The organism is Pseudomonas sp. C9D1 (assembly GCF_056491235.1).
In genome coordinates this window covers 4182501-4238721 of record NZ_JBSZIE010000002.1, presented here as the reverse complement: position 1 = coordinate 4238721, position 56221 = coordinate 4182501, and the positions used below count along the sequence as shown (strand labels likewise).

General features: G+C 61.5%; 58 protein-coding genes, 4 tRNA genes, 2 rRNA genes and 1 riboswitch (2 of these 65 only partly in view). Of the genes, 9 read left to right on the top strand and 55 right to left on the bottom strand.

Annotation, left to right across the window (positions count from 1 at the left end):
• A protein-coding gene (gene cbiE / locus ACXI0U_RS27435; RefSeq protein ID WP_431483295.1) for a precorrin-6y C5,15-methyltransferase (decarboxylating) subunit CbiE crosses the window boundary here: on the bottom strand, positions 1-1033 show its 5' portion. 173 nt of this gene lie to the left of the window's left edge; 1033 of the gene's 1206 nt are visible here — the first part of the coding sequence; it begins with the start codon at positions 1031-1033; its stop codon lies beyond the left edge, outside the window.
• An 81-nt stretch (positions 1034-1114) separates the two neighbouring features.
• Positions 1115-1304: riboswitch (cobalamin riboswitch) on the top strand.
• Between the two features lie 85 nt (positions 1305-1389).
• Here cbiE and cobG point away from each other — a divergent pair.
• The 8 genes from cobG (at position 1390) to ACXI0U_RS27395 (ending at position 11181) form a co-directional block, all read left to right on the top strand.
• Positions 1390-2730, top strand: a complete 1341-nt coding sequence (gene cobG / locus ACXI0U_RS27430; RefSeq protein WP_431483294.1) for a precorrin-3B synthase — start codon at positions 1390-1392, stop codon at positions 2728-2730.
• Complete coding sequence (locus ACXI0U_RS27425; RefSeq protein WP_431483293.1) at positions 2727-3353, top strand: precorrin-8X methylmutase; 627 nt, start codon at positions 2727-2729, stop codon at positions 3351-3353. The genes cobG and ACXI0U_RS27425 overlap by 4 nt, the downstream gene beginning before the upstream one ends.
• Positions 3353-4114 carry a precorrin-2 C(20)-methyltransferase gene (locus ACXI0U_RS27420; RefSeq protein ID WP_021219621.1) on the top strand — a complete coding sequence of 254 codons (762 nt, stop codon included), beginning with the start codon at positions 3353-3355 and terminating at the stop codon, positions 4112-4114. The genes ACXI0U_RS27425 and ACXI0U_RS27420 overlap by 1 nt, the downstream gene beginning before the upstream one ends.
• The gene (gene cobJ / locus ACXI0U_RS27415) at positions 4114-5769 is read left to right on the top strand and encodes a precorrin-3B C(17)-methyltransferase (protein ID WP_435634993.1); all 1656 of its coding nucleotides are present in this window, start codon (positions 4114-4116) and stop codon (positions 5767-5769) included. Before ACXI0U_RS27420 ends, cobJ begins: the two co-directional genes overlap by 1 nt.
• Positions 5770-5919: 150 nt before the next feature.
• Positions 5920-6420, top strand: coding sequence for a sigma-70 family RNA polymerase sigma factor (locus tag ACXI0U_RS27410; RefSeq protein WP_031287750.1), 501 nt, complete (start codon positions 5920-5922; stop codon positions 6418-6420).
• A complete protein-coding gene (locus ACXI0U_RS27405; RefSeq protein ID WP_479551069.1) occupies positions 6417-7400 on the top strand; it encodes a FecR domain-containing protein in 984 nt (327 codons plus the stop codon). Before ACXI0U_RS27410 ends, ACXI0U_RS27405 begins: the two co-directional genes overlap by 4 nt.
• 80 nt (positions 7401-7480) lie before the next feature.
• Positions 7481-9889: a TonB-dependent siderophore receptor gene (locus tag ACXI0U_RS27400; RefSeq protein ID WP_479551068.1), complete on the top strand. Its 2409-nt coding sequence runs from the start codon at positions 7481-7483 to the stop codon at positions 9887-9889.
• An 80-nt stretch (positions 9890-9969) separates the two neighbouring features.
• Positions 9970-11181, top strand: coding sequence for a PepSY-associated TM helix domain-containing protein (locus ACXI0U_RS27395; RefSeq protein WP_479551067.1), 1212 nt, complete (start codon positions 9970-9972; stop codon positions 11179-11181).
• On the opposite strand, the gene ACXI0U_RS27390 is transcribed toward ACXI0U_RS27395, so the two are convergent.
• The 3 genes from ACXI0U_RS27390 to ACXI0U_RS27380 form a co-directional block, all read right to left on the bottom strand.
• Positions 11169-12497, bottom strand: coding sequence for a hypothetical protein (locus ACXI0U_RS27390; RefSeq protein WP_479551066.1), 1329 nt, complete (start codon positions 12495-12497; stop codon positions 11169-11171). The two genes, ACXI0U_RS27395 and ACXI0U_RS27390, sit on opposite strands and share 13 nt — an antisense overlap.
• A 246-nt stretch (positions 12498-12743) precedes the next feature.
• The gene (locus tag ACXI0U_RS27385; RefSeq protein WP_021219615.1) at positions 12744-13241 is read right to left on the bottom strand and encodes a single-stranded DNA-binding protein; all 498 of its coding nucleotides are present in this window, start codon (positions 13239-13241) and stop codon (positions 12744-12746) included.
• A gap of 9 nt (positions 13242-13250) precedes the next feature.
• Positions 13251-14645: an MFS transporter gene (locus ACXI0U_RS27380; RefSeq protein ID WP_265170392.1), complete on the bottom strand. Its 1395-nt coding sequence runs from the start codon at positions 14643-14645 to the stop codon at positions 13251-13253.
• Between the two features lie 209 nt (positions 14646-14854).
• Between ACXI0U_RS27380 and uvrA the strand changes: the two genes are divergently transcribed.
• Complete coding sequence (gene uvrA, locus ACXI0U_RS27375) at positions 14855-17689, top strand: excinuclease ABC subunit UvrA (RefSeq protein WP_263401591.1); 2835 nt, start codon at positions 14855-14857, stop codon at positions 17687-17689.
• A gap of 68 nt (positions 17690-17757) precedes the next feature.
• Here the strand turns inward: uvrA and ACXI0U_RS27370 are convergent, their stop codons facing one another.
• From ACXI0U_RS27370 to ACXI0U_RS27120, 51 genes are all read right to left on the bottom strand, one after another.
• Entirely contained in the window at positions 17758-19206 is a 1449-nt protein-coding gene (locus ACXI0U_RS27370; RefSeq protein ID WP_479551065.1) for a catalase, read from the bottom strand.
• 242 nt (positions 19207-19448) lie between these two features.
• A complete protein-coding gene (gene rplQ, locus ACXI0U_RS27365) occupies positions 19449-19838 on the bottom strand; it encodes a 50S ribosomal protein L17 (protein WP_021219611.1) in 390 nt (129 codons plus the stop codon).
• A gap of 42 nt (positions 19839-19880) precedes the next feature.
• Positions 19881-20882, bottom strand: a complete 1002-nt coding sequence (locus ACXI0U_RS27360) for a DNA-directed RNA polymerase subunit alpha (protein WP_021219610.1) — start codon at positions 20880-20882, stop codon at positions 19881-19883.
• 22 nt (positions 20883-20904) lie between these two features.
• Positions 20905-21525, bottom strand: a complete 621-nt coding sequence (gene rpsD, locus ACXI0U_RS27355) for a 30S ribosomal protein S4 (RefSeq protein WP_184492124.1) — start codon at positions 21523-21525, stop codon at positions 20905-20907.
• Between the two features lie 16 nt (positions 21526-21541).
• Positions 21542-21931, bottom strand: coding sequence for a 30S ribosomal protein S11 (rpsK, locus tag ACXI0U_RS27350; RefSeq protein ID WP_003093689.1), 390 nt, complete (start codon positions 21929-21931; stop codon positions 21542-21544).
• Positions 21932-21961: 30 nt separating this feature from the next.
• A complete protein-coding gene (rpsM, locus tag ACXI0U_RS27345) occupies positions 21962-22318 on the bottom strand; it encodes a 30S ribosomal protein S13 (RefSeq protein ID WP_021219608.1) in 357 nt (118 codons plus the stop codon).
• 133 nt (positions 22319-22451) lie between these two features.
• A complete protein-coding gene (gene rpmJ / locus ACXI0U_RS27340) occupies positions 22452-22568 on the bottom strand; it encodes a 50S ribosomal protein L36 (protein WP_014854209.1) in 117 nt (38 codons plus the stop codon).
• Between the two features lie 30 nt (positions 22569-22598).
• A complete protein-coding gene (gene secY, locus ACXI0U_RS27335) occupies positions 22599-23927 on the bottom strand; it encodes a preprotein translocase subunit SecY (RefSeq protein ID WP_021219607.1) in 1329 nt (442 codons plus the stop codon).
• On the bottom strand, positions 23928-24362 hold the full coding sequence (rplO, locus tag ACXI0U_RS27330) for a 50S ribosomal protein L15 (RefSeq protein ID WP_021219606.1): 435 nt from the start codon (positions 24360-24362) through the stop codon (positions 23928-23930).
• A gap of 3 nt (positions 24363-24365) precedes the next feature.
• Positions 24366-24542 (bottom strand): 50S ribosomal protein L30, encoded by a 177-nt coding sequence (rpmD, locus tag ACXI0U_RS27325; protein ID WP_021219605.1) that lies wholly within the window; start codon positions 24540-24542, stop codon positions 24366-24368.
• Positions 24543-24544: 2 nt separating this feature from the next.
• Positions 24545-25045 carry a 30S ribosomal protein S5 gene (gene rpsE, locus ACXI0U_RS27320; RefSeq protein WP_021219604.1) on the bottom strand — a complete coding sequence of 167 codons (501 nt, stop codon included), beginning with the start codon at positions 25043-25045 and terminating at the stop codon, positions 24545-24547.
• Between the two features lie 3 nt (positions 25046-25048).
• Positions 25049-25399 carry a 50S ribosomal protein L18 gene (gene rplR, locus ACXI0U_RS27315; protein ID WP_021219603.1) on the bottom strand — a complete coding sequence of 117 codons (351 nt, stop codon included), beginning with the start codon at positions 25397-25399 and terminating at the stop codon, positions 25049-25051.
• A gap of 10 nt (positions 25400-25409) precedes the next feature.
• On the bottom strand, positions 25410-25943 hold the full coding sequence (rplF, locus tag ACXI0U_RS27310) for a 50S ribosomal protein L6 (protein WP_021219602.1): 534 nt from the start codon (positions 25941-25943) through the stop codon (positions 25410-25412).
• Between the two features lie 12 nt (positions 25944-25955).
• Positions 25956-26348, bottom strand: coding sequence for a 30S ribosomal protein S8 (rpsH, locus tag ACXI0U_RS27305; RefSeq protein WP_021219601.1), 393 nt, complete (start codon positions 26346-26348; stop codon positions 25956-25958).
• Between the two features lie 192 nt (positions 26349-26540).
• On the bottom strand, positions 26541-26846 hold the full coding sequence (rpsN, locus tag ACXI0U_RS27300) for a 30S ribosomal protein S14 (protein ID WP_021219600.1): 306 nt from the start codon (positions 26844-26846) through the stop codon (positions 26541-26543).
• A 13-nt stretch (positions 26847-26859) separates the two neighbouring features.
• Positions 26860-27399: a 50S ribosomal protein L5 gene (gene rplE / locus ACXI0U_RS27295; protein WP_021219599.1), complete on the bottom strand. Its 540-nt coding sequence runs from the start codon at positions 27397-27399 to the stop codon at positions 26860-26862.
• 20 nt (positions 27400-27419) lie between these two features.
• Positions 27420-27734, bottom strand: coding sequence for a 50S ribosomal protein L24 (gene rplX / locus ACXI0U_RS27290; protein WP_021219598.1), 315 nt, complete (start codon positions 27732-27734; stop codon positions 27420-27422).
• A 12-nt stretch (positions 27735-27746) separates the two neighbouring features.
• Positions 27747-28115 carry a 50S ribosomal protein L14 gene (gene rplN / locus ACXI0U_RS27285; RefSeq protein WP_003448734.1) on the bottom strand — a complete coding sequence of 123 codons (369 nt, stop codon included), beginning with the start codon at positions 28113-28115 and terminating at the stop codon, positions 27747-27749.
• Positions 28116-28137: 22 nt separating this feature from the next.
• On the bottom strand, positions 28138-28404 hold the full coding sequence (rpsQ, locus tag ACXI0U_RS27280; protein ID WP_021219597.1) for a 30S ribosomal protein S17: 267 nt from the start codon (positions 28402-28404) through the stop codon (positions 28138-28140).
• A gap of 2 nt (positions 28405-28406) precedes the next feature.
• Positions 28407-28598 carry a 50S ribosomal protein L29 gene (gene rpmC, locus ACXI0U_RS27275; protein ID WP_016490538.1) on the bottom strand — a complete coding sequence of 64 codons (192 nt, stop codon included), beginning with the start codon at positions 28596-28598 and terminating at the stop codon, positions 28407-28409.
• Positions 28598-29011, bottom strand: coding sequence for a 50S ribosomal protein L16 (rplP, locus tag ACXI0U_RS27270; RefSeq protein ID WP_021219596.1), 414 nt, complete (start codon positions 29009-29011; stop codon positions 28598-28600). The genes rpmC and rplP overlap by 1 nt, the downstream gene beginning before the upstream one ends.
• A 12-nt stretch (positions 29012-29023) precedes the next feature.
• Entirely contained in the window at positions 29024-29710 is a 687-nt protein-coding gene (gene rpsC / locus ACXI0U_RS27265; RefSeq protein WP_016490536.1) for a 30S ribosomal protein S3, read from the bottom strand.
• Positions 29711-29723: 13 nt separating this feature from the next.
• On the bottom strand, positions 29724-30056 hold the full coding sequence (rplV, locus tag ACXI0U_RS27260; protein WP_007161246.1) for a 50S ribosomal protein L22: 333 nt from the start codon (positions 30054-30056) through the stop codon (positions 29724-29726).
• A 13-nt stretch (positions 30057-30069) separates the two neighbouring features.
• Positions 30070-30345: a 30S ribosomal protein S19 gene (gene rpsS, locus ACXI0U_RS27255; protein ID WP_016490535.1), complete on the bottom strand. Its 276-nt coding sequence runs from the start codon at positions 30343-30345 to the stop codon at positions 30070-30072.
• A gap of 14 nt (positions 30346-30359) precedes the next feature.
• The gene (gene rplB / locus ACXI0U_RS27250; RefSeq protein WP_031287737.1) at positions 30360-31181 is read right to left on the bottom strand and encodes a 50S ribosomal protein L2; all 822 of its coding nucleotides are present in this window, start codon (positions 31179-31181) and stop codon (positions 30360-30362) included.
• A gap of 11 nt (positions 31182-31192) precedes the next feature.
• Positions 31193-31492, bottom strand: coding sequence for a 50S ribosomal protein L23 (gene rplW, locus ACXI0U_RS27245; RefSeq protein WP_021219593.1), 300 nt, complete (start codon positions 31490-31492; stop codon positions 31193-31195).
• Positions 31489-32091 (bottom strand): 50S ribosomal protein L4, encoded by a 603-nt coding sequence (gene rplD, locus ACXI0U_RS27240; protein ID WP_021219592.1) that lies wholly within the window; start codon positions 32089-32091, stop codon positions 31489-31491. The genes rplW and rplD overlap by 4 nt, the downstream gene beginning before the upstream one ends.
• Positions 32092-32105: 14 nt before the next feature.
• Complete coding sequence (gene rplC, locus ACXI0U_RS27235) at positions 32106-32741, bottom strand: 50S ribosomal protein L3 (RefSeq protein WP_021219591.1); 636 nt, start codon at positions 32739-32741, stop codon at positions 32106-32108.
• A gap of 85 nt (positions 32742-32826) precedes the next feature.
• Positions 32827-33138 (bottom strand): 30S ribosomal protein S10, encoded by a 312-nt coding sequence (rpsJ, locus tag ACXI0U_RS27230; RefSeq protein WP_003243886.1) that lies wholly within the window; start codon positions 33136-33138, stop codon positions 32827-32829.
• 154 nt (positions 33139-33292) lie between these two features.
• Entirely contained in the window at positions 33293-34486 is a 1194-nt protein-coding gene (gene tuf, locus ACXI0U_RS27225; protein WP_184492125.1) for an elongation factor Tu, read from the bottom strand.
• A gap of 30 nt (positions 34487-34516) precedes the next feature.
• Positions 34517-36664: an elongation factor G gene (gene fusA / locus ACXI0U_RS27220; protein WP_271659838.1), complete on the bottom strand. Its 2148-nt coding sequence runs from the start codon at positions 36662-36664 to the stop codon at positions 34517-34519.
• Positions 36665-36694: 30 nt separating this feature from the next.
• Positions 36695-37165: a 30S ribosomal protein S7 gene (gene rpsG / locus ACXI0U_RS27215; RefSeq protein ID WP_021217015.1), complete on the bottom strand. Its 471-nt coding sequence runs from the start codon at positions 37163-37165 to the stop codon at positions 36695-36697.
• Positions 37166-37275: 110 nt separating this feature from the next.
• Positions 37276-37647: a 30S ribosomal protein S12 gene (gene rpsL / locus ACXI0U_RS27210; RefSeq protein WP_021217014.1), complete on the bottom strand. Its 372-nt coding sequence runs from the start codon at positions 37645-37647 to the stop codon at positions 37276-37278.
• A gap of 155 nt (positions 37648-37802) precedes the next feature.
• Positions 37803-42002 (bottom strand): DNA-directed RNA polymerase subunit beta', encoded by a 4200-nt coding sequence (rpoC, locus tag ACXI0U_RS27205; RefSeq protein ID WP_021217013.1) that lies wholly within the window; start codon positions 42000-42002, stop codon positions 37803-37805.
• Positions 42003-42068: 66 nt separating this feature from the next.
• A complete protein-coding gene (gene rpoB, locus ACXI0U_RS27200; protein WP_271659837.1) occupies positions 42069-46142 on the bottom strand; it encodes a DNA-directed RNA polymerase subunit beta in 4074 nt (1357 codons plus the stop codon).
• A 217-nt stretch (positions 46143-46359) separates the two neighbouring features.
• On the bottom strand, positions 46360-46728 hold the full coding sequence (rplL, locus tag ACXI0U_RS27195; protein WP_021217011.1) for a 50S ribosomal protein L7/L12: 369 nt from the start codon (positions 46726-46728) through the stop codon (positions 46360-46362).
• A gap of 82 nt (positions 46729-46810) precedes the next feature.
• The gene (gene rplJ / locus ACXI0U_RS27190; protein ID WP_021217010.1) at positions 46811-47311 is read right to left on the bottom strand and encodes a 50S ribosomal protein L10; all 501 of its coding nucleotides are present in this window, start codon (positions 47309-47311) and stop codon (positions 46811-46813) included.
• Between the two features lie 211 nt (positions 47312-47522).
• The gene (gene rplA / locus ACXI0U_RS27185; RefSeq protein ID WP_374979713.1) at positions 47523-48218 is read right to left on the bottom strand and encodes a 50S ribosomal protein L1; all 696 of its coding nucleotides are present in this window, start codon (positions 48216-48218) and stop codon (positions 47523-47525) included.
• Positions 48219-48650 (bottom strand): 50S ribosomal protein L11, encoded by a 432-nt coding sequence (rplK, locus tag ACXI0U_RS27180; protein WP_021217008.1) that lies wholly within the window; start codon positions 48648-48650, stop codon positions 48219-48221.
• Positions 48651-48767: 117 nt separating this feature from the next.
• A complete protein-coding gene (gene nusG / locus ACXI0U_RS27175; RefSeq protein ID WP_031286913.1) occupies positions 48768-49301 on the bottom strand; it encodes a transcription termination/antitermination protein NusG in 534 nt (177 codons plus the stop codon).
• A 9-nt stretch (positions 49302-49310) separates the two neighbouring features.
• On the bottom strand, positions 49311-49679 hold the full coding sequence (secE, locus tag ACXI0U_RS27170; RefSeq protein WP_021217006.1) for a preprotein translocase subunit SecE: 369 nt from the start codon (positions 49677-49679) through the stop codon (positions 49311-49313).
• Positions 49680-49725: 46 nt separating this feature from the next.
• Positions 49726-49801, bottom strand: a tRNA-Trp gene (locus ACXI0U_RS27165).
• Between the two features lie 53 nt (positions 49802-49854).
• Complete coding sequence (tuf, locus tag ACXI0U_RS27160) at positions 49855-51048, bottom strand: elongation factor Tu (protein WP_184492125.1); 1194 nt, start codon at positions 51046-51048, stop codon at positions 49855-49857.
• Between the two features lie 85 nt (positions 51049-51133).
• A tRNA-Thr gene (locus ACXI0U_RS27155) sits at positions 51134-51209 on the bottom strand.
• A gap of 26 nt (positions 51210-51235) precedes the next feature.
• A tRNA-Gly gene (locus ACXI0U_RS27150) sits at positions 51236-51309 on the bottom strand.
• Positions 51310-51334: 25 nt separating this feature from the next.
• Positions 51335-51419 (bottom strand) — tRNA-Tyr (locus tag ACXI0U_RS27145).
• Between the two features lie 143 nt (positions 51420-51562).
• Entirely contained in the window at positions 51563-52246 is a 684-nt protein-coding gene (locus ACXI0U_RS27140; protein WP_021217515.1) for an SPOR domain-containing protein, read from the bottom strand.
• A gap of 8 nt (positions 52247-52254) precedes the next feature.
• Positions 52255-53004 carry a pantothenate kinase gene (locus ACXI0U_RS27135; RefSeq protein ID WP_431483286.1) on the bottom strand — a complete coding sequence of 250 codons (750 nt, stop codon included), beginning with the start codon at positions 53002-53004 and terminating at the stop codon, positions 52255-52257.
• Entirely contained in the window at positions 52994-53950 is a 957-nt protein-coding gene (birA, locus tag ACXI0U_RS27130; RefSeq protein ID WP_431483285.1) for a bifunctional biotin--[acetyl-CoA-carboxylase] ligase/biotin operon repressor BirA, read from the bottom strand. The genes ACXI0U_RS27135 and birA overlap by 11 nt, the downstream gene beginning before the upstream one ends.
• Before the next feature lie 187 nt (positions 53951-54137).
• A 5S ribosomal RNA gene (gene rrf, locus ACXI0U_RS27125) occupies positions 54138-54253 on the bottom strand.
• A gap of 131 nt (positions 54254-54384) precedes the next feature.
• Positions 54385-56221: ribosomal RNA gene (locus tag ACXI0U_RS27120) — 23S ribosomal RNA — on the bottom strand; it runs 1054 nt beyond the window's last position.

Below are 56221 nucleotides of genomic sequence, written 5' to 3'. Positions count from 1 at the left end.
GACGGCCGCCGGGCTTGAGCTGGCGCCAGCACCGCTCCAGCACGCCGGGTTCGGTGACGCCGCCGCCGATGAACACGGCATCGGGCGCGGGCAGGCCGTCGAGGGCGGTGGGGGCCTGGCCGGCCACCAGGTGCAGGCCGGGCACGCCGAGGGCGTCGCGGTTGTGGCGGATATGTGCCTGACGGCCCTCGTCAGCTTCGACGGCGATGGCGCGGCAGGTGGGATGGGCGCGCATCCATTCGATGCCGATGGAGCCGCTGCCGGCACCCACGTCCCAGAGCAGTTGCCCGGGTTGCGGCGCCAGGCGCGCGAGGGTGATGGCGCGAACGTCGCGCTTGGTCAGTTGGCCGTCGTGGCGATAGGCGTCGTCGGGCAGGCCGCAGGTGAGCGGCAGACGCCGGGCCTGCTCGCCGGCGCGGCAGTCGATGGCCACCAGGTTGAGGGCGGCGACCTCCATGGCCGGCCACTCGCCGGCAATGCCGTCGATGCGCCGCTCGGCCGGGCCGCCCAGGTGCTCCAGCACGGTCATGGCGCTGGGGCCGAAGCCGCGTTCGTTCAGCAGGCCAGCGATAGCAGCGGGGCTTGCGCCGTCGTTGCTCAGCACCAGCAGGCGGGCGCCGTCATGCAGGTGCAGGTTGAGTGCAGCGAGGGGCCGCGCCACCAGGGAGACCAGGCTGGTGTCCTGCAGCGCCCAGCCCAGGCGCGCGGCGGCCAGGGAGGTGGACGAGGGCGCGGGTAGCACACGCAGCTCGTCGGCGGGCAGCTGCCGCGCCAGGCTGGCGCCGACGCCGAACAGCATCGGGTCACCGCTGGCCAGCACGCAGACCGGCGCGCCACGGCGTTGCAGCAGCGGCTCCAGGGAGAAGGGGCTGGGCCAGGCACTGCGCCGGGCGCGGATGCAAGGGGGCAGCAATTCCAGCTGGCGCGGGGCGCCCACCACCTCCTCGGCGGCCAGCAGCGCATGGCGCGCGGCCTTGCCCAGGCCGGCGTAGCCGTCCTCGCCTATCCCCACCAGCGTCAGCCAGGGCTGCATGCGTTTTTCCTCGTATCCGACCGTGCCGCGTCCGTTGGGCATCCGACAACCAGCCGCATCCCACAGCCGCGCAAAGCGGGCATAATAGCGCCCTTCACCGGTTGCCGGAGCGCCCACTGCGCCCGGCCTAAGAGGGAACACGGTCCAAGCCGTGGCTGCCCCCGCAACTGTATGCAGCGAGTTCTCGCGATCCGTGCCACTGGGAAACCGGGAAGGCCGCGACGGACACTGACCTGCCAGCCAGGAGACCTGCCGGTGACACCAGTCGCGTGTGCACGCATCGAGCGGGGTGTCTCGGTGCCAGGGTTCCCCGTGCGGGGAACACGGTCGCCGCGGCAACTGACCCGGTGACCACGGTGAAACAGGCTCCCTCCAGCGCTCCATCCGTCCGCCCCTCGGCCTGCCCGGGGTTGCTGCGCATCGTCCCGGCGAAGGATGGCGGCATCTGCCGCATCAAGCTGCCCTGCGGTCGCCTGCAGGCCGGCACGGCCGAAGCCCTGTCGATCGCCGCCCATGGCCATTCCGGCGGCGTGCTGGAAGCCACCAACCGCGCCAACCTGCAGATCCGTGGCGTGACCCCGGGCCGCGAACAGGCGCTGATCGCCGAGCTGCTGGCCATCGGCCTGGGCGCCGCCACGCCGGGCGCGGACGATGTGCGCAACCTGATGGTCAGCCCCGCCGCCGGGCTCGACCCGCAGGCGCTGCAGGACATCCGCCCCCTGGCCGCGCGCCTGCTGGCCCTGCTGGAAGACAACCCGCGCTTCCACGTGCTTTCGCCCAAGTTCGCCCTGCTGCTGGACGGCGGCGAAGCCCTGGCGATGCTCGACCACCCCAACGACATCTGGCTGGCCGCCATGGAGCCCGGCAAGGACGGCCTGTTCGCCTTCGGCCTGGCCGGCTGCCCGCCCCGCGAAACCGGCGACGCCCCCGCCCTGGCGGCGGTACCCGGCGCCCGGGTGCCGGCCCTGGTGGAGGCGCTGCTGGACCTCTTCCTCGAATTGGCCACGCCGCAGCAGGCCCGCATGCGCGACCTGCTCGGCAGCCTCGGCGCCGAGCGCTTGCTGGCCGAACTGCGCCAGCGCCTGCCCTTCCCGCTGCACGACGCGGGCAACTGGCGCCGCGCTGCCAGCGACCTGCGCCCCGTCGGCGTGCTGCCGCAACTGCAGGCCGGCCTGTACCTGGTGGGCGCCATCCCGCCCCTGGGGCGCCTGCAGGCCAGCCAATTGCTGACCCTCGCCGAACTGGCCCAGCGCCACGGCGACGGCAGCCTGCACATGACCCCCTGGCAATCGGTGCTGCTGCCCAACGTGCCGGGGCAGGAAACCGCCCCGCTGCTGGCCGAGCTCGCGGCCCTGGGCCTGTGCACCGATATCGACGCGCCCCTGGTGCGCATCCAGGCCTGCACCGGTTCCGCCGGTTGCGCCAAGGGCCTGGCCGACACCAAGGCCGACGCCCTGACCCTGGCCGCCGTGCTGCCCGACGGCGCCCAGGTGCACCTGTGCGGCTGCCCGCGCTCCTGCGCCGCCGCCAACGTGGCGCCGCTGACCCTGCTGGCCACGGGCGACGGCCATTACGACCTCTATCGACGCGACGACGGCGCCGGTGGCTTCGGCCGCCCGCTGGCGCGCGACCTGGACATACACGCGGCGGCCGCCTGGCTGGCCGCCACGCCTGACAGCTGGAGCTCCACCGAATGATCGATTACATCCGCGATGGTCAGGAGATCTATCGCCACTCCTTCTCCATCATCCGCGCCGAGGCGGACCTCTCCGCCATCCCGCCGGACCTGGAGAAGCTCGCCGTGCGCGTGATCCACGCCTGCGGCATGGTCGACGTGGTGCAGGACCTGCGCTTCTCCCCCGGTGCCGGAGCCGCCGGCCGCGCCGCCATCGCCGCTGGCGCGCCGATTCTCTGCGATGCACGCATGGTGGCCGAGGGCGTGACCCGCGCGCGCCTGCCGGCGGACAACAAGGTCATCTGCACCCTCAGTGACGCCGGTGTGCCGGAGCTGGCCCGCGAACTGGGCAACACCCGTTCGGCCGTGGCACTGGAGCATTGGCGCGAACACCTGGAAGGCAGCGTGGTGGTGATCGGCAACGCGCCCACCGCGCTCTTCTACCTGCTGGAGATGCTCGATGCCGGCGCACCGAAACCGGCGCTGATCCTCGGCTTCCCGGTGGGCTTCGTCGGTGCGGCGGAATCCAAGGACATGCTCGCCGCCGACAGCCGTGGCGTGCCCTACGTGATCGTGCGTGGGCGCCGTGGCGGCAGCGCCATGGCGGCGGCGGCGATCAACGCCCTGGCCACGGAGGTGGAGTGATGGGTGCGCAGGAACATTCCGGCAAGGGCCGGCTGATCGGCCTGGGCGTTGGCCCCGGCGACCCCGAACTCATCACCCTCAAGGCCCTGCGCCTGCTGCAGTCGGCCCCAGTAGTCGGCTACTTCGTGGCCAAGGCGAAGGCCAACCTGGGCCAGGGCGGCAATGCCTTCGGCATCATCGAGCAGCACCTGGTGGAGTCGCAGCTGCGCATGCCCCTGGTCTACCCGGTGACCACCGAGAAGCTGGAGCCGCCGCTCTCCTACGAGGATGTGATCAGCGACTTCTACGACACCGCCGCCCAGCAGGTCGCCCAGCACCTGGACGCCGGCCGCGACGTGGCGGTGATCTGCGAGGGCGACCCGTTCTTCTACGGCTCCTACATGTACCTGCACGACCGCCTGGCCGAGCGCTACGAGGCCGAAGTGGTGCCGGGCGTGTGCTCCATGCTGGGCAGCGCCGCGGTGCTCGGCGTGCCGCTGGTGTACCGCAACCAGAGCCTTTCGGTGCTCTCCGGCGTGCTGCCGGAAGCGGAGCTGAAGGCGCGCCTGGCGGACGCCGAGGCGGCAGTGGTGATGAAGCTCGGCCGCAACTTCGACAAGGTGCGCCGGGTGCTCGGCGAGCTGGGCCTGGATGGCCGCGCCCATTACGTGGAGCGCGCCACCATGGGCAACCAGCGCATCCTGCCGCTGCACGAGGTGGACCCGATGGCCTCGCCCTACTTCTCCATGATCCTGGTCCCCGGCCAGAAGTGGAGAGGGTGATGGACGCACGCAAGGCCCCGGCCATCCTGCTGCTCGGCCAGGGCGGCCTGCCCGTCGCCCGGCGCATCCAGGCGCTTTATCCACAGGCCCGCGTGCTCGGCCTGGCCGGGCGCGTGGCAGGCGCCGACGAAACCTACGCCGAATTCGGCGAGACCCTGCGCGGGCTCTACCGCGACGACAGGCCGATCATCGCCCTGTGCGCCGCCGGCATCCTTATCCGCAGCCTCGCTTCGCAACTGGCCAGCAAGGGCGCCGAGCCGCCGGTGCTAGCCGTGGCCGAGGACGGCAGCGCGGTGGTGCCGCTGCTGGGCGGGCTCGGCGGGGTCAACCGCATGGCCCGCGAGATCGCCGCGCAACTGGAGGTGGCCCCGGCCATCACCACCAGCGGCGAACTGCGTTTCGGCACCTGCCTGCTGGAGCCGTCGCCGGGCTATGCCCTGGCCGATATCGAGCAGGGCAAGCGCTTCGTCTCCGACCTGCTGGGTGGCGAGCCCGTCCGCGTCGAGGGCGAGGCGCCCTGGCTGGAGAGCGCCAACCTGCCCCTGGCGGAGCAGGCGCAGCGGGTTATCCACATCACTGCCGAGCAACGTCCCGATGCCGCTGACGAGCTGCTGATCCACCCCCGCGTGGTGGCTGCGCGCCTCGACGAGGCAGCGGACGCCGGTGCCGTGCGCCAGGCCCTGGCAACCGCCGGGCTGGCCAGCGGCGCCCTCGCCTGCCTGCTGGCCGCCCCCGAACGCATGACCGACGCCACGCTGGCCGCCTGCGCCGACGAACTCGGCGTGCCATTGCGCTTCGTGGTCAACGAACAGGCACTGCCGCCCCTGCACCAGCACCTCTCCGGCGTCCGCCTGTACCGCGCGGAGCGGCCGCTGGATGTGGAGCGCATCGGCCAGCGCCGTGGCCGCCTGACGGTGGTAGGCCTGGGCCCGGGCGCCGCCGAGTTCATGGTCCCGGCCACGCGCCGCGCCCTGGACGAGGCCGAGGACCTGCTGGGCTACGAGACCTACATCCGCATGGCCGGCCCCTTCCGCCCGGAGCAGGTGCTGCACTGCACCGACAACCGCGAAGAGCTGCAACGCGCCCGCCACGCCTTCGAGCTGGCCGCCAGCGGGCGTCGGGTGGTGGTGGTGTCCTCGGGTGATCCGGGCGTGTTCGCCATGGCCGCCGCCGTGCTCGAAGCCCTGGACGACAACCGCGACCCGCACTGGCAACGGGTGGAGCTGCAGGTGTTCCCCGGCGTCTCCGCCGCCCTGGCCACTGCCGCCAAGGCTGGTGCGCCCCTGGGCCACGACTTCTGCCTGATCTCGCTCTCGGACAACCTCAAGCCCTGGGAGGTGATCGAGCAACGCCTCGACCACGCCGGCGCCGCCGACCTGGCCATGGCCTTCTACAACCCCATTTCCAAGGCCCGCCCCTGGCAGCTGGCCCGCGCGCTGGAAATCGTCGCCCGCCACCGCCGCCCGGAAACCGTGGTCGTCCTGGGCCGCGACATCGGCCGCCCGGCCGAGGCGCTGACGCTTACCAGCCTCGGCGAGCTGCGCCCGGAACAGGTGGACATGCGCACCCTGGTGATCATCGGTTCGTCACTGACCCGGCGCATTCCCCGCCCCGACGGCCAGGACTGGGTGTACACCCCGCGCTGGTATCGCTGAGGCGGCACCAGCACCTGGCAAGACGCGAAGCAAGGGCGGACGGTTCGACATGACCGGCCGCCCTTTTCCTGCACGCCAACGTTGCAAATCCCTTCGCGCATCAAGAAAATGCGATTAATTTTCATTTGCTACCGATTCTTCGGTGACCCCATGTCGTCTCCCCATCTCAGTGTGCAACGCCTCTACAGCGACCATCACGGCTGGCTGAAGAACTGGCTGCGCGGCCGCCTTGGCAACGCCGCCGATGCCGCCGACCTGGCCCAGGACACCTTCCTGCGCCTGCTCGCCCGCCGTGAGCAGCTGGAGATCGCCACGCCACGCGCCTTCCTGCGCACCGTCGCACGGGGACTGGTGATCGACCACTGGCGCCGCGAGGAACTGGAGCGGGCCTACCTGGAATCCCTCGCCCACCTGCCGGAGGCGCAGACGCCGAGCCTGGAGGAGCGCGAGCAGATCCTCGAGTTGCTGGAGCGCATCGCGCGCATGCTCGATGGCCTGAAGCCGAAGGTGCGCACCGCTTTCCTGCTGGCCCAGTGCGAGGGGCTGACCCATGTGCAGGTGGCCGAGCGCATGGGCATCTCCCTGCGCTCGGTGGAGCGCCATGTCGCCGACGCCCTGTTCCATTGCTACCAGCTGCGCTTCGCCGAATGAGCGCCTCGCCCCAGACCGATGCGCAAGTGGTGCGCCAGGCGATCCACTGGCTGGTGCGACTGCGCTCCGCCAGCGGCGATGCCGAGTTGCAGCGCGCCTGCGAGCACTGGCGCGCCGCTCACCAGGACCACGAACAGGCCTGGCAGCGCGTGCAGGTGCTGGACGACGAACTGTCCAGCTCGCTGAAAGCCGTGCCCGGCGCCGGCACGGTGATGGAGACCCTGGAAACCTCGGCCCAGCGCCTGCGCCGCCGCCAGGCCCTGAAGCTGCTGTCGGCAGCCATGGTCAGCGGCTCTGCGCTGTGGCTGGCCCGCGACCTGACGCCCTGGCCGCGCCTGACCGCCGATTACGGCACCGCCGTTGGTGAACGCCGCCACGTGGCGCTGGCCGATGGCACGCAACTGCACCTGAACACCGACAGCGCAGTGGATGTGCGCTTCGATGAGCACCAGCGCCTGCTGCTGCTGGACCGTGGCGAGATCCTGGTCGACAGCGGCCCTGATGCCACGACGGGCATCCCCCGCCCCCTGCACGTGCGCACCCGCCATGGCCTGCTGGAGAGCCTGGGTGGCCGCTTCGTGGTGCGCCAGGAGCAGGCCGCCACCCGCCTGAGCGTCGCCGAAGGGGCCGTGAGCATCGCCCCATTGGCCGGCACCGGCGCCCTGGTCGCTCGCACCGGGCAACGCTTCGATATCAACGAGTACGCCGCGCGCCCGCTGGAGGCCGCGGACATGGACGCTGCCGCCTGGGCCGATGGGCTGATCGTCACTCGCGGCATGCGTTTGGCCGACTTCCTCGCCGAGGTCTCGCGCTACCGCAACGGCCGCCTGGCCTGCAGCGAGGCCATCGCCGACCTGCGCCTCTCTGGCGTGTACCGCCTGGATGACACCGACAAGCTGCTGGAGCTGCTGAGCCGCACGCTGCCGGTGGAGGTGCACTACCGCACCCGCTGGTGGGTGACGGTACAGGCCAGGGCCTGAAATCTTTTTTGGCGGGTTTTTCCGCAACGCCCGGCAAAGGGAATGAATCCCATTAACCTTTGCCTTTCACGGAAGCCTTCATGACCGCACCTCGCGCCTCCCGCCTCGCCCTTGCCGTACGCGGCGCCCTGCTTTCCGCCGCACTGGCCGCCCCGCTACTGGGCGCACCGGCCTTCGCCGAGGAAGCCGCGGCCAGCGCCAGCCGCAGCTACGCCATCCCCGCCGGGCCGCTGGACGAGGTGCTCAACCGCTTCGCCCGTGAGGCCGGGATCAACCTCTCCGCCACCCCGGAGCAGACCCGTGGCCTGCAGTCCCCCGGGCTGAGCGGCACCTGGTCGGTGGACGGCGCGCTGGGCCAGCTGCTGGGCGACACGCCGCTGCAGGCCGAGAGCCTGGGCGATGGCAGCTATGTGCTGCGCGAGGTGAAGACCCAGGGCGCGCTGGAGGTGCCCTCCACCCAGGTGTTCGCCCTGGGCAACGCGCTGGGCAGCGAAGCGGGCTACCTGGCCACCCACAGCCAGATCGCCACCAAGACCAGCAAGGCGCTGCTGGAAACCTCGCAGACCGTCTCGGTGGTGACCCACGAGCAGATCGAGGACCAGGGCTCGAAGACGGTGCAGCAGGCGATCCGCTACACCCCCGGCATCTTCACCGGCCAGGTGGGCGCCTCGAACCGCTACGACTACATCGTCATGCGCGGCTTCGCCGACAACAGCGTGGATAACGTCTACCTCGACGGCCTGAAGACCATGGGCGACAGCGGCACCTACAGCTCGCTGCAGGTGGACCCGTACTTCCTCGAGCGCATCGACGTGCTCAAGGGCCCCTCCTCGGTGCTCTATGGCCGCAGCCTGCCGGGCGGCCTGGTGGCGCTGACCAGCAAGAAGCCGCTCTACGAGGACTACCACCAGGTGCAGGCCACCGTGGGCAACATGGGCCAGAAGGGCGCGGGCTTCGACTTCAGCGGTCCGCTGGACGAGGACAAGCGCATCGCCTATCGCGTGGTGGGCCTGGGCGAGGGGTCGGACACCCAGTTCGACCACATCAAGGAAGAGCGCTACGCCATCGCGCCGACCCTCTCCATCGACTTCAGCGAAGACACCAGCCTGACCCTGCAGAGCTACCTGCAGCACGACCCGAACGGCGGCTACCACGGCGGCGTACCGGCCGAGGGCACCCTGTACCAACGCAGCGGCCAGCGCATCGGCCGTGACTTCTTCGACGGCGAGCCGAGCCTGGAAGCCTTCGACCGCACCCAGCGCATGTTCGGCTATCAGCTGGAGCATCGCTTCGACGACGTCTGGACCGCGCGCCAGAGCTTCCGCTACCTCAGCTCCGACGTGAGCATGCAGCAGGCGTACGCCTATGGCTGGGCCTCGCCCACCGAGCTGAACCGCTACTACACCGATGCCACCGAGGACCTGAAGGCCTACATCGTCGACAACATGGTCCAGGCCGAATTCGACACCGGCGCCCTGCGTCACACCCTGCTGATGGGCCTGGACTACCAGAACCGCAAGACCAACGTGGAATGGGGCTCCGCCGCCCTCGCCCCGATCGACGCCTTCAACCCGGTGTATGGCAACGATGCGCTGGTGGGCTACGGCCAGGTGGAGCACGACCGCCGCCTGGAGCAGACCGGCCTCTACCTGCAGGACCTGATCGACCTGAACCAGTGGCGCTTCTCCATCGGCCTGCGCGAGGACTGGGTGGAGGTCTCGGACAAGAACCTGACCGCCGGCAGCAAGTCGGACGAGCGCCGCAGCAAGTTCACCGGCCGCCTCGGCGCGCTGTACCTGTTCGACAACGGCGTGGCGCCGTACATCAGCTATTCCGAATCCTTTAACCCCAACGCCTATTCGGACCAGGCCGGCAAGCCGCTGGAACCCACCGAGGGCACGCAGTGGGAGGCCGGGGTGAAGTTCCAGCCGGTGGGCAGCGACAGCCTGTACACCGCCTCGCTTTTCCACATCGTCCAGCAGAACGTCGCCTCCAAGCTGCCGCAGCAGGATTGGTACACCCCGGTGGGCGAGGTGCGCTCCCAGGGCCTGGAACTGGAAGCCAACACCCAGGTGACCAGGAACCTCAAGGTGCTGGCCAGCTACACCTTCACCGACATCACCTACTCCAAGTCGCTGGACGGCACCCAGGGCAACACGCCGAACCAGGCGCCGCGCCACATGGCCTCCATCTGGGGCGAGTACAGCTTCGACGCCGGCGCCCTGGACGGCCTGCGCACCGGCCTCGGTGCGCGCTACGTCGGCCAGAGCTGGGCGGACAGGGCTAACACCCTGCACGTGCCCTCCTACACCCTGATCGATGCGCTGGTGGGCTATGACCTGGGCAAGGTGGGGCTCAAGGGCATGGACCTCAGCCTGAACGCCAACAACCTGCTGGACGAGGATTACATCGCCTCCTGCTACAGCCTGGACTTCTGCTACTTCGGCGAGCAGCGCAACGTCACCGCCACCCTCAGCTACCAGTTCTGACCGGTGCTTGAACGAGCCCGCCCCGGCACCGGGGTGGGCTCGTGCGTTTGCGTGATCGACTTATCCACAGGAGAGCATCCATGCGCCCTCTTCTCGTCCTGCTGCACCGCTACCTCGGCCTGGCCACCGCGCTGTTCCTCGCCCTCGCCGGGCTCACCGGCAGCCTGCTGGCCTTCCAGCACGAGATCGACGAATGGCTGAACCCGGCCTTCTACCACGCCCCCGCGCAGGGGCCGCTGCTGTCGCCGGGGGAGCTGGTGCAGCGTATCGAGGGCGCCGAACCGCGCCTGCAGGTCTGGTACATGGAGGTCCCGGACGAGGCCGGCCATGCCGCGCTGATGGCCGCGGTGCCGCGCACCGACCCGGCTACGGGCGCGCCCTACGACCTGCACCACCGGGTGATCTACCTGGACCCGGTGAGCGGCGCCGAGCTGGGCATGCGCCAGTGGGGCGCCTGCTGCCTGCAGGCGCAGAACGTCATCCCCTTCCTGCTGGAGTTCCACTACAACCTGGCGCTGCCGGGCAACTGGGGGCTGATCCTGATGGGGTTGGTGGCGATCCTCTGGGTCATCGACTGCTTCGCTGGCGCCTGGCTGACGCTGCCCCGTGGCCGGCCCTTCCTGAAGAAATGGTGGACGGCCTGGACGCTCAAGCGCGGCGCCGGCCGCTACCGGCGCAACCTCGACCTGCACCGGGCCGGTGGGCTCTGGCTGTGGCTGCTGCTCCTGCCGGTGGCGGTGAGCAGCGTGGCGATGAACCTGCCGGAGCAGGTGTTCAAGCCGGTGGTGTCGCTGTTCTCGGACGCGCCGCCGAGCACCTACCAGCGGCGCAGCCAGATGCCCCGCGAACAGCTGGGCGAGACACAGATGGATTACCAGCGCATCTACCGGCTGGCGCAGGCGGAAGGTGAGCGGCTGGGCATCGAGGGCGAAATCGGCGAGCTGTACTACAGCTTCGAGTACAACTTCTTCGGCGCCGGTTTCGGGGGCCACGAGGCCAACCCGCTGGACAAGTCCTGGCTGTTCTTCCATGGCACCGACGGTCGACTGATCGGGGAGGAAATCGCCGGGCGCGGCACGCCGGGTGAACGCTTCTACCGGCTGCAGGCACCGATCCACGGCGGGCGCATCGCGGGGTTGCCGGGGCGCATCGTGATCGCGCTGCTGGGGCTGGCCATCGCCGGGCTGAGCGTTACCGGCGTGGTCATCTGGTGGCGCAAGCGGGAGGCCCGGCGCGCCAGTGCGGCTCGCGCCCGCGAGGGGCGGCGAGCCGCTTTCGGTCAGAACTTGTAGCTCAGGCCGAGGGCCGTGCTTTCGTTGTTCTTGTCACGACCGGGCAGGTTGGAGTCCTTGTCCTTGTGCTCGTAGCTGACGGTCATCACCAGGTCCTTGGTGAGCTTGTGACCGAGGGTGACGACGTGCTTGGTCTCGTCCTCTTCCTTGCCGGAGGGGTCGTGCTTGAAGTCGGTGTGACGGCGGCTGTAGGCGACGCTGGCGAAGCTGTCCCAGGGCAGCTTGCGGGCGTAGCTGATCTTCCAGCCTTCCTGCTCCTTGTCCTTGTTGCGCTTGTCGTTGTCTTCCACCTTGGGCGAGTAGCTGAGGTCGAAGCTGTCCTTGCCGGTGGGCTTGAAGCGGGTGCCGACCTTGAAGGTGTCGACGTCGATGTCCAGCGGGCTGTCGTTCTCCAGGCCACGGTTCTCGTAGTTGTAACGGGTGTACAGCTCCAGCACGCGGTTCAGCTTGTGGCTGGCGCCCAGTGACCAGATGGTGCTGGAGAGGTCGTACTGGTGGTCCTTGTACAGCTGCAGGTAGGTGACGGCGGCGTTGATCTTCAGGCGCCAGGCCGGGATGACGAAGGTGGGGCCGGTGGAGACCGCCCAGGTCTGCCGGTTGAGCTCGTCGCGGTCGTCCTGGCGGGCCTGGGCGATGTTGGCGCCGAGGTTCCAGCGGCTGCCACGGTCGTCGAAGCCGTAGCCGTAGCGCAGGCTGCCGGCGGCCTGCCAGCGGTTGTCGTGGACGGTGGACTTGGGCTTGGCGACCGGGGTGGGCGCGGTGTCGTCGTCCTCCTCGCCGTCGTCGGCCAGGTCGTCCTCGTCCAGGTCGATGTCGTCGAGCAGGTCGTCGAGGCTGTCGTCGTCCTCGAAGGCCATGTCGTCCATGTCTTCGTCTTCGTCGTCATCGAACGAGGGGGCCTGGGTCATGCCGGCGCTGGCGTTGGCGGTGTCGGTGTCATGCACCCGGGCCACGGCGACGCGGCCGCCGAAGGTGTGGGTCTTGAGTTTCCTGGCGATGCGCTTGGCCAGCTTGGCGCCTTCCTTGGCCTCCGCGGAGTCGGGGGCGTCCTGCTTGAGCCGCGCCAGCTCGGCCTTGGCGGCCGGGTAGTCGAGGGCGTCGGCATGGACCTTGGCCAGGGCCAGGCGCGCGCGGGGGTGGCTGGCACTCAGACTCGGGTCGGCGAGGATGGCGCGGTACTGCTCGGCAGCACTGCCGAGCAGGCCCCAGCGGGCACTGCTTTCCGCGTCACGGGCGAGGGTCTGGTAGGGGCTGGCGATGCTGCACAGGGGCAGGCCGGCCAGAAGCAGAACGGCGGTCAGTCCGTTGAGTTTCATGGTGGGTTCCGGGAAGGCGGTCGATGGAATGGTGGGCAAGCCTATAGAGGCGGTTTGCCAGCGTCCAGAGCCCGGCCCGAATGTGATGTTGCATTCACAAAGTCCCGTACCACGCGGGCTGCAGGCTGATCCGACAGCCGAAAGCCGGCTGTGGATAACCGAGGCGTCGGGTGCCGTTTTCCTCCTCCCGAAACGAAAAAGGCGCAGCCGGGGGGCTGCGCCTTTGTCTGTGCCGAACGGCTCGAATCAGAACGGAATGTCGTCGTCGAAACTGTCGTAGTCCGGCGCCGGTTGGGCGGCGGGCTGCGGAGCCGGGCGCTGCTGTTGCTCACGCGGGGCGGACTGTTGCGGCTCACGCTGCGGGCGCGGGGCGCGCGGGGCGGAATCGCCATCGTTGCCGGGACGGCCGCCAAGCAGCTGCATCTGGCCGTTGATGTCGACCACGATCTCGGTGGTGTAGCGCTTGACGCCGTCCTTTTCCCACTCGCGGGTGCGCAGGGTGCCTTCGACGTAGACCTGCGAGCCCTTGCGCAGGTACTCGCCGGCGATTTCGGCGAGACGGCCGAAGAACACCACGCGGTGCCACTCGGTACGTTCCTGCTGCTGGCCGGTCTGCTTGTCCTTCCAGCTTTCGCTGGTGGCCAGGGTGACGTTGGTCACGGCATTGCCGTTGGGCATGTAGCGAACTTCGGGATCACCACCGACGTTGCCAACCAGAATGACTTTGTTAACCCCACGGGCCATAACGTTCTCCTAGGCTTCAGCACGTTCGGGCGCCGCGTTGATCAGGCGCTCCAGGGACGTGCGGTCCAATTGTTCGGTATCCAACTTGATATAGATGGCGCCTTCTTCGGCCACCACTACGGCATCGGCCACTCCGGGCGTTGCCAGCAATCGCGCCACCAGCCCGGCATCGCCGAGGGCCGCTGCTGAGAGGGGCAGGCGCAGGCTGGTGACATACGGAGGCTCGCGCATAGTAACAGCAATGGCGAGCCAAATCGCACAGACAACGGCGCAGCCGATGAATACCACCGACAGCCCGCCATGCTGGAACAACCAGCCCCCCAGGATGCCGCCAAGGGCGGCGCCGAGGAACTGGCTGGTGGAGTAGACGCCCATCGCGGTGCCCTTGCCGCCGGCCGGGGCGACCTTGCTGATCAGCGACGGCAACGAGGCTTCCAGCAGGTTGAAGGCGGTGAAGAAGACGATGGTGCCGATCACCAGCGCCTGCAGGGTGTCGCCGAAGGCCCAGAAGTACAGCTCGCAGGCCAGCAGCACGCTGACCGCCCCAAGCAGCACGCGCTTCATCCGGCGCTTTTTCTCGGCGTAGATGATGAAGGGCACCATGCCGAAGAAGCCCACCAGCAACGCAGTGAGGTAGACCCACCAGTGCTGCTCCTTGGGCAGGCCGGCCTTCTCCACCAGCGCCAGCGGCAGCGCGACGAAGCTGGCCATGAGCACGGCGTGCAGGGCGAGGATGCCGAAGTCCAGGCGCAGCAGGTCGGGGTGCTTGAGGGTGGGCAGCAGCGCCTGGCGGGCGACCCCGGACTCGCGGTGCTGCAGCGGGTGGTCGGCGCGCGGCACCACCAGGGCGATGATGGCGATGCCCACCAGCGCCATCACGGCAGTCACCCAGAACAGGCCGGAGAGGCCGAAGGCACGCGTGACCAGCGGGCCGACCACCATGGCGACGGCGAAGGAGACGCCGATGCTCATGCCGATCATGGCCATGGCCTTGGTGCGGTGCTGCTCGCGGGTGAGGTCGGAGAGCAGCGCCATGACGGCGGCGGAGATCGCCCCGGCCCCCTGCAGCACGCGGCCGGCGATCACGCCCCAGATGGAGTCGGCGTTGGCGGCGAGCACCGCGCCGGCAGCGAAGATCAGCAGGCCGATGTAGATGACGGGCAGGCGACCGATGCGATCGGAAACGATGCCGAAGGGGATCTGCAGCACCGCCTGGGTCAGGCCGTAGGCGCCGATGGCCAGGCCGATCAGCGCGGGGGTCGCGCCGGCCAGGTCCTGCCCGTAGGTGGCCAGGACCGGCAGCACCATGAACATGCCGAGCATGCGGAAGGCGAACACCAGGGCGAGGCCGCTGGCCGCTCGGGTCTCGCGGCCGCTCATGCGTTCGGAATGGGAGTCGTGCATAGATTCCTCATGGGAAACGGATACGGGGAAATGCGTCGTGCCCCTCGGCGGCGCACGCACCCGACCCTGGGTGCACGGCCTGTGCCGGCGCCAAAAAATGTCGCGCATTCTAACAGTCCCGATGGTCTACAGCACAGTCGCGCGCCTTTGCCGCAGGCTAGGCGCGCCCCGTATAATCGCGGGTTTCCCGCACGCCAAACGAGGCAGCAGTGGACAAGATCCTGATCCGTGGGGCCCGTACCCATAACCTGAAGAACGTCGATCTCACCCTGCCGCGCGACAAGCTGATCGTGATCACCGGCCTGTCCGGTTCCGGCAAATCCTCCCTGGCCTTCGACACCCTCTACGCCGAGGGCCAGCGCCGCTACGTGGAGTCGCTGTCGGCCTATGCCCGGCAGTTCCTGTCGATGATGGAAAAGCCCGATGTCGACACCATCGAAGGGCTGTCGCCGGCCATCTCCATCGAGCAGAAGTCCACGTCGCACAACCCGCGCTCCACCGTGGGCACCATCACCGAGATCTACGATTACCTGCGCCTGCTCTATGCCCGTGCGGGGACGCCGCGCTGCCCGGACCATGACGTGCCGCTGGAAGCGCAGACCGTGAGCCAGATGGTCGACCAGGTGCTGGCGATGCCCGAGGGCCGCAAGCTGATGCTGCTGGCACCGGTGATCCGCGAGCGCAAGGGCGAGCACCTGGCGGTATTCGACGAGCTGCGCGCCCAGGGCTTCGTGCGGGCCCGGGTCAACGGCCGCATCTACGAGATGGACGAGCTGCCCAAGCTGGACAAACAGAAGAAGCACTCCATCGATGTGGTGGTGGACCGCTTCAAGGTCCGCGCCGACCTGCAGCAGCGCCTGGCGGAATCCTTCGAGACGGCGATCAACCTGGCCGACGGCATCGCCCTGGTGGCGCCGATGGACGACGAGCCGGGCGATGAGATCATCTTCTCCGCACGCTTCGCCTGCCCCCATTGCGGCCACTCCATCAGCGAGCTCGAGCCCAAGCTGTTCTCCTTCAACAACCCGGCCGGCGCCTGCCCCACCTGCGACGGCTTGGGGGTGAAGCAGTTCTTCGACGCCAAGCGCCTGGTCAACGGCGAGCTGACCCTGGCCGAGGGCGCGATTCGCGGCTGGGACCGGCGCAACGTCTATTACTTCCAGATGCTCGGCTCCCTGGCCGCGCACTACGGCTTCAGCCTGGAGAAGCCCTTCGACGAACTGCCGGCCGAGGACCAGAAGGCGATCCTCTTCGGCAGCGGCCGCGAGGACGTGGACTTCCGCTACCTCAATGACCGTGGCGACATCGTCAAGCGCTCGCACCCGTTCGAGGGGATCATCCCCAACCTGGAACGTCGCTACCGCGAGACCGAATCGAACACCGTGCGCGAGGAGCTGGCCAAGTTCCTCAGCACCCAGCCCTGCCCGGACTGCCGGGGTACCCGTCTGCGCCGCGAAGCGCGCCATGTGTGGGTGGGCGAGAAAACCCTGCCGGCGGTCACCGGCCTGCCGGTGGGCGATGCCGCCGACTACTTCGGCGAGCTGAGCCTGCCCGGCCGCAAAGGCGAGATCGCCGACAAGATTCTCAAGGAGATCCGCGAGCGCTTGCAGTTCCTGGTCAACGTCGGCCTCGACTACCTGACCCTGGACCGCAGCGCCGACACCCTTTCCGGTGGCGAGGCGCAGCGTATCCGCCTGGCCAGCCAGATCGGTGCGGGCCTGGTGGGCGTGATGTACATCCTCGACGAGCCCTCCATCGGCCTGCACCAGCGGGACAACGAGCGCCTGCTGGCCACCCTCACCCACCTGCGCAACATCGGCAATACGGTGATCGTGGTCGAGCACGACGAGGATGCCATCCGCCTCGCCGACTACGTGGTGGACATCGGCCCGGGCGCCGGCGTGCACGGTGGCCGCGTGGTCGCCGAGGGCACCCCGGACGAGGTGATGTCGCACCCCGACTCGCTGACCGGCAAGTACCTCTCCGGCCGGGTGAAGATCGCCGTGCCGGCCAAGCGCACCCCGCGCGACAAAAAGAAGTCGCTGCTGCTCAAAGGTGCCCGCGGCAACAACCTGCAGAACGTCAACCTGGAGATACCGGTCGGGCTGCTGACCTGCATCACCGGCGTGTCGGGCTCGGGCAAGTCGACGCTGATCAACAACACCCTGTTCCCCATCACCGCCACCGCACTGAATGGCGCGACCACGCTGGAGGCGGCACCCCACGACAGCTTCGACGGGCTGCAGCACCTGGACAAGGTGGTGGACATCGACCAGAGCCCGATCGGCCGCACCCCGCGCTCCAACCCGGCGACCTATACCGGGCTGTTCACGCCGATCCGCGAGCTGTTCTCCGGTGTGGCGGAGTCGCGCTCCCGTGGCTATGGGCCGGGGCGCTTCTCCTTCAACGTGAAGGGCGGCCGCTGCGAGGCCTGCCAGGGCGACGGTGTGATCAAGGTGGAGATGCACTTCCTGCCGGACATCTACGTGCCCTGCGACGTGTGCAAGGGCAAGCGCTACAACCGCGAGACCCTGGAGGTGCGCTACAAGGGTAAGAGCATCACCGAGGTGCTGGACATGACCATCGAAGAAGCGCGGGAGTTCTTCGATGCCGTGCCGGCCATCGCGCGCAAGCTGCAGACGCTGATGGACGTGGGCCTGTCCTACATCCGCCTCGGGCAGTCGGCGACCACCCTGTCCGGCGGCGAGGCACAGCGGGTGAAGCTGTCCCGCGAGCTGTCCAAGCGCGACACCGGCAAGACGCTGTACATCCTCGACGAGCCGACCACGGGCCTGCACTTTGCGGATATCCAGCAGTTGCTCGATGTGCTGCACCGCCTGCGTGACCACGGCAACACCGTGGTGGTCATCGAGCACAACCTGGATGTGATCAAGACCGCCGACTGGCTGGTGGACCTGGGTCCCGAGGGCGGCTCCAAAGGTGGCCAGATCATCGCCACCGGTACGCCGGAAGACGTGGCGAAGATGAAGCAGTCCCACACCGGGCACTTCCTCAAGCCGCTGCTGGAGCGTGATCGCGCCTGAGTCCAGCGCACAATGAAAAGCCCCTGCCACCGCGAGGTGACAGGGGCTTTTTCATGCCCGGTGAAGGGTTAGCCGAGCTGGACGCCCAGCGCCTTGGCGATGCCTTCGCCGTAGGCCGGGTCGGCCTTGAAGAAGTACTGCAGCTGGCGCTGCACCACATCCTCGGTGACACCGGCCATGGCGCCGGCGATGTTGCTGATCAGCAACGCCTTTTGCTCGGCGCTCATCAGGCGGAACAGCGCGCCGGCATGGCTGTAGTAGTCGCTGTCCTCACGATGATCGTGACGGGCCGCGGCACCACTCAACTGCAGCGGCGGCTCGGCGTACTGCGGTGCCTGCTTGGGGGCATTCGCGTAGCTGTTGGGCTCGTAGTTGGGCGCAGCGCCACCATTGCTGCCGAACGCCATGGCGCCATCGCGCTGGTAGCTGTTGACCGGCGAGCGCGGCGCGTTCACCGGCAGTTGCTGGTGGTTGGTGCCCACGCGGTAGCGGTGCGCATCGGCGTAGGCGAATACGCGGCCCTGCAGCATACGGTCCGGCGACAGGCCGACGCCCGGAATCATGTTGCTCGGCCCGAAGGTGGCCTGCTCGACCTCGGCGAAGTAGTTCAGCGGATTGCGGTTGAGCTCGAGCTCACCCACCTCGATCAGCGGGAACTCCTTCTGCGACCAGGTCTTGGTCACATCGAAGGGGTTCTCGTGGTGCGCTTCGGCCTGGGCCTCGCTCATGATCTGGATGCACACGCTCCACTTGGGAAACTCACCGCGCTCGATGGCGTTGAACAGGTCGCGCTGGGCGTAATCCGGATCGGTCCCGGCCAGGCGGGCCGCTTCGGCCGGCGCCAGGTTCTTGATGCCCTGCTGGGTCTTGTAGTGCCATTTGACCCAGTGGCGCTCTCCCTGGGCGTTGACCAGGCTGTAGGTGTGGCTGCCGAAGCCGTGCATGTGACGGTAGCCATCCGGGATGCCGCGATCGGAGAACAGGATGGTGATCTGGTGCAGCGCCTCGGGCGAATGCGACCAGAAGTCCCACATCATCTGCGCGCTCTTCAGGTTGCTTTGCGGCAGGCGCTTCTGGGTGTGGATAAAGTCGGGGAATTTCAGCGGGTCGCGGATGAAGAACACCGGGGTGTTGTTTCCGACGATGTCCCAGTTGCCCTCTTCGGTATAGAACTTCAGGGCGAAGCCGCGCGGGTCGCGTTCGGTGTCTGCCGAGCCGCGTTCGCCACCCACGGTGGAGAAACGCAAGAAGGTTGGCGTCTGCTTGCCGACGGCGTCGAATAGCTTGGCGCTGGTGTAGCGGGTGATGTCACGAGTGACGGTGAAGGTGCCGTAGGCACCCGATCCCTTGGCGTGAACGCGACGCTCGGGGATGTTCTCGCGGTTGAAGTGGGCGAGCTTCTCGATCAGGTGGAAATCGTCGAGCAGCAGCGGGCCTCGGGGGCCGGCAGAACGGGAATTCTGGTTGTCGGCGACAGGGGCGCCAGAGGCGGTGGTCAGGTAGGTCTTCTTGTCCATCATCTTGCTTCCTCACGGATAGTTACTAGCCAACGAGGAACAGGATGAAGCAGCCGGCGATGCAGAGCCAATGCATTAAGGGAAAGCGATCGATAGATATTATCTTTCGACGTGTAGGCCCGAATTGATTATTTCCAACGAGGCTCCGAAGCACTTCCAGGCAGGATGCGAAGAGAAGAAAACCATAGGACTGAAACGAAAAAACCGGGCACTAGGCCCGGTTTTCTCTTGTAGCGTACGACTTACTCGGCAGCTTCTACTGCTGCGCCGCCGACCGGACGGTCGATCAGCTCAACGTAGGCCATCGGAGCGTTGTCGCCAGCGCGGAAACCGCACTTCAGGATGCGCAGGTAGCCGCCCTGACGGTTGGCGTAGCGCTTGCCCAGATCGTTGAACAGTTTGCCAACGATGGCTTTCGAACGAGTGCGGTCGAAGGCCAGACGACGGTTGGCAACGCTGTCTTCCTTGGCCAGGGTGATCAGCGGCTCGGCAACGCGGCGCAGTTCCTTGGCTTTCGGCAGGGTGGTTTTGATCAGTTCGTGCTCGAACAGCGAAACCGCCATGTTCTGGAACATGGCCTTGCGGTGTGCGCTGGTGCGGCTGAGGTGACGGCCACTTTTACGATGACGCATGGTTCAATTCCTTACCAAACTCACGTTCGGTGATTACGACGATCAGGCAGTCGCCTTGTCGTCCTTCTTAAGACTTGCCGGCGGCCAGTTGTCGAGGCGCATACCGAGGGACAGACCACGGGAGGCCAGGACGTCCTTGATCTCGGTCAGGGACTTCTTGCCCAGGTTCGGAGTCTTCAACAGTTCTACTTCGGTGCGCTGAATCAGATCACCGATGTAGTAAATGTTCTCCGCCTTGAGGCAGTTGGCCGAACGTACGGTCAGCTCAAGATCATCAACCGGGCGCAGCAGGATCGGATCGATCTCGTCTTCCTGCTCGACTACTACGGGCTCGCTATCACCTTTGAGGTCGACGAACGCTGCCAGCTGCTGTTGCAGGATGGTAGCGGCACGACGGATGGCCTCTTCAGGATCCAGGGTACCGTTGGTTTCCAGATCAATGACCAGCTTGTCCAGGTTGGTACGCTGCTCGACACGGGCGTTTTCCACCACGTAAGCAACACGACGGACCGGGCTGAACGAAGAGTCGAGCTGCAAGCGACCAATGCTGCGGCTCTCGTCTTCATCGCTCTGGCGCGCGTCAGCCGGCTCATAGCCGCGACCACGAGCCACTTTGAGCTTCATGTTCAGTGCGCCGTTTTCCGCCAGGTTAGCGATCACGTGGTCGCCATTGACGATCTCGACATCATGATCCAGCTGAATATCGGCAGCAGTGACCACGCCCGAACCCTTCTTGACCAGGTTCAGCGTTACTTCGTCACGACCGTGCAGCTTGACAGCCAGACCTTTCAGGTTGAGCAGGATTTCGATGACATCTTCCTGAACACCTTCGATGGCACTGTACTCATGGAGTACGCCGTCGATTTCGGCCTCGACTACTGCACAGCCAGGCATGGAGGACAACAGGATGCGACGCAGCGCGTTGCCCAGGGTATGGCCGAAACCGCGCTCGAGAGGCTCGAGCGTGATCTTGGCGCGGGTCGGACTGACCACCTGCACATCAATGTGGCGGGGGGTCAGGAACTCATTTACCGAACTCTGCATGGATGCACCTATTTTCTAGCCCTTACTTGGAGTAGAGCTCGACAATCAGGTTTTCGTTGATGTCGGCGGACAGATCAGCACGTGCCGGAACGCTTTTGAACACGCCGGACTTCTTCTCGCTGTCGACTTCAACCCACTCAACGCGACCGCGTTGGGCGCACAGTTCAAGGGCTTGAACGATACGCAGCTGATTCTTCGACTTCTCGCGAATTGCTACCACGTCACCGGCTTTGACTTGGAAAGACGGTACGTTGACGGTCTGACCATTCACGCTGATGGCTTTGTGCGATACCAACTGACGGGATTCGGAGCGGGTAGCACCAAAGCCCATGCGGTATACGACGTTGTCCAGACGGCACTCGAGAAGTTGCAGCAGGTTCTCACCGGTAGCGCCCTTACGGCTGGCAGCTTCCTTGTAGTAACCGCTGAACTGACGCTCCAGAACACCGTAGATACGACGTACTTTCTGCTTCTCGCGCAGCTGAGTACCGTAGTCGGACAGGCGACCACGGCGAGCGCCGTGCTGGCCAGGAGCCGATTCGATGTTGCACTTGGATTCGAGCGCGCGGGCACCACTCTTCAGGAAGAGGTCAGTACCTTCACGACGGGACAGTTTGCATTTGGGACCAATGTAACGAGCCATTTCTCACTGTCTCCTATTACACGCGACGCTTCTTCGGCGGACGGCACCCGTTATGCGGGATCGGCGTCACGTCGGTGATGCTGGCAATCTTGTAGCCGCAGGCGTTCAGAGCACGCACGGCGGATTCGCGACCCGGACCCGGACCCTTGACGTTGACGTCGAGGTTCTTGAGGCCGTATTCGAGGGCAGCTTGACCAGCACGCTCAGCAGCTACCTGGGCAGCGAACGGAGTGCTTTTACGGGAGCCGCGGAAACCAGAACCACCGGAGGTGGCCCAGGACAGGGCGTTACCTTGACGGTCAGTGATGGTCACGATGGTGTTGTTGAAAGACGCGTGGATGTGGGCGATCCCATCAACCACTGTCTTTTTGACTTTCTTACGGGGACGAGCAGCAGGCTTAGCCATGACTTAGTTCCTGTCGATTCGCGGGCGCAATTACTTGCGGATCGGCTTACGCGGGCCCTTACGGGTACGCGCGTTGGTCTTGGTACGTTGGCCATGAACAGGCAGGCCACGACGGTGACGCAGGCCGCGGTAGCAACCCAGGTCCATCAGACGCTTGATGTTCATGTTGATTTCGCGACGCAGGTCACCTTCAGTGGTGAGCTTCGCGACTTCGCCACGCAGCTGTTCGATCTGCTCGTCGGAGAGATCCTTGATCTTTACCGCCGGATTTACGCCGGTGGTTGCACAGATGCTCTGTGCAGTGGTGCGACCAACACCGTAGATGTAGGTCAGCGAGATAACAGTGTGCTTGTTATCTGGAATGTTGACGCCTGCAATACGGGCCATTCAGTGAAACTCCAGTTGACAGCTACCTACGCCCCGGAAGCCAAGAAATAGGGCGCGCGATATTAACGCTGTAGAAACGAATAATCAACCCGGCAGCGCACTAGCTGCCGGGCTCATAACGCGTGAATCACACTCAGCCTTGGCGCTGTTTGTGACGCGGTTCCGCGCTGCAGATCACGCGAACAACACCTTCGCGGCGAACGATCTTGCAGTTACGGCACAGCTTTTTCACCGATGCACGAACTTTCATCAGTAACTCCTAGAACCTTACGGAACCGGGTCAGCGGAGCATTCCGCCGCCGTAGCCCTTCAGGTTGGCTTTCTTCATCAGGGATTCGTACTGGTGCGAAACGAGGTGGGATTGTACTTGGGCCATAAAGTCCATAACAACCACGACAACGATCAGCAACGAGGTCCCGCCAAGGTAGAACGGAACGTTGGCTGCAACCACAAGGAACTGGGGAAGCAGGCAAACAGCCGTCATGTACAGAGCACCGAACATGGTCAAGCGGGTCAGTACGCCATCGATATAGCGTGCAGACTGCTCACCCGGACGGATACCCGGAATAAAGGCACCGGACTTCTTCAGGTTCTCCGCCACGTCTTTCGGGTTGAACATCAGCGCTGTGTAGAAGAAGCAGAAGAAAACGATCCCTGCACTAAACAGCAGAATGTTCAACGGCTGACCGGGGGCGATCGCCTGCGACAGGTCCTGGAGCCAGCCCATTTTTTCGGACTGACCGAACCAGGCTCCCAGCGAAGCCGGGAACAGCAGGATGCTGCTGGCGAAAATGGCCGGGATTACGCCCGCCATGTTCACCTTCAGCGGCAGGTGGCTGGTCTGCGCAGCGAAGACCTTGCGGCCCTGCTGACGCTTGGCGTAGTGCACCGCAATGCGACGCTGACCACGCTCAATGAACACCACGAAACCGATGATCGCTACCGCCAGCAAACCGATGGCGACGAGGGCGAAAATGTTGATATCGCCCTGACGTGCAGACTCGAAAGACTGCCCTATCGCTCTCGGAAGACCGGCCACGATGCCTGCAAAAATCAGCATCGAGATACCGTTGCCGACACCGCGCTCGGTGATCTGCTCGCCAAGCCACATCATGAACATCGCACCAGCCACGAAGGTGGTGACAGCCACGAAGTAGAAGCCGAAATCAGTCGAGAAAGCGACGCCCTGACTGGCGAGGCCGACGGACATGCCGACTGCCTGCACCAGTGCCAGGACTACAGTGCCGTAGCGGGTGTACTGGCTGATCTTGCGACGGCCAGCTTCACCTTCCTTCTTCAACTGCTCCAGCTGCGGGCTGATAGCGGTCATGAGCTGCATGATGATCGACGCCGAGATGTACGGCATGATCCCCAGTGCAAAAATGCTCATGCGCTCCAGCGCGCCGCCGGAAAACATGTTGAACAGGCTAAGAATGGTCCCCTCGTTCTGCCGGAACAGCTCGGCCAGCCGGTCAGGGTTTATCCCGGGCACTGGAATGTGCGCGCCAATCCGGTAGACGATGATCGCCAGGAACAGGAAACGCAGTCGAGCCCAGAGCTCGGATAACCCGCCATTGCTGAGCGCGGAGAGAGCACCTTGCTTAGCCATTTAGTCCTCGAACTTACCGCCAGCTGCTTCGATAGCCGCGCGCGCACCTTTGGTGGCGGCGATACCTTTCAGGGTGACTGCGCGAGTAACGTCGCCCGACAGCATGATTTTCACACGCTGTACGTTCTGGTTAATCACGTTGGCATCCTTCAGCGACTGCAGGGATACGACATCGCCTTCAACCTTGGCCAGTTCGGAAGTGCGCACTTCTGCGCGATCCATGGCTTTCAGGGAAACGAAGCCGAACTTCGGCAGACGGCGATGCAGCGGCTGTTGACCGCCTTCGAAGCCCGGAGCGATGGTGCCACCGGAGCGGGAGGTCTGACCTTTGTGACCACGGCCACCAGTCTTGCCCAAACCGCTGCCGATACCACGGCCCGGACGGTGCTTCTCGCGACGGGCACCCGGCGCGGAACGCAGATCGTTCAGTTTCATGGATTAACCCTCGACGCGCAGAAGGTAGTAAGCCTTGTTGATCATGCCGCGATTTTCAGGGGTGTCCTGAACTTCGACGGTGTGACCAATGCGACGCAGGCCGAGACCCTTGACGCAAGCTTTGTGGTTAGCCAGACGGCCGCTAACGCTCTTGATCAGCGTTACTTTGACAGTTGCCATGATTAGAGAATCTCCTCGACGCTCTTACCACGCTTGGCTGCAACGGACTCCGGGGACTGCATGTTCTTCAGCCCCTTGAAGGTGGCGTAAACCACGTTCACCGGATTGGTCGAGCCGTAGCATTTGGCCAGAACGTTCTGCACACCAGCCACTTCCAGGACAGCGCGCATGGCGCCGCCGGCGATGATACCGGTACCTTCGGAAGCCGGCTGCATGTACACCTTGGAGGCGCCATGAGCGGACTTGACGGGGTACTGCAGGGTGGTGCCGTTCAGGTCTACCTGGATCATGTTGCGGCGAGCTGCTTCCATCGCTTTCTGGATAGCGGCCGGCACTTCGCGGGACTTACCGCGACCGAAGCCAACACGACCTTTACCATCACCTACCACGGTCAGCGCGGTGAAGGTGAAGATACGGCCGCCTTTAACGGTCTTGGCAACGCGGTTAACCTGAACCAACTTCTCGATGTAGCCTTCGTCGCGCTTTTGCTCGTTATTTGCCATAACTTAGAACTCCAGCCCGCCTTCACGAGCAGCATCAGCCAGCGCCTTGACGCGGCCGTGGTACTTGAAGCCAGAACGATCGAACGCCACCTGAGTGACACCAGCTGCTTTCGCACGCTCGGCAACCAGCTGACCAACCTTCTTGGCCGCGTCGACGTTGCCGGTGGCGCCGTCACGCAGTTCTTTGTCCAGGGTCGAGGCGGTGGCCAGGACCTTGGCGCCGTCGGCCGAAATGACCTGGGCGTAGATGTGCTGGGAAGAGCGATACACGCAGAGGCGTACGGTTTCCAGCTCGCGCATTTTCAGGCGTGCCTTGCGAGCGCGACGCAGACGAGTTTCTTTCTTTACGCTCATTTGCTATGCCCTACTTCTTCTTAGCTTCTTTACGACGGACGACTTCGTCGGCGTAACGCACACCTTTGCCTTTGTAAGGCTCCGGCGGACGGAAGTCGCGAATCTCGGCCGCCACCTGACCAACCAGCTGTTTGTCGATACCTTTGATCAGGATATCGGTCTGGCTGGGGGTTTCGGCGGTAACGCCTTGCGGCAGTTCGTAATCCACCGGGTGCGAGAAGCCTAAAGCCAGGGACAGCACTTGACCTTTGGCTTGCGCCTTGTAACCAACGCCCACCAGCTGCAGCTTGCGCTCGAAGCCTTGGCTGACGCCGACTACCATGTTGTTGACCAGCGCACGGGTGGTACCGGCCATGGCCCTGTTCTGTTGGTCGCCGTTGCGAGCAGCGAAACGCAGCTCACCAGCTTCCTGCAGAACTTCCACGGACGGATGCACGTTCAGTTCGAGAGCGCCCTTGGCACCCTTCACCGAAAGCTGCTGACCGGCGATCTTGATTTCGACGCCAGCGGGCAGCTTGACGGGGTTCTTAGCAACGCGAGACATGCTTATCCCCCCTTAGAACACAGTGCAAAGCACTTCGCCACCAACGCCAGCAGCGCGAGCAGCACGATCAGTCATCACACCTTTGTTGGTGGAAACGATCGATACGCCCAGGCCGCCACGAACTTTCGGCAGCTGATCGACGGATTTGTACTGGCGCAGGCCAGGACGACTTACGCGCTTGAGTTCCTCGATGACCGGACGGCCTTCGAAGTACTTCAGCTCGATAGACAGCAGAGGCTTGATGTCACTGCTGATCTGGTATCCCGTGATGTAGCCTTCGTTCTTGAGAACGCTGGCCACTGCCACCTTCAGTTTGGAGGACGGCATGCTTACGACAGACTTTTCAGCCATCTGGGCATTACGGATACGAGTTAGCATGTCCGCTAACGGGTCCTGCATACTCATGGGCTAGTTGCTCCTAAATACAAAAGAAATAGCCTTGCGACTAGAATCGCGACAAAGCGCAGGCAAACAAGGCCTGACTCCGGCGAGCCGAATATTCTAGAGATTGATCAAAAACGAATCAAGCCCCAAAAGGGGCTTGATTGATACCACTCGGCGGAGGCCGGGACTTGCATCCCGACATCCAGAGCGACATTACCAGCTGGCTTTGACCAGGCCGGGAACGTCACCACGCATGGCAGCTTCACGCAGCTTGTTACGGCCGAGGCCGAACTTGCGGTAAACGCCGTGCGGACGACCGGTGATGCGGCAGCGGTTACGCAGGCGCGAGGCGCTTGCATCACGGGGCTGCTTCTGCAGAGCTACCTGGGCTTCCCAACGAGCTTCCGGAGTGGAGTTCGGGTTGGCAATGGTAGCTTTCAGCTCAGCGCGCTTCTTAGCGAACTTCGCAACCGTTTGCTGACGCTTCAGCTCACGGTTCTTCATGCTCTGTTTGGCCATGTTCCTACTCCAATCAGTTGCGGAACGGGAAGTTGAAGGCGCGCAGCAGGGCACGACCTTCATCATCGTTACGGGCAGTGGTGGTCAGGGTAATGTCCAGACCGCGCAGTGCATCGATTTTGTCGTAATCGATTTCCGGGAAGATGATCTGCTCTTTCACGCCCATGCTGTAGTTGCCACGACCGTCGAAGGACTTGGCATTCAGGCCGCGGAAGTCACGCACGCGCGGCAGGGAGATGGCCAGCAGACGATCCAGGAACTCGTACATACGATCGCGACGCAGGGTTACCTTGACACCGATCGGCCAACCTTCACGGACCTTGAAGCCCGCAACGGATTTCTTGGCGTAGGTCACAACGACCTTCTGACCGGTGATCTTCTCAAGATCAGCTACAGCGTGTTCGATGACTTTCTTGTCGCCGATCGCTTCGCCCAGACCCATGTTCAGGGTGATCTTGGTAATGCGCGGAACTTCCATCACGTTGGAAAGCTGAAGCTCTTCTTTCAGCTTGGGCGCGATTTCTTTCCGATAAATCTCTTTTAGTCGTGCCATGGTCTTCTACCTAGCAGTGCTCAAGCATCAACCGCTTTTTGGGTCGACTTGAAGACACGAATTTTCTTACCGTCTTCTACTTTGAAACCAACGCGATCAGCCTTGTTGGTTTCAGCATTGAAGATGGCGACGTTGGAGACGTGCAGAGGCGCCTCCTTCTCGACGATACCGCCCTGTACACCGGACATGGGGTTCGGCTTGGTGTGGCGCTTCACCAGGTTGATCCCACCAACGACCAGACGGTCGTCAGTGAGAACCTTGAGCACCTTGCCACGCTTGCCCTTGTCTTTGCCGGCGATGACGATGATCTCGTCGTCACGACGAATCTTTTGCATGACGGCTTCTCCTTACAGCACTTCGGGGGCGAGCGAGACGATCTTCATGAACTTCTCGGAACGAAGTTCACGGGTCACGGGCCCGAAGATACGGGTACCGATGGGCTCTTGCTTGTTGTTCAGCAGAACAGCAGCGTTGCCATCGAAGCGAATGATCGAGCCGTCAGGACGGCGTACGCCGTGCTTGGTACGGACCACAACAGCGGTCATTACCTGGCCTTTCTTCACTTTGCCGCGCGGAATCGCTTCCTTGACGGTGACCTTGATGATGTCGCCGATACCGGCATAACGACGGTGCGAACCACCCAGGACCTTGATGCACATAACGCGACGAGCACCGCTGTTGTCAGCGACGTCGAGCATGGATTGAGTCTGAATCATATCTTTCTCCGACCCTTAGTCCTTAGACTTCCACGGCACGTTCTACGACTTCCACCAGTGCCCAGGACTTGGTCTTGGCCAGCGGACGGGTCTCGCGGATGGTGACCTTGTCGCCGATACGGCACTGGTTGGTTTCGTCGTGAGCATGCAGCTTGGTCGAGCGCTTCACGTATTTACCGTAGATCGGGTGCTTTACGCGGCGCTCGATCAGGACGGTGATGGTTTTGTCCATCTTGTCGCTGACGACACGACCGGTCAGCGTACGGACAGTTTTCTGAGCTTCAGCCATGATTACTTACCTGCCTGCTGGTTCAGCACAGTCTTGACGCGAGCGATGTCGCGCTTCACTTGCGAGAGCAGGTGAGACTGCCCCAACTGGCCAGTTGCTTTCTGCATACGCAGGTTGAACTGGTCGCGCAGCAGGCCGAGCAGTTGCTCGTTCAGCTGCTGTACGGATTTTTCACGAAGTTCATTCGCTTTCATCACATCACCGTCCGCTTAACAAAGGAGGTGGCGAGCGGCAGCTTTGCAGCAGCCAGGGCGAATGCCTCACGCGCCAGCTCTTCGGAAACACCCTCGATCTCGTACAGGACTTTGCCCGGCTGAATCTGGGCTACCCAGTACTCGACGGCGCCCTTCCCTTTACCCATACGAACCTCGAGAGGCTTTTTGGAGATGGGCTTGTCGGGGAACACACGGATCCAGATCTTGCCGCCACGTTTAACGTGACGGGTGAGCGCACGACGTGCGGACTCGATCTGACGAGCAGTGAGACGACCACGAGCGACAGCTTTCAGGGCGAATTCGCCGAAGCTGACCTTGCTACCGCGCTGAGCCAGGCCACGGTTGTGACCAGTCATCTGCTTGCGGAATTTTGTACGCTTAGGTTGCAGCATTTTGCGTACTCCTTACTTAGCAGCTTTTTTACGAGGAGCGGGCGCTTGGGGCTTGAGCTCTTCCTGGCGGCCACCGATGACCTCGCCTTTGAAGATCCAAACCTTCACACCGATCACACCGTAGGTGGTGTGCGCTTCGTAGGTTGCATAGTCGATGTCGGCACGCAGGGTGTGCAGGGGCACACGACCTTCGCGGTACCATTCGGTACGAGCGATTTCAGCACCGCCAAGACGACCGCTTACCTGGATCTTGATGCCCTTGGCACCAATGCGCATGGCGTTCTGTACAGCGCGCTTCATGGCGCGACGGAACATAACGCGACGCTCCAGCTGCTGAGCTACGCTCTGCGCAACCAGCATACCGTCGAGCTCCGGCTTGCGGATCTCTTCGATGTTGATGTGCACGGGCACACCCATTTGCTTGGTCAGGTCCTGACGCAGCTTCTCAACATCTTCACCCTTCTTGCCGATCACGATGCCGGGACGAGCGGTGTGGATGGTGATGCGTGCGGTTTGAGCCGGGCGATGAATATCGATACGGCTTACGGACGCGCTTTTTAGTTTGTCTTGGAGGTACTCACGAACCTTCAGGTCGGCAAACAGATAGTCGGCATAAGTGCGCTTATCTGCGTACCAAACGGAGGTGTGCTCCTTGACGATTCCCAGGCGAATGCCAGTGGGATGTACTTTCTGACCCATCTGATCGACTCCGTTACTTGTCCGCAACCTTGACAGTGATATGGCAAGACCGCTTGACGATGCGATCAGCGCGGCCTTTGGCACGCGGCATGATGCGCTTCAGCGAACGCCCTTCGTTGACGAAAACGGTGGAGACCTTGAGATCGTCCACGTCTGCGCCTTCGTTGTGCTCGGCGTTGGCCACGGCCGATTCGAGCACTTTCTTCATGATCTCAGCGGCTTTTTTGCTGCTGAAGGTCAACAGGTTGAGCGCTTCGCCCACCTTCTTCCCGCGGATCTGGTCGGCGACCAAGCGGGCTTTCTGGGCGGAGATTCGAGCGCCCGACAGCTTAGCGGCTACTTCCATCGTTCCTTACCCCTTAACGCTTGGCTTTCTTGTCAGCTGCATGCCCGCGATAGGTGCGGGTAGCGGCGAACTCGCCCAGTTTGTGACCGACCATGTCTTCGTTCACGAGAACGGGTACATGTTGACGGCCATTGTGTACAGCGATGGTCAGACCAACCATCTGCGGCAGAACGATGGAACGGCGCGACCAGGTTTTCACCGGCTTGCGATCGTTCTTTTCTACCGCTACTTCGATCTTCTTCAGTAGGTGAAGATCGATAAAAGGACCTTTTTTCAGAGAACGCGGCACTGTCGTATCCTCGATTATTTACGGCGACGGACAATCATATTGTCGGTGCGTTTGTTCGCACGGGTCTTCGCGCCCTTGGTCGGGAAGCCCCACGGAGACACCGGATGACGACCACCAGAGGTACGACCTTCACCACCACCATGCGGGTGGTCGACCGGGTTCATGGCAACACCACGAACGGTCGGGCGAACGCCACGCCAGCGCTTGGCACCAGCTTTACCCAGCGAACGCAGGCTGTGCTCGGAGTTCGAGACTTCGCCCAGGGTCGCACGGCACTCAGCCAGTACTTTGCGCATTTCGCCGGAGCGAAGACGCAGGGTTACATAGGCACCTTCACGAGCGACCAGCTGAGCCGAAGCGCCAGCGGAACGAGCGATCTGAGCACCTTTACCCGGCTTCAGCTCAACACCGTGAACGGTGCTACCAACCGGGATGTTACGCAGCTGCAGGCTGTTGCCCGGCTTGATCGGCGCGTGAGCACCAGAGATCAGCTGGTCGCCAGCGCTCACGCCTTTCGGCGCGATGATGTAGCGACGTTCGCCGTCGGCATACTTCAGCAGAGCGATGTGAGCAGTACGGTTCGGATCGTATTCGATGCGCTCAACGGTGGCAGGAATGCCATCCTTGTTGCGACGGAAGTCGACCAGACGATAGTGCTGCTTGTGACCACCGCCGATGTGGCGAGTGGTGATGCGGCCGTTGTTGTTACGACCACCGGACTTCGACTTTTTCTCAACCAGCGGTGCGTAGGGGGCGCCCTTGTGCAGCTCTTGGTTGACAACCTTGACCACGAAACGGCGGCCTGCGGAAGTCGGTTTGCATTTAACGATTGCCATGATGCACCCCTTTACTCAGCGCTGCTGGCGAAATCGAGATCTTGGCCCGGCTGGAGGGCGATGTACGCCTTTTTCCAGTCGTTGCGCTTGCCCAGGCCGCGAGCGGTACGCTTGGTCTTGCCCTGTACGTTGACAGTGCGGACAGCTTCTACCTTCACGCTGAACAGGCTTTCTACGGCCTTCTTGATTTCCAGCTTGGTTGCATCAGTGGCAACCTTGAAAACGAATTGGCTTTTGCCATCCGCCAGGACGGTAGCCTTCTCGGAGATGTGCGGACCAACCAGCACTTTGAATACGCGTTCCTGGTTCATCCCAGCAGCTCCTCGAATTTCTTCACGGCGGACACGGTGATCAACACCTTGTCGTAGGCGATCAGGCTTACCGGGTCGGAACCTTGCACGTCACGAACATCAACATGCGGCAGGTTGCGAGCAGCCAGGTACAGGTTCTGATCGACATCATCGGAAACGATGAGGACGTCAGTCAGACCCAGGCCATTCAGCTTGCCCAGCAGATCCTTGGTTTTCGGCGCTTCAACTGCGAAGTCGGCAACCACGATCAGACGGTCCTGACGAACCAGCTCGGAGAGGATGGAGCGCAGAGCTGCGCGATACATCTTCTTGTTGAGCTTCTGGGAGTGGTCCTGCGGCTTGGCAGCAAAAGTGGTACCACCGGAACGCCAGATGGGGCTGCGGATGGTGCCAGCACGGGCACGACCGGTGCCCTTCTGACGCCAGGGCTTCTTGCCGCCACCGGACACTTCGGAACGGGTCTTCTGAGCACGAGTGCCCTGACGACCACCAGCCATGTAGGCGACGACAGCCTGGTGAACCAGGGTCTCGTTGAACTCGCCGCCAAAAGTGCGCTCATCAACTTCGATAGCTTGAGCGCCATTTACATTCAATTGCATCTCAGCTTCCCCTCTTAACCGCGAGCCTTGGCAGCCGGACGCACAACGACATCACCGCCGGTAGCGCCGGGAACGGCACCTTTAACCAGCAGCAGATTACGTTCTGCATCGACACGCACAACTTCCAGGGACTGCACGGTCACGCGCTCAGCGCCCAGATGACCGGACATTTTCTTGCCCTTGAAGACACGACCAGGAGTCTGGCACTGGCCAATGGAGCCCGGGGCGCGGTGGGAAACGGAGTTACCGTGGGTATTGTCTTGACCACGGAAATTCCAGCGCTTGATGGTACCGGCGTAGCCTTTACCTTTCGACTGACCGGTAACGTCGACCAGCTGACCAGCCTGGAAAACTTCGGCAGTGATCTGATCGCCAGCCTGGTATTCGCCGTCTTCGAGACGGAATTCCCAGACACTGCGGCCAGCGGCAACGTTTGCCTTGGCGAAATGACCAGCCTGAGCGGCGGTCACGCGCGAAGCACGACGCTCACCGACAGTGACTTGCACTGCACGATAGCCATCGCTTTCTTCAGTTTTGAACTGGGTGACGCGATTCGGCTCGATCTCAATGACCGTAACCGGAATGGAGACACCTTCTTCGGTGAAAATGCGGGTCATGCCGCACTTACGACCGACTACACCAATAGTCATGTTGTAAACCTCATGAGTGTACGGGGCTTTCACCCGCTATGGCCGCCCATTTCAGAGCGTTACACGACTAAGAACCCGAAGGTTATTAGCCGAGGCTGATCTGCACTTCCACGCCTGCCGCAAGGTCGAGCTTCATCAGCGCATCGACGGTTTTATCCGTCGGCTGGACGATGTCCAGAACACGCTTGTGGGTACGAATTTCGTACTGATCGCGCGCGTCTTTGTTGACGTGCGGAGAAATCAGAACGGTGTACCGCTCTTTGCGAGTAGGCAGAGGAATCGGACCACGCACCTGAGCACCAGTACGTTTCGCGGTTTCCACGATTTCCTGGGTGGATTGATCGATCAGGCGATGGTCAAAAGCCTTCAACCGAATACGGATTTGTTGGTTTTGCATTTTGACCTCAGACTCTATCTCTGCTTCCCCAACGGACGGACTACGCCCGTTAAAAGGAGGCGTGATTGTACGGATGCTCCGGAAAGGTGTCAACTTTTGACCAACCAAAAGAAAAGGGGCCCCGAAGGGCCCCTTTCCTCAACAGGATCTTCGATTACTCGAAGATCTTGGCAACCACGCCGGCACCAACGGTACGGCCGCCTTCGCGAATCGCGAAACGCAGACCGTCTTCCATGGCGATCGGAGCGATCAGGGTGACAACCATCTTGATGTTGTCGCCCGGCATTACCATTTCCACGCCTTCCGGCAGCTCGCAGTTACCGGTAACGTCGGTGGTGCGGAAGTAGAACTGCGGACGGTAGCCCTTGAAGAACGGGGTGTGACGACCACCTTCTTCTTTGGACAGTACGTACACTTCGCACTCGAACTTGGTGTGCGGCTTGATGGTGCCCGGCTTGGCCAGAACCTGACCACGCTCTACGTCGTCACGCTTGGTGCCGCGCAGCAGGATACCAACGTTCTCACCAGCACGACCTTCGTCGAGCAGCTTGCGGAACATTTCAACGCCGGTGCAGATGGTTTTGGAGGTATCACGGATACCAACAATTTCCACTTCTTCCTGGACCTTGACGATGCCGCGCTCAACACGACCGGTAACCACGGTACCGCGGCCCGAGATGGAGAACACGTCTTCGATCGGCATCAGGAACGGCTGGTCAATGGCACGAACCGGCTCCGGAATGTAGGTATCCAGAGTCTCTACCAGCTTGCGAACAGCGGAAACGCCGATTTCGTTGTCGTCTTTGCCTTCCAGCGCCATCAGCGCGGAACCGATAACGATCGGAGTGTCGTCGCCCGGGAAGTCGTAGGTGTTCAGCAGATCGCGAACTTCCATTTCGACCAGTTCCAGCAGCTCGGCGTCGTCAACCATGTCGGCCTTGTTCAGGAACACGACGATGTAAGGAACGCCTACCTGACGGGACAGCAGGATGTGCTCGCGGGTCTGCGGCATGGGGCCGTCAGCAGCGGAGCAAACCAGGATCGCGCCGTCCATCTGAGCAGCACCGGTGATCATGTTCTTCACATAGTCAGCGTGACCAGGGCAGTCAACGTGAGCGTAGTGACGGATCGCCGAGTCGTACTCAACGTGGGAGGTGTTGATGGTGATACCGCGAGCCTTCTCTTCCGGCGCGTTGTCGATCTGGTCGAACGCACGAGCAGAACCACCCCAGGTCTCGGAGCAGACTTTGGTCAGAGCAGCGGTCAGAGTGGTTTTGCCATGGTCAACGTGACCAATGGTGCCAACGTTGACGTGCGGTTTGTTACGTTCAAATTTTTCTTTAGCCACGACAGTAAACCTCTTACTTAAAGGGCTGAATCAACCTTGTTTTTTAACCAGGGCTTCGACGACATTCGACGGAGCTTCGGCGTATTTGGAGAATTCCATGGAGTAGCTCGCGCGACCCTGGGACATGGAACGTACGTCGGTCGCATAACCGAACATCTCGCCCAGCGGAACCTCGGCACGAATTACCTTACCGGAAACGCTGTCTTCCATCCCCTGAATCAGACCACGACGACGGTTCAGGTCACCCATCACGTCACCCATGTAGTCTTCAGGAGTTACCACCTCTACCCGCATGATCGGCTCAAGCACTTTACCGCCGCCCTTCTGGGCCAGCTGCTTGGTCGCCATGGAGGCAGCGATCTTGAACGCCATCTCGTTGGAGTCGACGTCGTGGTACGAACCATCGAACACGGAGGCCTTCAGGCCGATGAGCGGATAGCCGGCAACGACGCCGTTCTTCATCTGCTCTTCGATGCCCTTCTGGATCGCCGGGATGTATTCCTTCGGAACCACACCGCCAACGACTTCGTTGGTGAACACCAGACCTTCGGTGATGTTGCCTTTCTCGTCCACATCGGCAGCCGAGAAACGGATCCAGCAATGACCGAACTGACCGCGACCACCGGACTGACGAACGAACTTGCCTTCGATCTCGACGTTGTCCTTGGTGATGGTTTCACGGTAGGAAACCTGCGGCTTGCCGATGTTGGCCTCGACGCCGAACTCGCGCTTCATGCGATCGACGAGGATGTCCAGGTGCAGCTCACCCATACCGGAGATGATGGTCTGGCCGGTTTCTTCGTCGGTCTTGACGCGGAACGACGGGTCTTCCTGGGCCAGTTTGCCGAGGGCGATACCCATCTTCTCCTGGTCAGCCTTGGTCTTCGGCTCAACAGCCACCGAAATAACAGGCTCCGGGAAGTCCATACGCTCGAGGATGATCGGCTTCTCGATGTCGCACAGGGTGTCACCGGTGGTGACGTCCTTCATGCCGATCAGAGCGGCGATGTCGCCAGCGCGCACTTCTTTGATCTCGTCACGCTGGTTGGCGTGCATCTGCACCATACGACCAACGCGCTCTTTCTTGCCTTTCACGGAGTTGACGACCGACTGGCCGGACTCCAGAACGCCCGAATAAACGCGAACGAAGGTCAGGGTACCAACGAACGGGTCGGTAGCGATCTTGAACGCCAGCGCCGAGAACGGAGCAGCGTCATCAGCATGACGCTCGTCGTACTGCTCTGCGGTGACATCTTCCTTCGGAGTGTCGGCCAGATCAGGATGGATACCCTTGATCGCCGGAATCTCGGTCGGAGCAGGCAGGAAGTCGATGACGGCATCGAGAACCAGGGGCACGCCCTTGTTCTTGAAGGAGGAGCCGCAGACAGCAGGAACGATTTCGCAGGCGATAGTACGCTGACGCAGGCCGGCCTTGATCTCTTCGATCGACAGCTCACCCTCTTCCAGGTACTTGTTCATCAGCTCTTCGTTGGCCTCGGCAGCAGCCTCGACCATGTTGTTGCGCCACTCGTTGGCCAGCTCAACCAGATCCGCAGGAATCTCTTCCTCGCGGTAGGAGGTGCCCTTGTCGTCTTCGTTCCAGTAGATGGCCTTCATCTTCAGCAGGTCGACCTGCCCTTGGAAGTCATCTTCTGCACCGATGGCCAGCTGAACCGGAACCGGGGTGTGACCCAGACGGTTCTTGATCTGACCGACGACGCGCAGGAAGTTGGCGCCGGCGCGGTCCATCTTGTTCACGTAGACGATACGCGGAACACCGTACTTGTTGGCCTGACGCCATACGGTTTCGGACTGAGGTTCAACACCGGAAGTGCCGCAGAACACCACGACGGCACCGTCCAGTACGCGCAGGGAGCGCTCAACTTCAATGGTGAAGTCTACGTGGCCGGGGGTGTCGATGACGTTTACGCGGTACTTGTCGTACTGACCGCGCGAACCTTCCCAGAAGGTAGTAATCGCAGCGGAAGTGATGGTGATACCACGCTCCTGCTCCTGCACCATCCAGTCGGTGGTAGCAGCGCCGTCGTGTACTTCACCCATCTTGTGGCTGAGACCGGTGTAGAACAGGATCCGCTCGGTCGTGGTGGTCTTGCCCGCGTCAACGTGGGCACAGATACCAATGTTCCGGTAGCGGTTGATTGCTGTATTACGAGCCATAAAGCCCTCGCAGAAGAATAGATGCCGTTATTAGAAGCGGTAGTGCGAGAACGCTTTGTTGGCCTCAGCCATACGGTGTACGTCTTCACGCTTCTTGACAGCAGCGCCTTTGCCTTCAAAGGCATCCAGCAGCTCGCCAGCGAGACGCAGGGCCATGGACTTCTCGCCACGCTTGCGGGCGGAGTCAACGAGCCAGCGCATGGCCAGCGCATTGCGACGGGACGGGCGAACTTCGACCGGAACCTGGTAAGTAGCACCGCCTACACGGCGGGACTTCACTTCGACCAGCGGAGCGATGGCGTCGAGAGCTTTCTCGAAGATCTCCAGGGGATCGGTGTTCTTGCGGGTTTTGACGGTATCCAGAGCACCGTAAACGATGCGCTCGGCTACGGCCTTCTTGCCGCTTTCCATCACGTGGTTCATGAACTTGGCGAGGATCTGGCTTCCGTATTTCGGATCGTCCAGGATCTCACGCTTGGCTGCTACACGACGTCTTGGCATTGATAAGCCCTCAAACGGTCTTCAGGTTAGCCCGGAACCATAACCATTCGGTTACGTCCGACCTTACTCTTATCGACTCAATAAAATTGAAAATCAGTGAGCGAACCGAATTACTTCGGACGCTTGGTACCGTACTTCGAACGGCCCTGCTTACGGTCTTTGACACCGGTGGTGTCCAGAGAACCGCGAACGGTGTGGTAGCGAACACCGGGAAGGTCTTTTACACGACCGCCACGGATCAGCACTACGCTGTGCTCTTGCAGGTTGTGACCTTCACCACCGATGTAGGAGGTGACTTCAAAACCGTTGGTCAGACGAACACGGCAAACCTTACGGAGTGCGGAGTTCGGTTTTTTCGGCGTAGTGGTGTACACGCGAGTGCACACGCCACGACGTTGCGGGCAGTTCTGCAGCGCAGGAACGTCGGATTTTTCGACGATACGCTTGCGCGGCTGACGTACCAGCTGGTTGATAGTTGCCATCTATAAGCTCCACTGTTGTCTTTCGACGCTATTGCCCTAAAGCAAAATGGCAGGGCGCTTGCCCTGCCAAATTTAGGGGTGCATGAGTCTAAAGAGACTAATTCCCCCAGTCAAGACAAAGCCCCGGGCGACACGGGTCGCCCGGGGCTTTGCACTCAATTGCCGCTGGAGTTCAGCGCTTCGGTCAGCGCCGCTTCCACTTCGCTCGCGCTGACACGGACCGGCTTGCCGGCTTCGCGTTGACGCTTGCGCTCGCTGTGGTAGGCCAGGCCGGTACCGGCCGGGATCAGACGACCCACTACAACGTTCTCCTTCAGGCCACGCAGGTAGTCGCGCTTGCCAGTAACCGCCGCCTCGGTGAGGACGCGGGTGGTTTCCTGGAAGGACGCTGCGGAGATGAACGACTCGGTCGACAGCGATGCCTTGGTGATACCCAGCAGGACGCGCTCGAACTTGGCGATGAAGCGATCTTCGGTCGCCAGACGTTCGTTCTCTTCCAGTACCTGGGTCAGTTCCATCTGGTCGCCCTTGATGAAGCTGGAGTCACCCGACTCGGCGATCTCGACCTTACGCAGCATCTGACGCAGGATGGTCTCGATGTGCTTGTCGTTGATCTTCACGCCCTGCAGGCGATACACGTCCTGGATCTCGTTGACGATGTACTTGGCCAGAGCGCTGACACCCAGCAGACGCAGGATGTCGTGCGGGTTGCTCGGGCCGTCCGAGATTACTTCGCCGCGGTTTACCTGTTCGCCTTCGAATACGTTCAGGTGGCGCCACTTCGGAATCAGCTCTTCGTACGGATCGGAACCGTCGGTCGGAGTGATGACCAGGCGACGCTTGCCCTTGGTCTCTTTACCGAAGGAGATCGTGCCGCTGATTTCCGCCAGGATCGACGGCTCTTTCGGACGACGCGCTTCGAACAGGTCGGCAACACGCGGCAGACCACCGGTGATGTCGCGGGTCTTCGAAGTCTCTTGCGGGATACGGGCGATAACGTCACCCACGCCCACTTGAGCACCGTCAGCAACGCCTACCAGGGCGTTCGCCGGCAGGAAGTACTGGGCAGGTACATCGGTACCCGGCAGCAGCAGCTCCTTGCCATTGGCGTCGACCAGCTTCACGGCCGGACGGATGTCCTTGCCAGCCGCCGGACGATCTTTCGGATCCAGGACTTCGATGTTGGTCAGGCCGGTCAGTTCGTCGGTCTGACGCTTGATGGTGATGCCCTCCTCCATGCCGACGAAGGTAACGGTACCCTTCATTTCGGTCACGATGGGGTGGGTGTGCGGGTCCCACTTGGCGACGATGGCGCCCGGGTCGACCTTGTCACCTTCCTTGACGCTGATGACAGCACCATAGGGCAGCTTGTAGCGCTCACGCTCACGACCGAAATCATCGGCAATGGCCAGCTCGCCGGAACGGGAAACGGCAACCAGGTGACCGTTGAGGTTCTCGACGTGCTTCAGGTTGTGCAGGCGGATGGTACCGCCGTTCTTGACCTGGACGTTGTCGGCTGCGGAAGTACGGCTGGCCGCACCACCGATGTGGAAGGTACGCATGGTCAGCTGGGTACCCGGCTCACCGATGGACTGGGCGGCAATTACGCCGACCGCTTCACCGATGTTCACCTGGTGACCACGAGCCAAGTCGCGACCGTAGCACTTGGCGCAGATGCCGTAGCGGGTTTCGCAGCTGATCGGCGAACGCACGATCACTTCGTCGATGCTGGCACGCTCGATGAACTCGACCCACTGTTCGTCGACCAGGGTACCGGCCGGGACGATGACTTCGTCCGAACCCGGCTTGAACACGTCACGGGCGATCACTCGACCCAGTACGCGCTCACCCAGAGGCTCGACCACGTCGCCGCCTTCGATGTGCGGAGTCATCAGCAGGCCCTGTTCGGTGCCGCAGTCGATCTCGGTCACTACCAGGTCCTGGGCCACGTCGACGAGACGACGGGTCAGGTAACCGGAGTTCGCGGTCTTCAGTGCGGTATCCGCCAGACCTTTACGAGCACCGTGAGTGGAAATGAAGTACTGGAGTACGTTCAGGCCTTCACGGAAGTTCGCGGTGATGGGGGTTTCGATGATGGAGCCGTCCGGCTTGGCCATCAGGCCGCGCATACCGGCGAGCTGACGGATCTGGGCCGCGGAGCCCCGCGCACCGGAGTCAGCCATCATGTACATGGAGTTGAAGGACTCCTGATCGACTTCCTTGCCTTCGCGATCGACCACTTTCTCTTTCGAGAGGTTGGCCATCATCGCCTTGGACACTTCGTCGTTCGCCTTGGACCAGAGGTCGATCACCTTGTTGTACTTCTCGCCCTGGGTAACCAGGCCGGAGGCGTACTGGGATTCGATCTCTTTCACTTCCTCGGTGGCCGCGTCGATGATTCGGGCCTTCTCATCCGGGATGACGAAGTCGTTCACACCGATCGAGACGCCGGAAATGGTGGAGTAGGCAAAACCGGTGTACATCAGCTGGTCGGCGAAGATGACGGTGTCCTTCAGGCCAACCACGCGATAGCACTGGTTGATCAGCTTGGAGATCGCCTTCTTCTTCATCGGCTGGTTGACCACGTCGAACGACAGGCCGGCCGGAACCACCTGGAACAGCAGCGCGCGGCCGACAGTGGTGTCGACGATGCGGGTGTTCTTGGTGACGGAGCCGTCGCGGTCGTTCACGGTCTCGTTGATACGGACCTTCACGCGGGCGTGCAGGGACGCTTCGCCAGCGCGGAATACGCGGTCGACTTCCTGCAGGTCAGCGAATACGCGACCTTCGCCCTTGGCGTTCACCGCTTCACGGGTCATGTAGTACAGACCCAGTACCACGTCCTGCGACGGCACGATGATCGGCTCGCCGTTGGCGGGGGACAGGATGTTGTTGGTGGACATCATCAGCGCGCGCGCTTCCAACTGGGCCTCGAGGGTCAGCGGGACGTGAACGGCCATCTGGTCACCGTCGAAGTCGGCGTTGTACGCCGCGCAGACCAGCGGGTGCAGCTGGATAGCCTTGCCTTCGATGAGCACCGGCTCGAACGCCTGGATACCCAGACGGTGGAGGGTCGGTGCGCGGTTGAGCAGCACGGGGTGTTCGCGGATGACTTCAGCGAGAACGTCCCAGACCTCGGGCAGTTCGCGCTCGACCATCTTCTTGGCCGCCTTGATGGTGGTGGCCATGCCACGGGCTTCGAGCTTGCCGAAAATGAACGGCTTGAACAGCTCGAGGGCCATCTTCTTCGGCAGGCCGCACTGGTGCAGGCGCAGGGTCGGGCCCACAGTGATCACGGAACGACCGGAGTAGTCCACGCGCTTACCGAGCAGGTTCTGACGGAAGCGACCTTGCTTACCCTTGATCATGTCGGCCAGGGATTTCAGCGGGCGCTTGTTCGAGCCGGTGATGGCACGGCCACGACGGCCGTTGTCCAGCAGGGCGTCGACAGCTTCCTGCAGCATGCGCTTTTCGTTGCGCACGATGATGTCCGGAGCAGCCAGGTCGAGCAGGCGCTTCAGACGGTTGTTACGGTTGATGACGCGACGGTACAGATCGTTCAGGTCCGAAGTCGCGAAACGACCGCCATCCAGCGGAACCAGCGGACGCAGGTCCGGCGGCAGCACCGGCAGGACGGTCAGCACCATCCACTCGGGATGGTTGCCGGAGCCCTGGAAGGCTTCCATCAGCTTCAGGCGCTTGGACAGCTTCTTGATCTTGGTTTCCGAGTTGGTCTGCGGAATCTCTTCACGCAGGCGACCGATCTCGTGCTCCAGGTCGATGGCGTTCAGCAGCTCGCGAACAGCCTCGGCACCCATGCGGGCGTCGAAGTCGTCACCGAACTCTTCAAGGGATTCGAAGTACTGCTCGTCGTTCAGCAGCTGGCCCTTCTCGAGGGTGGTCATACCCGGATCGATCACCACGTAGCTCTCGAAATAGAGCACGCGCTCGATGTCACGCAGGGTCATGTCCAGCAGCAGGCCGATACGGGACGGCAGGGACTTCAGGAACCAGATGTGGGCGACTGGCGAAGCCAGCTCGATGTGGCCCATGCGCTCGCGGCGCACCTTGGCCAGGGCGACTTCGACGCCGCACTTCTCGCAGATCACACCGCGGTGCTTCAGGCGCTTGTACTTACCGCACAGGCACTCGTAGTCCTTCACCGGGCCGAAGATCTTGGCGCAGAACAGGCCATCGCGCTCCGGCTTGAAGGTACGGTAGTTGATGGTCTCCGGCTTCTTCACTTCACCGAAGGACCAGGAGCGGATCATCTCGGGCGAGGCCAGGCCAATACGGATGGCATCGAACTCTTCGATTTGACCCTGGTTTTTCAACAGATTCAGCAAGTCTTTCAAGGCCTTTCCTCCTCACGGACCCGCTGCGACCGGCCTTGACCAGCCGCAGCGTGTGGGCGTCTCGTGTTATTCGGTTTCCAGTTCGATGTCGATGCCGAGCGAGCGGATCTCTTTGATCAACACGTTGAAGGACTCGGGCATGCCGGCCTCCATGCGGTGATCCCCGTCCACGATGTTTTTGTACATCTTGGTACGGCCGTTCACGTCGTCCGACTTCACGGTCAGCATTTCCTGCAGGGTGTAGGCGGCGCCATAGGCTTCCAGCGCCCAGACCTCCATCTCCCCGAAACGCTGGCCACCGAACTGCGCCTTACCACCCAGCGGCTGCTGGGTAACCAGGCTGTAGGAGCCGGTGGAACGTGCGTGCATCTTGTCGTCGACCAGGTGGTTCAGTTTGAGCATGTACATGTAGCCGACGGTGGTCGGGCGCTCGAACATGTTACCGGTACGACCGTCGAACAGGCGCATCTGGCCGCTTTCCGGCAGATCGGCCAGCTTCAGCATGGCCTTGATCTCGCGCTCCTTGGCACCGTCGAACACCGGGGTCGCCATGGGCACGCCGGCACGCAGGTTCTTCGCCAGGTCGAGGATTTCCTGGTCGCCCAGTTCGTCCAGATTTTCCTGACGGCCACCGATCTCGTTGTAGATCTCATGGAGGAACTTGCGCAGTTCAGCGACCTTGCGCTGCTCTTCGAGCATGCGGTTGATCTTCTCACCCAGGCCCTTGGCCGCGAGGCCGAGGTGGGTTTCGAGGATCTGGCCCACGTTCATACGCGACGGTACGCCCAGCGGGTTGAGGACGATGTCCACCGGAGTGCCATTGGCATCGTGCGGCATGTCTTCGACCGGCATGATCACGGAGACCACACCCTTGTTACCGTGGCGGCCCGCCATCTTGTCGCCCGGCTGGATGCGACGCTTGATGGCCAGGTAGACCTTGACGATCTTCAGTACGCCCGGAGCCAGGTCATCGCCCTGCTGCAGCTTGCGCTTCTTGTCTTCGAACTTGTCGTCGAGCAGCTGACGGCGGTCGGAGAGGTAGGCCTGGGCCTTCTCCAGCTGCTCGTTCAGCGCGTCATCGGACATGCGCAGCTTGAACCACTGACCATGCTCGAGGCCGTCAAGGAAGCCGTGATCGATCTCGGCGCCCTTCTTCAGGCCAGCACCACCTTCAGCCTTGGCACCAACCAGGGCGGAACGCAGGCGCTCGAAGGTTGCACCTTCGACGATACGGAACTCTTCGTTGAGGTCCTTGCGGATCTCGTCGAGCTGCATCTTCTCGATGGCCAGCGCACGGCTGTCACGCTCAACGCCGTCACGGGTGAAGACCTGCACGTCGATGACAGTGCCCTTGGTGCCGGTCGGCACGCGCAGGGAGGTGTCCTTAACGTCGGAAGCCTTCTCACCGAAGATCGCACGCAGCAGCTTCTCTTCCGGAGTCAGCTGGGTCTCGCCTTTCGGAGTGACCTTGCCAACCAGGATGTCGCCAGCGCCAACTTCGGCACCTACGTACACGATGCCCGCTTCGTCCAGCTTGTTCAGTGCCGCTTCACCCACGTTAGGGATGTCGGCAGTGATTTCTTCTGGGCCGAGCTTCGTGTCACGCGCCACACAGGTCAGTTCCTGGATGTGGATGGTGGTGAAGCGATCTTCCTGGACCACACGCTCGGAGAGGCAGATGGAGTCTTCGAAGTTGAAACCGTTCCAGGGCATGAACGCGACGCGCATGTTCTGACCGAGAGCCAGCTCACCCATGTCGGTGGACGGGCCGTCGGCGAGGATGTCGCTGCGCGAAACCTGATCACCTTTCTGCACCAGCGGGCGCTGGTTGATGCAGGTGTTCTGGTTGGAACGGGTGTACTTGGTCAGGTTGTAGATGTCGACGCCGGCTTCACCGGTTTCGACTTCGTCATCATTGACGCGAACAACGATACGGCTGGCATCGACGGAGTCGATCACGCCACCGCGACGCGCCACGACGCAGACGCCGGAGTCACGGGCGACGTTGCGCTCCATGCCGGTACCGACCAGGGGCTTGTCGGCACGCAGGGTCGGCACGGCCTGACGCTGCATGTTCGAGCCCATGAGTGCACGGTTGGCGTCGTCGTGCTCGAGGAACGGAATCAGCGAGGCAGCGACGGATACGACCTGCTTCGGCGATACGTCCATCAGGGTGACGTCTTCCGGCGCCTTGACGGTGAATTCGTTCAGGTGACGTACGGCAACCAGCTCGTCGACCAGCTGACCTTTCTCGTTCATCGTTGCCGATGCCTGGGCGATGACGTGGTCGGCCTCTTCGATAGCGGAGAGGAAGACGATCTCGTCGGTCACCTGGGTGCCTTTCACAACGCGATACGGGCTTTCCAGGAAGCCGTACTGGTTGGTGCGGGCATAGGTTGCCAGGGAGTTGATCAGACCGATGTTCGGACCTTCAGGGGTCTCGATCGGGCACACGCGACCGTAGTGGGTCGGGTGTACGTCGCGGACTTCGAAGCCAGCGCGCTCGCGGGTCAGACCACCTGGGCCGAGTGCGGAGACGCGGCGCTTGTGGGTGATCTCGGAGAGCGGGTTGTTCTGGTCCATGAACTGGGAAAGCTGGCTGGAACCGAAGAACTCCTTGATCGCGGCAGCCACTGGCTTGGCGTTGATCAGGTCCTGCGGCATCAGGCCTTCGCTTTCGGCCATCGACAGACGCTCTTTGACCGCGCGCTCTACGCGCACCAGACCAACGCGGAACTGGTTTTCGGCCATTTCGCCAACGCAACGCACACGGCGGTTACCCAGGTGGTCGATGTCGTCGACGATGCCTTTGCCGTTACGGATGTCGACGAGAGTCTTGAGGACTTCGACGATATCTTCCTTGCTCAACACGCCCGAACCTTCGATCTCGGTACGACCGATACGACGGTTGAACTTCATGCGGCCCACGGCGGACAGGTCGTAACGCTCTGCGCTGAAGAACAGGTTGTTGAACAGGGTCTCGGCAGCTTCCTTGGTCGGCGGCTCACCGGGACGCATCATGCGGTAGATCTCTACCAGGGCTTCCAGTTGGTTGCCGGTGGAGTCGATCTTCAGCGTATCGGAGATGAACGGACCGCAGTCGATGTCGTTGGTGTACAGGGTCTCGATGCGGACGACCTGCGCCTTGGCGACTTTCACCAGGATGTCGGTGGTCAGCTCGGTGTTGCACTCGGCGATGATTTCGCCGGTAGCCGGATGCACGATTACCTTGGCGGTAGTGCGGCCCAGGAGGTAGTCCAAGGGGACTTCCAGCTCCTTGATACCGGCCTTTTCCAGCTGGTTGATGTGGCGTGCAGTGATACGGCGGCCCTGCTCGACGATGACCTTGCCGCTCTCGTCCTTGATGTCGAACACGGCGATCTCGCCACGCAGACGCTGAGGAACGAGCTCCAGGTTAAGGTTTTCACCTCTGACGTGGAAAACGTTGGTCGCATAGAAGGCGTCGAGCACTTCTTCGGTGCTGTAGCCGAGCGCGCGCAGCAGTACCGAAGCCGGCAGCTTGCGGCGACGGTCGATCCGCACGAACACGCAGTCCTTCGGGTCGAACTCGAAGTCCAGCCAGGAGCCGCGGTAAGGGATGATACGAGCGGAGTACAGCAGCTTGCCCGAGCTGTGGGTCTTACCGCGGTCGTGATCGAAGAACACGCCCGGCGAACGGTGCAGCTGGGAGACGATGACGCGTTCGGTACCGTTGATGATGAAGGTACCGTTCTCGGTCATCAGGGGGATTTCCCCCATGTAGACTTCCTGCTCCTTGATGTCCTTGATCGCTTTGTTCGACGACTCTTTGTCGAAGATGATCAGACGGACTTTCACTCGCAGCGGCACGGCGAAAGTTACGCCGCGCAGCACGCATTCCTTGACATCGAAAGCCGGCTCGCCCAGGCGATAGCCGACGTATTCCAGAGCGGCGTTACCGGAATAGCTGATAATCGGGAATACAGACTTGAAGGCCGCGTGCAGGCCGATATCACGAAACTGGTCCTTGCTCGCGCCTGCCTGCAGGAATTCGCGGTACGAATCCAGCTGGATGGCCAGGAGGTAGGGTACATCCATGACGTCCGGCAACTTGCTAAAGTCTTTGCGGATACGTTTTTTCTCAGTGTATGAGTAAGCCATCAGCGTTCCCCAGCTTGGTCACCTGCTTGTTTGGCTCCCCCGACGGGAGTAGCCAGAAAATCGTGCAAACCCCTTGGTTTGCGCCACCTCTCGGGTGGTTTTTCACGTCCTGGACAGGGCATGCGCCAACCATCTAGAACGGAAAAAGGCCGGTGGCATAAGCCACCAGCCATCAGCCTCGCGCGAGTCGCTCGGGCTGTAGACGCAAAGTCGTCGCTTACTTGAGCTCGACTTTGGCGCCAGCTTCTTCCAGAGCCTTTTTGGCAGCTTCGGCTTCTTCTTTCGAAGCGCCTTCTTTGACCACGCCCGGGGCGCCGTCAACAACTGCTTTGGCTTCTTTCAGACCCAGACCGGTCAGTTCGCGAACGACTTTGATGACGTTCACTTTCTTCTCGCCGGCTTCGGTCAGAACGATGTTGAACTCGGTTTGCTCTTCAGCAGCAGCAGCGGCAACAGCCGGGCCAGCAGCAACGGCGGCAGCAGCGGTCACACCGAACTTCTCTTCCATCGCCTTGATCAGTTCAACAACTTGCATCACGGACATTTCGGATACGGCGTTGATGATGTCTTCGTTGGTCAGAGCCATGACTCTAATTCCTGTATTGATGGACGGCCTTTGGTGGCCATCGGATTAAACGAGTTTACGTAGAAGAAGCAGTGCGCCTGGATCAGGCAGCAGCGCTTTCCTTCTGGTCGCGAATTGCCGCCAGAGTACGAGCCAGCTTGCTGGTAGCGCCTTGAATCACGCTCATCAGCTGCGATACGGCCTCGTCGTAGGTCGGCAGGGTTGCCAGTACGTCGATCTGGTTAGCTGCAATCAGCTTGCCTTCGAACGCGGCAGCCTTGATCTCGAACTTGTCCTGACCCTTCGAGAATTCCTTGAAGATACGAGCGGCAGCGCCCGGATGTTCATTGGAAAATGCGATCAGGGTCGGGCCTTTGAACACGTCGCCGAGGACTTCGAAAGAAGTACCTTCAACGGCGCGACGAGCCAGGGTGTTACGCACGACTTTCACGTACACACCAGCCTCGCGGGCCTCTTTACGGAGTCCGGTCATGGCTCCCACAGTCACGCCACGGGCATCAGCCACGACAGCGGAGAGGGCAGCTTTGGCAGCCTCGTTGACTTCAGCGACGATGGCCTTCTTGTCTTCGAGTTTAATTGCCACGGGTTCACTCCTGGATGTTACCGGTTCGTCCAGCCGAGGCCGGACGGCGTTTTGGTGTCTGATTCGGTAAACGAATCGGGAGCACCATCTGCGTAGGCTCGGGAATCGCTTCCCGGTTTGAGGCTTTCACCGCCTACGGTCTTGGATAGCCCCCGCCAGGCAGGGACCCCAATACCTGCGCAGCGAGCGAACTCGCTGCGACTTTCATTCTTTAGGCTTCCAGGGAAGCCTGATCGATCTGCAGACCCGGGCCCATGGTGGTGCTCAGGGTCACGCGCTGAACGTAGACACCTTTGGAGGTGGACGGCTTCAGGCGCTTCAGGTCAACCAGCAGGGCTTCGACGTTCTGCTTCAGCTTGGCCGGCTCGAAATCGATCTTGCCAACGGAGGCGTGAATGATGCCGTTCTTGTCGGTACGGAAACGAACCTGACCAGCCTTGGCGTTCTTAACGGCAGTGGCCACGTCAGGGGTAACGGTACCGACCTTCGGGTTGGGCATCAGGCCGCGCGGGCCGAGGATCTGGCCCAGCTGACCGACTACACGCATCGCGTCCGGGGAAGCGATGACGACGTCGTAGCTCAGGTCGCCGCCTTTCATTTCAGCAGCCAGTTCATCCATGCCTACGCGATCAGCGCCGGCAGCCAGGGCAGCTTCAGCGCCCGGACCCTGGGTGAACACGGCAACGCGAACGCTTCTGCCGGTGCCGTTCGGCAGCACGGTAGCGCCACGCACGACCTGGTCGGATTTACGCGGGTCAACGCCCAGGTTGATAGAGATATCAACGGACTCTTTGAACTTGATGGTCGACAGCTCAGCCAGCAGTTTGGCAGCGTCTTCGAAACCGTATTGCTTGCCGGCTTCGATTTTCTCAGCGATAGCCTTCTGGCGCTTGGTCAGCTTAGCCATTTACACACCCTCCACGTTCAGGCCCATGCTACGAGCGGAGCCGGCGATGGTACGCACGGCCGCATCCAGGTCAGCTGCAGTCAGATCAGCCTGTTTAGCCTTGGCGATATCTTCCAGCTGAGCACGGGTAACGGTGCCGACTTTCTGGCTGTTCGGGCGCGGAGAGCCGCTGGTGATGCCAGCCGCTTTCTTCAGCAGCACGGAAGCCGGGGTGCTTTTGGTTTCAAAAGTGAAGCTGCGGTCGCTGTACACAGTGATGATCACGGGAGTCGGCAGACCGGGCTCCATGCCCTGAGTCTTGGCGTTGAACGCCTTGCAGAATTCCATGATGTTCACGCCGTGCTGACCCAGAGCCGGGCCGACGGGCGGGGACGGGTTGGCTTGAGCAGCCTTCACTTGCAGCTTGATATAAGCCTGAATCTTCTTAGCCATCTATAACTCCAATTGCGGGTTCGAACGCCTTGAGGCTCCCCGTTTGCTTTCGCGTTTATCCCAGTGACGACAAAACCCCGCAACCGATGGCTGCGGGGTATGGGATGCGTATTTCAGCTATGCCTTTTCGACCTGGCTGAACTCCAGCTCCACCGGCGTGGAGCGGCCAAAGATGAGCACGGCAACATGAATCCGGCTCTTCTCGTAGTTAACTTCCTCAACGACACCATTGAAGTCCGCAAACGGACCATCAATGACACGAACCGTTTCGCCCGGCTCGAACAAGGTCTTGGGCTTGGGCTTGTCACCGCTGTCCGCAACGCGACGCAGGATAGCCTCGGCCTCTTTATCAGTAATCGGAGCAGGCTTGTCGGCAGTACCACCGATGAAGCCCATGACGCGAGGAGTATCCTTGACCAAGTGCCAAGTACCCTCGTTCATCTCCATCTGAACCAGCACATAACCAGGGAAGAATTTGCGCTCACTTTTACGCTTCTGGCCGTTCCGCATCTCAACCACTTCTTCAGTGGGGACGAGAATCTCACCAAAACCATCTTCCATGCCGGCAAGCTTCACGCGCTCGACCAGCGACCGCATTACGTGCTTTTCATAACCCGAGTAGGCATGCACAACGTACCAACGCTTAGCCACGGCGCACCCTTAACCTACAATCATCGAAACGAGCCAACCGAGCAGGGAATCAAGACCCCACAGCAGCAGCGCCATTACCAGAACAACAGCCACGACAATCAACGTGGTCTGCGTGGTTTCCTGACGAGTCGGCCAGACGACCTTGCGGATCTCCGCACGGGCCTCTTTAGCCAAAACAAAGAATGCTTGCCCCTTCGCAGTCTGCAGCGCTACAAATGCAGCACCCGCACCAAGAACCAGCAAAACGAGAACGCGATAAATGATCGGCTCAGCAGAGAAATACTGATTACCAACCACGCCCACCGCGACAATTGCAGCCACAACGATCCACTTCAGAACGTCGAAGCGTGTTTCTTTGGCTTCAGCCTTGGCATTCATCAGCTAGGACCTTGTGAATATTTGCCAAACTTCCTTGCTGGAAATTTGGCAGGCCAGGAGGGAATCGAACCCCCAACCTGCGGTTTTGGAGACCGCCGCTCTGCCAATTGAGCTACTGGCCTGTAACGAAGTCAGGCCGACCATTATGCCGGCCTGACGGAATTAGATCAATCGATTACTCGAAGATCTTGGCAACCACGCCGGCACCAACGGTACGGCCGCCTTCGCGAATCGCGAAACGCAGACCGTCTTCCATGGCGATCGGAGCGATCAGGGTGACAACCATCTTGATGTTGTCGCCCGGCATTACCATTTCCACGCCTTCCGGCAGCTCGCAGTTACCGGTAACGTCGGTGGTGCGGAAGTAGAACTGCGGACGGTAGCCTTTGAAGAACGGGGTGTGACGACCACCTTCTTCTTTGGACAGTACGTACACTTCGCACTCGAACTTGGTGTGCGGCTTGATGGTGCCCGGCTTGGCCAGAACCTGACCACGCTCTACGTCGTCACGCTTGGTGCCGCGCAGCAGGATACCAACGTTCTCACCAGCACGACCTTCGTCGAGCAGCTTGCGGAACATTTCAACGCCGGTGCAGATGGTTTTGGAGGTATCACGGATACCAACAATTTCCACTTCTTCCTGGACCTTGACGATGCCGCGCTCAACACGACCGGTAACCACGGTACCGCGGCCGGAGATGGAGAACACGTCTTCGATCGGCATCAGGAACGGCTGGTCGATGGCACGAACCGGCTCCGGAATGTAGGTATCCAGAGTCTCTACCAGCTTACGAACAGCGGAAACGCCGATTTCGTTGTCGTCCTTGCCTTCCAGCGCCATCAGCGCGGAACCGATAACGATCGGAGTGTCGTCGCCCGGGAAGTCGTAGGTGTTCAGCAGATCGCGAACTTCCATTTCGACCAGCTCCAGCAGCTCGGCGTCGTCAACCATGTCGGCCTTGTTCAGGAACACGACAATGTAAGGAACGCCTACCTGACGGGACAGCAGGATGTGCTCGCGGGTCTGCGGCATGGGGCCGTCAGCAGCGGAGCAAACCAGGATCGCGCCGTCCATCTGAGCAGCACCGGTGATCATGTTCTTCACATAGTCAGCGTGACCAGGGCAGTCAACGTGAGCGTAGTGACGGATCGCCGAGTCGTACTCAACGTGGGAGGTGTTGATGGTGATACCGCGAGCTTTCTCTTCCGGCGCGTTGTCGATCTGATCGAACGCACGAGCAGAACCACCCCAGGTCTCGGAGCAGACTTTGGTCAGAGCAGCGGTCAGAGTGGTTTTGCCATGGTCAACGTGACCAATGGTGCCAACGTTGACGTGCGGTTTGTTACGTTCAAATTTTTCTTTAGCCATCGAGAACGTCTCCCATCAAAGAGTTGAGCGAGTCACGCCACCATTAAAACAAAGGCAGATATTTACATATCTGCCTTTGTTGAGATGGAGCTCATGAGCGGAATCGAACCGCTGACCTCACCCTTACCAAGGGTGTGCTCTACCAGCTGAGCTACATGAGCCAAACACATTGCACAAACGCCAAACTTGGAGCGGGTAGCGGGAATCGAACCCGCATCATCAGCTTGGAAGGCTGAGGTTCTACCACTGAACTATACCCGCGGAGCCTGTCGCTCACGCTTGAATCTGGTGGAGGGAGAAGGATTCGAACCTTCGAAGTCTATGACGTCAGATTTACAGTCTGATCCCTTTGGCCGCTCGGGAATCCCTCCATTTGGGAGGCGGCATTTTCAACTTCTGCCACCCTGCTGTCAAGCTTTTTCTCATTTAAATCTTGAGGTTAGCTAACTCTGACAGCAGCTTCGCAGTTCCACTTTTTCAGCCTGCCTGCGAAGCGGGCGCCATTCTATTCAAACTATCTAGAGGATGCAACGTTTTCGCACGGCATTATTTTATGCTGCAATCCACCGAAGTCCCGAGCCAGCTCACCGAGCAACGCGTCATCCGCAAGGCGCCTGCTTTCCGGGGCGATTCTGACCCAGAAATCTCGATGCGAGCGTGACAATTCGCGCATTGCAGGCTCGTACCCTGCGTCCTTCAAACGAGCCATTACGCTCTCGGCGGAATCCATTCGCGGGAAAATCCCGAGTGAAATCCCATTCTGCAGGTCACCCTGGCTGATTATATAGCTATCAATTTTCCGAGCCTGGAGCTCCTTCAGCTGGCGCAAGGAGGCCTGCCGGGAAGCAAGGGGAGCGAGATATACCCAATAATCGACCCCTGCCGCCGCATCGACCTCTTGCACCTTGCTCTGGATATCCAGCGCAATGAGCCGCTGCTCAACCTCCTTGGCCTGAGCTTCTTGCTCGAAACTTCCCAAGAAAAGGCATGCGGTCTCCGGAGCAGAAGCAGGAGAGCCAGGAAGCTCTTCGCGCCGAGGCCTTGCATCCTTCGACTCACTCAACAAGCGAATGTCTTGCTGCCCGCCCTTATAGAGGGAGAGTGTCTCCACCTCCTTTGCGCGAAGAGGGGCCTGCTGCTGATGCCAGACATAGTAGAAAAGGTTAAGAACCAGGAGCAGTAGAAACATCCAGCGCATGACTAACCTCAAGAGAGCGGGCAGGCAATCGCCAAACCAACAAACACCAAATCCGGAAGAACTTTTGCCTGGGGAAACGCGTCCTTGACCATAAATGCGTCTCCACCTGTTAGATACAGCTCGTAAGCCCCACCCAACCACTCCTCGGCCTGCTCGACCTGCGTCTGCACGAACCCCTGCAGCATCAGCAGGCAGCCCCGCTCAACGGCCTCAACCGTGGAGCGTCCAGGCATCATCTTCTGCAAAGCCCGTTCGGCAGCATCATCGCCATACCGGATGCGGCGAGTGTGTGTGCGCAACTGATTGCGCATGAGCGGCATGCCAGGACAGATGAAGCCACCTAGATGACTGCCTTCCGCAGTAACGAAGTCAGAAGTTACCGCAGTGCCGAGATCCAGCACCAAACAGGCACACCCCGACAAGTGATAGGCGCCCAGCACGGCAAGCCAGCGATCGAGGCCGAGACGCTGGAATTCGTCATAGCCATTACGGACCCCCGCCATCTCCTGCGCCGACTCCGCACAAACCGAGTCTATGGAGAACGCCCGCTGGAGCTTGCCCGTCAATTGCCGGGTCTCTTCATCACTACGGACACTTACAAGACGGCAACGACTTAGCTCCACCCCGGGAGATGAAGACAGCATCTGCAGCAACTCTTCATCCGAGCCGACTACGCCTCCCGCCACAACGCGCGCCTCGGGATTAGATATCACGCGCCATTTGATGAAGCTGTTACCGCAATCAAGCTCAAGAATCATCACGCAGCCTCAAACTGAGCTCTCCACCACTAAAGACACTTTCAACACCCTCTACATCCATACGTAGGGCGCCGCTATCGTCTACACCTAACACCACGCCATCGATACGACGCTGTCCCGTCACCAGAGAGGCGCTGCGCCCTTGCCAAAGATGATCAGCCTCCCACTCAGCGCGCAGCGTCTTGAATCCGCCATAGGCACTCTGCGCCAGGCAAAGGTCCAATTGCTCCAGGACACTCACAGCCAGCTCGCTCCGATCGACCAGCTCTCCTCCCTCAAGGAGCATTGAGGTCCAGGGCTGATCTATCTGCACATCAGGACTGCGCATGTTGACGTTAATGCCAATGCCGATGATGACACTGCAGATATCCGCAGGATCACCTATGAGTTCAAGGAGTATTCCCGCGATCTTGCGATTACCGACCAGAATATCGTTAGGCCATTTAAGCCCAACCCCCGAAAGCCCTTTCGCACGTAGCGCTCGAAGGACGGCAAGCCCCACAACAAGGCTGAGCCCCTCCAACTGACGCGCCCCACCCTCGATCCGCAACCCGACACTGCAGTAAAGGTTCTGGCCATAAGGACTGACCCACTGCCGCCCTCTCCTGCCGCGACCGCCACTCTGATGCTCCGCCAGAACAGCAAAGGGAGGTTCTTCTTCAGCGGCAATCCGTCGCATGACTTCTGCATTCGTGGAATCGATGGTCTCCACAACGGTTTTAGCCCAACCAGGGACAGCATCGTTCAGCTTGAGAGGATCAAGAAGGCTGAGCGGTGATGCAAGCCGATACCCTTTGCCACGGAGCTTATGAATCGGCAGGTCGTAATCGAGTTCGAGTTGCTGCAGCTGTTTCCAGATAGCACTGCGACTTATGCCGAGTACACGCCCCAAGGCCTCACCGGAATGGAACTGGCCATCCTGTAGAAGTTTCAACAAGGTAAGCATGCGCGCACCGCCTCAGAATGAGGCAGGCATCATAGCCATGCAGGTAGGGATTGCATAGAAAAGGAGCCGATCGAGATGAAACGATATAGCCCTAAGACTGCGTCCAGGACGTCCGCTGCACCAACTTTTCTGCCGCGCAAAGTCAAACCCCCGACCTTCTTGCGAAGATCGGGGGTTTGGTATAGGTGCTTGACGATGACCTACTCTCACATGGAGAAACTCCACACTACCATCGGCGATGCATCGTTTCACTACTGAGTTCGGGATGGGATCAGGTGGTTCCAACGCTCTATGGTCGTCAAGCAATTCGGTTGGGGTATCGTCTAGGACGCGACCCCGAATGGGTATGTGATAAGGCTTTGCAAGTTCTGGCCAATTTTCGGCTAAGTCGACTTCACCTTATAACAACAATCGTCAGATTGTTTGGGTGTTATATGGTCAAGCCTCACGGGCAATTAGTATTGGTTAGCTCAACGCCTCACAGCGCTTACACACCCAACCTATCAACGTCGTAGTCTTCGACGGCCCTTTAGGGAGCTCAAGGCTCCAGTGAGATCTCATCTTGAGGCGAGTTTCCCGCTTAGATGCTTTCAGCGGTTATCTCTTCCGAACGTAGCTACCCGGCAATGCCACTGGCGTGACAACCGGAACACCAGAGGTTCGTCCACTCCGGTCCTCTCGTACTAGGAGCAGCCCCTCTCAAATCTCAAACGTCCACGGCAGATAGGGACCGAACTGTCTCACGACGTTCTAAACCCAGCTCGCGTACCACTTTAAATGGCGAACAGCCATACCCTTGGGACCGGCTTCAGCCCCAGGATGTGATGAGCCGACATCGAGGTGCCAAACACCGCCGTCGATATGAACTCTTGGGCGGTATCAGCCTGTTATCCCCGGAGTACCTTTTATCCGTTGAGCGATGGCCCTTCCATACAGAACCACCGGATCACTAAGACCTACTTTCGTACCTGCTCGACGTGTCTGTCTCGCAGTCAAGCGCGCTTTTGCCTTTATACTCTACGACCGATTTCCGACCGGTCTGAGCGCACCTTCGTACTCCTCCGTTACTCTTTAGGAGGAGACCGCCCCAGTCAAACTGCCCACCATACACTGTCCTCGATCCGGATAACGGACCAGAGTTAGAACCTCAAGCATGCCAGGGTGGTATTTCAAGGATGGCTCCACGCAGACTGGCGTCCACGCTTCAAAGCCTCCCACCTATCCTACACAAGCAGGCTCAAAGTCCAGTGCAAAGCTACAGTAAAGGTTCACGGGGTCTTTCCGTCAGCCGCGGATACACTGCATCTTCACAGCGATTTCAATTTCACTGAGTCTCGGGTGGAGACAGCGCCGCCATCGTTACGCCATTCGTGCAGGTCGGAACTTACCCGACAAGGAATTTCGCTACCTTAGGACCGTTATAGTTACGGCCGCCGTTTACCGGGGCTTCGATCAAGAGCTTCGCTTGCGCTAACCCCATCAATTAACCTTCCGGCACCGGGCAGGCGTCACACCCTATACGTCCACTTTCGTGTTTGCAGAGTGCTGTGTTTTTAATAAACAGTCGCAGCGGCCTGGTATCTTCGACCGGCATGGGCTTACGGAGCAAGTCCTTCACCCTCACCGGCGCACCTTCTCCCGAAGTTACGGTGCCATTTTGCCTAGTTCCTTCACCCGAGTTCTCTCAAGCGCCTTGGTATTCTCTACCCAACCACCTGTGTCGGTTTGGGGTACGGTTCCTAGTTACCTGAAGCTTAGAAGCTTTTCCTGGAAGCATGGCATCAACCACTTCATCGTCTAAAAGACGACTCGTCATCAGTTCTCGGCATTAAGCGCCCGGATTTACCTAAGCACTCTGCCTACCACCTTAAACTTGGACAACCAACGCCAAGCTGGCCTAGCCTTCTCCGTCCCTCCATCGCAGTAACTAGAAGTACAGGAATATTAACCTGTTTCCCATCGACTACGCTCTTCAGCCTCGCCTTAGGGACCGACTAACCCTGCGTCGATTAACGTTGCGCAGGAACCCTTGGTCTTTCGGCGTGCGAGTTTTTCACTCGCATTGTCGTTACTCATGTCAGCATTCGCACTTCTGATACCTCCAGCAAGCTTCTCAACTCACCTTCACAGGCTTACAGAACGCTCCTCTACCGCATCACTTACGTGATACCCGTAGCTTCGGTGTATGGTTTGAGCCCCGTTACATCTTCCGCGCAGGCCGACTCGACTAGTGAGCTATTACGCTTTCTTTAAAGGGTGGCTGCTTCTAAG

Bases quoted from the DNA above. Each gene is read 5' to 3' on its own strand.
- ACXI0U_RS27425 (WP_431483293.1), top strand. From the start codon at position 2,727: ATGATCGATTACATCCGCGATGGTCAGGAGATCTATCGCCACTCCTTC.
- ACXI0U_RS27420 (WP_021219621.1), top strand. From the start codon at position 3,353: ATGGGTGCGCAGGAACATTCCGGCAAGGGCCGGCTGATCGGCCTGGGC.
- cobJ (WP_435634993.1), top strand. From the start codon at position 4,114: ATGGACGCACGCAAGGCCCCGGCCATCCTGCTGCTCGGCCAGGGCGGC.
- ACXI0U_RS27410 (WP_031287750.1), top strand. From the start codon at position 5,920: ATGTCGTCTCCCCATCTCAGTGTGCAACGCCTCTACAGCGACCATCAC.
- ACXI0U_RS27405 (WP_479551069.1), top strand. From the start codon at position 6,417: ATGAGCGCCTCGCCCCAGACCGATGCGCAAGTGGTGCGCCAGGCGATC.
- ACXI0U_RS27400 (WP_479551068.1), top strand. From the start codon at position 7,481: ATGACCGCACCTCGCGCCTCCCGCCTCGCCCTTGCCGTACGCGGCGCC.
- ACXI0U_RS27395 (WP_479551067.1), top strand. From the start codon at position 9,970: ATGCGCCCTCTTCTCGTCCTGCTGCACCGCTACCTCGGCCTGGCCACC.
- ACXI0U_RS27390 (WP_479551066.1), bottom strand. From the start codon at position 12,497: ATGAAACTCAACGGACTGACCGCCGTTCTGCTTCTGGCCGGCCTGCCC.
- ACXI0U_RS27385 (WP_021219615.1), bottom strand. From the start codon at position 13,241: ATGGCCCGTGGGGTTAACAAAGTCATTCTGGTTGGCAACGTCGGTGGT.
- ACXI0U_RS27380 (WP_265170392.1), bottom strand. From the start codon at position 14,645: ATGCACGACTCCCATTCCGAACGCATGAGCGGCCGCGAGACCCGAGCG.
- ACXI0U_RS27370 (WP_479551065.1), bottom strand. From the start codon at position 19,206: ATGGACAAGAAGACCTACCTGACCACCGCCTCTGGCGCCCCTGTCGCC.
- rplQ (WP_021219611.1), bottom strand. From the start codon at position 19,838: ATGCGTCATCGTAAAAGTGGCCGTCACCTCAGCCGCACCAGCGCACAC.
- ACXI0U_RS27360 (WP_021219610.1), bottom strand. From the start codon at position 20,882: ATGCAGAGTTCGGTAAATGAGTTCCTGACCCCCCGCCACATTGATGTG.
- rpsD (WP_184492124.1), bottom strand. From the start codon at position 21,525: ATGGCTCGTTACATTGGTCCCAAATGCAAACTGTCCCGTCGTGAAGGT.
- rpsK (WP_003093689.1), bottom strand. From the start codon at position 21,931: ATGGCTAAGCCTGCTGCTCGTCCCCGTAAGAAAGTCAAAAAGACAGTG.
- rpsM (WP_021219608.1), bottom strand. From the start codon at position 22,318: ATGGCCCGTATTGCAGGCGTCAACATTCCAGATAACAAGCACACTGTT.
- rpmJ (WP_014854209.1), bottom strand. From the start codon at position 22,568: ATGAAAGTTCGTGCATCGGTGAAAAAGCTGTGCCGTAACTGCAAGATC.
- secY (WP_021219607.1), bottom strand. From the start codon at position 23,927: ATGGCTAAGCAAGGTGCTCTCTCCGCGCTCAGCAATGGCGGGTTATCC.
- rplO (WP_021219606.1), bottom strand. From the start codon at position 24,362: ATGAAACTGAACGATCTGCGTTCCGCGCCGGGTGCCCGTCGCGAGAAG.
- rpmD (WP_021219605.1), bottom strand. From the start codon at position 24,542: ATGGCAACTGTCAAAGTAACGCTGATCAAGAGCGTTAGCGGCCGTCTG.
- rpsE (WP_021219604.1), bottom strand. From the start codon at position 25,045: ATGGCAAATAACGAGCAAAAGCGCGACGAAGGCTACATCGAGAAGTTG.
- rplR (WP_021219603.1), bottom strand. From the start codon at position 25,399: ATGAGCGTAAAGAAAGAAACTCGTCTGCGTCGCGCTCGCAAGGCACGC.
- rplF (WP_021219602.1), bottom strand. From the start codon at position 25,943: ATGTCTCGCGTTGCTAAGAACCCCGTCAAGCTGCCCGCTGGCGTCGAA.
- rpsH (WP_021219601.1), bottom strand. From the start codon at position 26,348: ATGAGTATGCAGGACCCGTTAGCGGACATGCTAACTCGTATCCGTAAT.
- rpsN (WP_021219600.1), bottom strand. From the start codon at position 26,846: ATGGCCAAACAGAGCATGAAGAACCGTGAGCTGAAGCGTCAGCAAACG.
- rplE (WP_021219599.1), bottom strand. From the start codon at position 27,399: ATGGCACGACTAAAAGAGATTTATCGGAAAGAAATCGCGCCCAAGCTG.
- rplX (WP_021219598.1), bottom strand. From the start codon at position 27,734: ATGCAAAAGATTCGTCGTGACGACGAGATCATCGTCATCGCCGGCAAA.
- rplN (WP_003448734.1), bottom strand. From the start codon at position 28,115: ATGATTCAGACTCAATCCATGCTCGACGTCGCTGACAACAGCGGTGCT.
- rpsQ (WP_021219597.1), bottom strand. From the start codon at position 28,404: ATGGCTGAAGCTCAGAAAACTGTCCGTACGCTGACCGGTCGTGTCGTC.
- rpmC (WP_016490538.1), bottom strand. From the start codon at position 28,598: ATGAAAGCGAATGAACTTCGTGAAAAATCCGTACAGCAGCTGAACGAG.
- rplP (WP_021219596.1), bottom strand. From the start codon at position 29,011: ATGCTGCAACCTAAGCGTACAAAATTCCGCAAGCAGATGACTGGTCAC.
- rpsC (WP_016490536.1), bottom strand. From the start codon at position 29,710: ATGGGTCAGAAAGTACATCCCACTGGCATTCGCCTGGGAATCGTCAAG.
- rplV (WP_007161246.1), bottom strand. From the start codon at position 30,056: ATGGAAGTAGCCGCTAAGCTGTCGGGCGCTCGAATCTCCGCCCAGAAA.
- rplB (WP_031287737.1), bottom strand. From the start codon at position 31,181: ATGGCAATCGTTAAATGCAAACCGACTTCCGCAGGCCGCCGTTTCGTG.
- rplW (WP_021219593.1), bottom strand. From the start codon at position 31,492: ATGAACCAGGAACGCGTATTCAAAGTGCTGGTTGGTCCGCACATCTCC.
- rplD (WP_021219592.1), bottom strand. From the start codon at position 32,091: ATGCAATTGAATGTAAATGGCGCTCAAGCTATCGAAGTTGATGAGCGC.
- rplC (WP_021219591.1), bottom strand. From the start codon at position 32,741: ATGACTATTGGTGTAGTCGGTCGTAAGTGCGGCATGACCCGCATTTTC.
- rpsJ (WP_003243886.1), bottom strand. From the start codon at position 33,138: ATGCAAAACCAACAAATCCGTATTCGGTTGAAGGCTTTTGACCATCGC.
- fusA (WP_271659838.1), bottom strand. From the start codon at position 36,664: ATGGCTCGTAATACAGCAATCAACCGCTACCGGAACATTGGTATCTGT.
- rpsG (WP_021217015.1), bottom strand. From the start codon at position 37,165: ATGCCAAGACGTCGTGTAGCAGCCAAGCGTGAGATCCTGGACGATCCG.
- rpsL (WP_021217014.1), bottom strand. From the start codon at position 37,647: ATGGCAACTATCAACCAGCTGGTACGTCAGCCGCGCAAGCGTATCGTC.
- rpoB (WP_271659837.1), bottom strand. From the start codon at position 46,142: ATGGCTTACTCATACACTGAGAAAAAACGTATCCGCAAAGACTTTAGC.
- rplL (WP_021217011.1), bottom strand. From the start codon at position 46,728: ATGGCTCTGACCAACGAAGACATCATCAACGCCGTATCCGAAATGTCC.
- rplA (WP_374979713.1), bottom strand. From the start codon at position 48,218: ATGGCTAAGCTGACCAAGCGCCAGAAGGCTATCGCTGAGAAAATCGAA.
- rplK (WP_021217008.1), bottom strand. From the start codon at position 48,650: ATGGCTAAGAAGATTCAGGCTTATATCAAGCTGCAAGTGAAGGCTGCT.
- secE (WP_021217006.1), bottom strand. From the start codon at position 49,679: ATGAATGCCAAGGCTGAAGCCAAAGAAACACGCTTCGACGTTCTGAAG.
- tuf (WP_184492125.1), bottom strand. From the start codon at position 51,048: ATGGCTAAAGAAAAATTTGAACGTAACAAACCGCACGTCAACGTTGGC.
- ACXI0U_RS27140 (WP_021217515.1), bottom strand. From the start codon at position 52,246: ATGCGCTGGATGTTTCTACTGCTCCTGGTTCTTAACCTTTTCTACTAT.
- ACXI0U_RS27135 (WP_431483286.1), bottom strand. From the start codon at position 53,004: ATGATTCTTGAGCTTGATTGCGGTAACAGCTTCATCAAATGGCGCGTG.
- birA (WP_431483285.1), bottom strand. From the start codon at position 53,950: ATGCTTACCTTGTTGAAACTTCTACAGGATGGCCAGTTCCATTCCGGT.